The organism is Butyrivibrio sp. WCD2001, assembly GCF_000424485.1.
In the GTDB taxonomy this organism is placed as follows: Bacteria; Bacillota; Clostridia; order Lachnospirales; family Lachnospiraceae; genus Butyrivibrio.
The window spans coordinates 230,687-288,357 of record NZ_AUJZ01000005.1 but is presented as its reverse complement, the minus strand read 5'-3'; the positions used below and the strand labels follow the sequence as shown (position 1 = coordinate 288,357).

Annotated in this window: 58 protein-coding genes (1 of these 58 cut by a window edge); 7 read left to right on the top strand and 51 right to left on the bottom strand. The window is 41.7% G+C overall.

The features are described from left to right. Nucleotides 1–11: 11 nt before the first annotated feature. From G630_RS0106170 to G630_RS24590, 6 genes are all read right to left on the bottom strand, one after another. Nucleotides 12–776: a class I SAM-dependent methyltransferase gene (locus G630_RS0106170; RefSeq protein WP_026498078.1), complete on the bottom strand. Its 765-nt coding sequence runs from the start codon at nt 774–776 to the stop codon at nt 12–14. A 71-nt stretch (nt 777–847) separates the two neighbouring features. Beyond that, the gene (locus G630_RS0106165) at nt 848–1,594 is read right to left on the bottom strand and encodes an aminoglycoside adenylyltransferase domain-containing protein (protein ID WP_026498077.1); all 747 of its coding nucleotides are present in this window, start codon (nt 1,592–1,594) and stop codon (nt 848–850) included. Further along, nucleotides 1,591–2,640 carry an aminoglycoside phosphotransferase family protein gene (locus G630_RS20980; RefSeq protein ID WP_044958799.1) on the bottom strand — a complete coding sequence of 350 codons (1,050 nt, stop codon included), beginning with the start codon at nt 2,638–2,640 and terminating at the stop codon, nt 1,591–1,593. Before G630_RS20980 ends, G630_RS0106165 begins: the two co-directional genes overlap by 4 nt. Before the next feature lie 12 nt (nt 2,641–2,652). Further along, complete coding sequence (locus G630_RS0106155; protein WP_026498076.1) at nt 2,653–3,309, bottom strand: rhomboid family intramembrane serine protease; 657 nt, start codon at nt 3,307–3,309, stop codon at nt 2,653–2,655. Between the two features lie 537 nt (nt 3,310–3,846). Beyond that, on the bottom strand, nt 3,847–4,014 hold the full coding sequence (locus G630_RS25695; protein WP_330363770.1) for a hypothetical protein: 168 nt from the start codon (nt 4,012–4,014) through the stop codon (nt 3,847–3,849). A 6-nt stretch (nt 4,015–4,020) separates the two neighbouring features. Beyond that, nucleotides 4,021–4,173 carry a hypothetical protein gene (locus G630_RS24590; protein WP_155831942.1) on the bottom strand — a complete coding sequence of 51 codons (153 nt, stop codon included), beginning with the start codon at nt 4,171–4,173 and terminating at the stop codon, nt 4,021–4,023. Between the two features lie 195 nt (nt 4,174–4,368). On the opposite strand from G630_RS24590, the gene G630_RS23425 reads away from it, so the two are divergent. Further along, nucleotides 4,369–5,136: a helix-turn-helix domain-containing protein gene (locus tag G630_RS23425; RefSeq protein WP_049946118.1), complete on the top strand. Its 768-nt coding sequence runs from the start codon at nt 4,369–4,371 to the stop codon at nt 5,134–5,136. 257 nt (nt 5,137–5,393) lie between these two features. Here G630_RS23425 and G630_RS23420 read toward each other — a convergent pair whose 3' ends face one another. The 4 genes from G630_RS23420 to G630_RS0106105 form a co-directional block, all read right to left on the bottom strand. Next, complete coding sequence (locus tag G630_RS23420) at nt 5,394–6,551, bottom strand: helix-turn-helix domain-containing protein (protein ID WP_026498075.1); 1,158 nt, start codon at nt 6,549–6,551, stop codon at nt 5,394–5,396. Nucleotides 6,552–6,693: 142 nt separating this feature from the next. Continuing rightward, nucleotides 6,694–7,452 carry a hypothetical protein gene (locus G630_RS0106120; RefSeq protein ID WP_049946117.1) on the bottom strand — a complete coding sequence of 253 codons (759 nt, stop codon included), beginning with the start codon at nt 7,450–7,452 and terminating at the stop codon, nt 6,694–6,696. Between the two features lie 760 nt (nt 7,453–8,212). Further along, a complete protein-coding gene (gene rlmD, locus G630_RS20955; protein WP_081667816.1) occupies nt 8,213–9,466 on the bottom strand; it encodes a 23S rRNA (uracil(1939)-C(5))-methyltransferase RlmD in 1,254 nt (417 codons plus the stop codon). A 105-nt stretch (nt 9,467–9,571) separates the two neighbouring features. Further along, nucleotides 9,572–9,889, bottom strand: coding sequence for a hypothetical protein (locus G630_RS0106105; protein WP_022762850.1), 318 nt, complete (start codon nt 9,887–9,889; stop codon nt 9,572–9,574). A gap of 249 nt (nt 9,890–10,138) precedes the next feature. Between G630_RS0106105 and fliD the strand changes: the two genes are divergently transcribed. Continuing rightward, entirely contained in the window at nt 10,139–10,933 is a 795-nt protein-coding gene (gene fliD / locus G630_RS0106100; protein ID WP_026498073.1) for a flagellar filament capping protein FliD, read from the top strand. 103 nt (nt 10,934–11,036) lie between these two features. Here the strand turns inward: fliD and G630_RS20950 are convergent, their stop codons facing one another. Then, a complete protein-coding gene (locus G630_RS20950; protein WP_049946116.1) occupies nt 11,037–12,329 on the bottom strand; it encodes a glycoside hydrolase family 3 N-terminal domain-containing protein in 1,293 nt (430 codons plus the stop codon). A gap of 848 nt (nt 12,330–13,177) precedes the next feature. Further along, nucleotides 13,178–14,416, bottom strand: coding sequence for a serine hydroxymethyltransferase (gene glyA / locus G630_RS0106090; protein WP_022762853.1), 1,239 nt, complete (start codon nt 14,414–14,416; stop codon nt 13,178–13,180). Nucleotides 14,417–14,525: 109 nt separating this feature from the next. On the opposite strand from glyA, the gene G630_RS0106085 reads away from it, so the two are divergent. Both G630_RS0106085 and G630_RS0106080 read left to right on the top strand, forming a co-directional pair. Next, nucleotides 14,526–15,536 carry a diacylglycerol/lipid kinase family protein gene (locus G630_RS0106085; RefSeq protein WP_242829911.1) on the top strand — a complete coding sequence of 337 codons (1,011 nt, stop codon included), beginning with the start codon at nt 14,526–14,528 and terminating at the stop codon, nt 15,534–15,536. 130 nt (nt 15,537–15,666) lie between these two features. Then, nucleotides 15,667–16,383: a phosphatase PAP2 family protein gene (locus G630_RS0106080; protein WP_044958795.1), complete on the top strand. Its 717-nt coding sequence runs from the start codon at nt 15,667–15,669 to the stop codon at nt 16,381–16,383. Nucleotides 16,384–16,460: 77 nt separating this feature from the next. On the opposite strand, the gene G630_RS0106075 is transcribed toward G630_RS0106080, so the two are convergent. The 3 genes from G630_RS0106075 to holA all read right to left on the bottom strand — a co-directional run bounded on the left by G630_RS0106075 (nt 16,461) and on the right by holA (nt 19,353). Next, nucleotides 16,461–17,486 (bottom strand): glycosyltransferase family 2 protein, encoded by a 1,026-nt coding sequence (locus tag G630_RS0106075; protein WP_026498070.1) that lies wholly within the window; start codon nt 17,484–17,486, stop codon nt 16,461–16,463. Nucleotides 17,487–17,557: 71 nt separating this feature from the next. Then, the gene (locus G630_RS23415) at nt 17,558–18,316 is read right to left on the bottom strand and encodes a DUF1653 domain-containing protein (protein WP_026498069.1); all 759 of its coding nucleotides are present in this window, start codon (nt 18,314–18,316) and stop codon (nt 17,558–17,560) included. Nucleotides 18,317–18,336: 20 nt separating this feature from the next. Continuing rightward, nucleotides 18,337–19,353: a DNA polymerase III subunit delta gene (gene holA / locus G630_RS0106065; protein WP_022762858.1), complete on the bottom strand. Its 1,017-nt coding sequence runs from the start codon at nt 19,351–19,353 to the stop codon at nt 18,337–18,339. An 89-nt stretch (nt 19,354–19,442) separates the two neighbouring features. On the opposite strand from holA, the gene G630_RS0106060 reads away from it, so the two are divergent. Continuing rightward, the gene (locus tag G630_RS0106060) at nt 19,443–19,847 is read left to right on the top strand and encodes an acetolactate synthase (protein WP_022762859.1); all 405 of its coding nucleotides are present in this window, start codon (nt 19,443–19,445) and stop codon (nt 19,845–19,847) included. A gap of 84 nt (nt 19,848–19,931) precedes the next feature. Here the strand turns inward: G630_RS0106060 and G630_RS0106055 are convergent, their stop codons facing one another. The 12 genes from G630_RS0106055 to argC all read right to left on the bottom strand — a co-directional run bounded on the left by G630_RS0106055 (nt 19,932) and on the right by argC (nt 33,286). Further along, the gene (locus tag G630_RS0106055; RefSeq protein WP_026498067.1) at nt 19,932–20,222 is read right to left on the bottom strand and encodes a hypothetical protein; all 291 of its coding nucleotides are present in this window, start codon (nt 20,220–20,222) and stop codon (nt 19,932–19,934) included. Between the two features lie 147 nt (nt 20,223–20,369). Beyond that, the gene (locus G630_RS0106050) at nt 20,370–22,595 is read right to left on the bottom strand and encodes a DNA internalization-related competence protein ComEC/Rec2 (RefSeq protein ID WP_026498066.1); all 2,226 of its coding nucleotides are present in this window, start codon (nt 22,593–22,595) and stop codon (nt 20,370–20,372) included. Nucleotides 22,596–22,634: 39 nt separating this feature from the next. Further along, nucleotides 22,635–23,528 (bottom strand): GerMN domain-containing protein, encoded by an 894-nt coding sequence (locus G630_RS0106045; protein ID WP_196805757.1) that lies wholly within the window; start codon nt 23,526–23,528, stop codon nt 22,635–22,637. 53 nt (nt 23,529–23,581) lie between these two features. After that, nucleotides 23,582–25,054, bottom strand: coding sequence for a sensor histidine kinase (locus G630_RS0106040; protein ID WP_022762863.1), 1,473 nt, complete (start codon nt 25,052–25,054; stop codon nt 23,582–23,584). Nucleotides 25,055–25,085: 31 nt separating this feature from the next. Then, on the bottom strand, nt 25,086–25,766 hold the full coding sequence (locus G630_RS0106035) for a response regulator transcription factor (protein ID WP_022762864.1): 681 nt from the start codon (nt 25,764–25,766) through the stop codon (nt 25,086–25,088). A 22-nt stretch (nt 25,767–25,788) separates the two neighbouring features. Next, nucleotides 25,789–26,562 (bottom strand): helix-hairpin-helix domain-containing protein, encoded by a 774-nt coding sequence (locus G630_RS20940; RefSeq protein WP_049946115.1) that lies wholly within the window; start codon nt 26,560–26,562, stop codon nt 25,789–25,791. A 162-nt stretch (nt 26,563–26,724) separates the two neighbouring features. Next, a complete protein-coding gene (locus G630_RS20935; RefSeq protein ID WP_022762866.1) occupies nt 26,725–28,266 on the bottom strand; it encodes a sugar ABC transporter substrate-binding protein in 1,542 nt (513 codons plus the stop codon). A 33-nt stretch (nt 28,267–28,299) separates the two neighbouring features. Continuing rightward, nucleotides 28,300–29,478, bottom strand: a complete 1,179-nt coding sequence (locus G630_RS0106020) for an aspartate aminotransferase family protein (RefSeq protein WP_081667821.1) — start codon at nt 29,476–29,478, stop codon at nt 28,300–28,302. Between the two features lie 11 nt (nt 29,479–29,489). Next, nucleotides 29,490–30,374, bottom strand: coding sequence for an acetylglutamate kinase (argB, locus tag G630_RS0106015; protein ID WP_026498064.1), 885 nt, complete (start codon nt 30,372–30,374; stop codon nt 29,490–29,492). Nucleotides 30,375–30,406: 32 nt separating this feature from the next. Continuing rightward, nucleotides 30,407–31,630: a bifunctional ornithine acetyltransferase/N-acetylglutamate synthase gene (gene argJ, locus G630_RS0106010; protein WP_026498063.1), complete on the bottom strand. Its 1,224-nt coding sequence runs from the start codon at nt 31,628–31,630 to the stop codon at nt 30,407–30,409. Nucleotides 31,631–31,731: 101 nt separating this feature from the next. Next, the gene (locus G630_RS0106005; protein ID WP_026498062.1) at nt 31,732–32,178 is read right to left on the bottom strand and encodes a GNAT family N-acetyltransferase; all 447 of its coding nucleotides are present in this window, start codon (nt 32,176–32,178) and stop codon (nt 31,732–31,734) included. Nucleotides 32,179–32,230: 52 nt separating this feature from the next. Continuing rightward, nucleotides 32,231–33,286 carry an N-acetyl-gamma-glutamyl-phosphate reductase gene (gene argC / locus G630_RS0106000; RefSeq protein WP_026498061.1) on the bottom strand — a complete coding sequence of 352 codons (1,056 nt, stop codon included), beginning with the start codon at nt 33,284–33,286 and terminating at the stop codon, nt 32,231–32,233. 297 nt (nt 33,287–33,583) lie between these two features. Here argC and G630_RS0105995 point away from each other — a divergent pair, with 297 nt between their 5' ends. After that, nucleotides 33,584–34,807: an argininosuccinate synthase gene (locus tag G630_RS0105995; protein ID WP_022762872.1), complete on the top strand. Its 1,224-nt coding sequence runs from the start codon at nt 33,584–33,586 to the stop codon at nt 34,805–34,807. 129 nt (nt 34,808–34,936) lie between these two features. Here the strand turns inward: G630_RS0105995 and G630_RS0105990 are convergent, their stop codons facing one another. The 8 genes from G630_RS0105990 to G630_RS0105955 all read right to left on the bottom strand — a co-directional run bounded on the left by G630_RS0105990 (nt 34,937) and on the right by G630_RS0105955 (nt 41,238). Continuing rightward, on the bottom strand, nt 34,937–35,689 hold the full coding sequence (locus G630_RS0105990) for a hypothetical protein (RefSeq protein ID WP_026498060.1): 753 nt from the start codon (nt 35,687–35,689) through the stop codon (nt 34,937–34,939). Nucleotides 35,690–35,707: 18 nt separating this feature from the next. Next, complete coding sequence (locus tag G630_RS0105985; RefSeq protein WP_022762874.1) at nt 35,708–36,001, bottom strand: DUF1294 domain-containing protein; 294 nt, start codon at nt 35,999–36,001, stop codon at nt 35,708–35,710. Nucleotides 36,002–36,090: 89 nt separating this feature from the next. Beyond that, nucleotides 36,091–37,116 carry an acyltransferase family protein gene (locus tag G630_RS23410; protein ID WP_049946114.1) on the bottom strand — a complete coding sequence of 342 codons (1,026 nt, stop codon included), beginning with the start codon at nt 37,114–37,116 and terminating at the stop codon, nt 36,091–36,093. A gap of 60 nt (nt 37,117–37,176) precedes the next feature. Further along, nucleotides 37,177–38,262, bottom strand: a complete 1,086-nt coding sequence (locus G630_RS0105975; RefSeq protein WP_081667814.1) for a S66 family peptidase — start codon at nt 38,260–38,262, stop codon at nt 37,177–37,179. Nucleotides 38,263–38,328: 66 nt separating this feature from the next. Continuing rightward, nucleotides 38,329–38,808, bottom strand: coding sequence for a DUF5721 family protein (locus G630_RS0105970; protein ID WP_026498058.1), 480 nt, complete (start codon nt 38,806–38,808; stop codon nt 38,329–38,331). Continuing rightward, nucleotides 38,805–40,547 carry an ABC1 kinase family protein gene (locus G630_RS20925; protein ID WP_242829910.1) on the bottom strand — a complete coding sequence of 581 codons (1,743 nt, stop codon included), beginning with the start codon at nt 40,545–40,547 and terminating at the stop codon, nt 38,805–38,807. Before G630_RS20925 ends, G630_RS0105970 begins: the two co-directional genes overlap by 4 nt. A 5-nt stretch (nt 40,548–40,552) precedes the next feature. Beyond that, complete coding sequence (locus G630_RS0105960; protein WP_026498057.1) at nt 40,553–40,834, bottom strand: phasin family protein; 282 nt, start codon at nt 40,832–40,834, stop codon at nt 40,553–40,555. Between the two features lie 23 nt (nt 40,835–40,857). Then, nucleotides 40,858–41,238 (bottom strand): diacylglycerol kinase family protein, encoded by a 381-nt coding sequence (locus G630_RS0105955; RefSeq protein ID WP_026498056.1) that lies wholly within the window; start codon nt 41,236–41,238, stop codon nt 40,858–40,860. A 189-nt stretch (nt 41,239–41,427) separates the two neighbouring features. Here G630_RS0105955 and G630_RS0105950 point away from each other — a divergent pair, with 189 nt between their 5' ends. Further along, entirely contained in the window at nt 41,428–42,264 is an 837-nt protein-coding gene (locus G630_RS0105950; protein WP_022762879.1) for a DegV family protein, read from the top strand. A gap of 72 nt (nt 42,265–42,336) precedes the next feature. Here G630_RS0105950 and G630_RS20920 read toward each other — a convergent pair whose 3' ends face one another. The 16 genes from G630_RS20920 to G630_RS0105870 form a co-directional block, all read right to left on the bottom strand. Continuing rightward, a complete protein-coding gene (locus G630_RS20920; protein ID WP_022762880.1) occupies nt 42,337–42,696 on the bottom strand; it encodes an Hpt domain-containing protein in 360 nt (119 codons plus the stop codon). An 85-nt stretch (nt 42,697–42,781) separates the two neighbouring features. Continuing rightward, nucleotides 42,782–43,855 carry a peptide chain release factor 1 gene (gene prfA, locus G630_RS0105940; RefSeq protein WP_026498055.1) on the bottom strand — a complete coding sequence of 358 codons (1,074 nt, stop codon included), beginning with the start codon at nt 43,853–43,855 and terminating at the stop codon, nt 42,782–42,784. A 53-nt stretch (nt 43,856–43,908) separates the two neighbouring features. Next, entirely contained in the window at nt 43,909–44,745 is an 837-nt protein-coding gene (gene prmC / locus G630_RS0105935) for a peptide chain release factor N(5)-glutamine methyltransferase (RefSeq protein ID WP_026498054.1), read from the bottom strand. A 5-nt stretch (nt 44,746–44,750) separates the two neighbouring features. Beyond that, nucleotides 44,751–45,713 carry a DUF1385 domain-containing protein gene (locus tag G630_RS0105930; protein ID WP_026498053.1) on the bottom strand — a complete coding sequence of 321 codons (963 nt, stop codon included), beginning with the start codon at nt 45,711–45,713 and terminating at the stop codon, nt 44,751–44,753. A gap of 123 nt (nt 45,714–45,836) precedes the next feature. Then, nucleotides 45,837–46,049 (bottom strand): 50S ribosomal protein L31, encoded by a 213-nt coding sequence (gene rpmE, locus G630_RS0105925; protein ID WP_022762883.1) that lies wholly within the window; start codon nt 46,047–46,049, stop codon nt 45,837–45,839. A gap of 126 nt (nt 46,050–46,175) precedes the next feature. Then, nucleotides 46,176–48,377: a fibronectin type III domain-containing protein gene (locus G630_RS0105920; RefSeq protein WP_026498052.1), complete on the bottom strand. Its 2,202-nt coding sequence runs from the start codon at nt 48,375–48,377 to the stop codon at nt 46,176–46,178. 202 nt (nt 48,378–48,579) lie between these two features. Next, nucleotides 48,580–50,283, bottom strand: a complete 1,704-nt coding sequence (locus G630_RS0105915) for an RNA polymerase sigma factor (protein WP_026498051.1) — start codon at nt 50,281–50,283, stop codon at nt 48,580–48,582. A gap of 63 nt (nt 50,284–50,346) precedes the next feature. Further along, nucleotides 50,347–52,023, bottom strand: coding sequence for a hypothetical protein (locus G630_RS0105910; RefSeq protein ID WP_026498050.1), 1,677 nt, complete (start codon nt 52,021–52,023; stop codon nt 50,347–50,349). Between the two features lie 56 nt (nt 52,024–52,079). Next, a complete protein-coding gene (locus G630_RS0105905; RefSeq protein ID WP_026498049.1) occupies nt 52,080–52,316 on the bottom strand; it encodes a hypothetical protein in 237 nt (78 codons plus the stop codon). Between the two features lie 69 nt (nt 52,317–52,385). Then, entirely contained in the window at nt 52,386–53,693 is a 1,308-nt protein-coding gene (locus G630_RS0105900) for a leucine-rich repeat protein (protein WP_026498048.1), read from the bottom strand. Between the two features lie 166 nt (nt 53,694–53,859). Further along, nucleotides 53,860–54,483, bottom strand: coding sequence for an RNA polymerase sporulation sigma factor SigH (gene sigH, locus G630_RS0105895; protein WP_026498047.1), 624 nt, complete (start codon nt 54,481–54,483; stop codon nt 53,860–53,862). A gap of 39 nt (nt 54,484–54,522) precedes the next feature. Then, complete coding sequence (gene rlmB / locus G630_RS0105890; protein ID WP_081667813.1) at nt 54,523–55,338, bottom strand: 23S rRNA (guanosine(2251)-2'-O)-methyltransferase RlmB; 816 nt, start codon at nt 55,336–55,338, stop codon at nt 54,523–54,525. Nucleotides 55,339–55,848: 510 nt separating this feature from the next. Beyond that, nucleotides 55,849–56,283, bottom strand: a complete 435-nt coding sequence (locus G630_RS0105885) for a Mini-ribonuclease 3 (RefSeq protein ID WP_022762602.1) — start codon at nt 56,281–56,283, stop codon at nt 55,849–55,851. Then, nucleotides 56,273–56,818 (bottom strand): 2-C-methyl-D-erythritol 2,4-cyclodiphosphate synthase, encoded by a 546-nt coding sequence (gene ispF / locus G630_RS0105880; protein WP_022762603.1) that lies wholly within the window; start codon nt 56,816–56,818, stop codon nt 56,273–56,275. The genes G630_RS0105885 and ispF overlap by 11 nt, the downstream gene beginning before the upstream one ends. A gap of 33 nt (nt 56,819–56,851) precedes the next feature. Beyond that, nucleotides 56,852–57,157, bottom strand: a complete 306-nt coding sequence (locus G630_RS0105875) for an AzlD domain-containing protein (protein ID WP_022762604.1) — start codon at nt 57,155–57,157, stop codon at nt 56,852–56,854. Then, nucleotides 57,150–57,671, bottom strand: the 3' portion of a protein-coding gene (locus G630_RS0105870; protein WP_022762605.1) for an AzlC family ABC transporter permease. It continues 195 nt past the right edge of the window; 522 of the gene's 717 nt are visible here — the last part of the coding sequence; its start codon lies beyond the right edge, outside the window; the stop codon is at nt 57,150–57,152. Before G630_RS0105870 ends, G630_RS0105875 begins: the two co-directional genes overlap by 8 nt.

Below are 57,671 nucleotides of genomic sequence, written 5' to 3'. Positions count from 1 at the left end.
ATTCTGCCCTGTTAAATATTATAACGTTTCCTTGTCATATATAAAACATATGTGTCATCAAAAACAACCCTATTTCCGGCTTCAATAACCGCGCTCCTTATTCCTTCATAAAATTTTGTCTTGTAGGGCTCCGGAAGCACTATGTGGTCGCAGTGAGTTCCGCAAAAGGCTACATATTCGTCTGCTGTAAACACGCGCTGTCCATAAAACTCTCGCTTTTCAAAATTCGCATAGCCATAATTCACCGCATTCTCGTAGCGAAACGAACCATGTGTATACTCCGTTTCCGGTTTGAAATACTCATCGTAAACCTTTTGAATATTGCTATAGAGTTCTTCATTTGAGGTCTTGTAATCAGATTTTGTCATCATCATCGCCAGGATTCCGCCGGGCTTAAGTAAATCAAAAGTCTTTGAGAAAGCTATCTCCTCCGGAATCCATTGTATGGTTGCTGCAGAGTATATGAGGTCATATTTTTCATCTCTGAAATCATGGGTAATGAAGTCATCATTTACGATATGGAAATTCTCATACTGTCCATACTTCTCTTTCATCTTCTGATAAAGATGTTCCCCGAGTTCTATGGCATGATAGTCACATCCTGTCTTCAAAACAGGTTCCGTCGCCTGACCGGTTCCGGGGCCAAGCTCCAGAACTGACTTCCCTGGGCCAATCTCTGCATAGCTTATCAAATACTCAAACAGTTCCTGGCTATACCTTGGACGGTGCTTATCAAACTGCTCAGGTATAGTATCAAATACTTTTCTGAATTCCATCTCCGGTCTCCTTTCTCCACTCCGGTTATTCCCTTAGAATTGTGTCTTCTCTCTGAAACGAACTACTTTTTTCAGTTCTGTATTTCACGTAACATATATTCCGCATATCGCTTTGCGAGAGCATGATCGTAAGCGGTTTTCGCGGCATCAGCATATTCACACATAGCCGCTCTAATAAGTGTATGATACTCTTCGGGAACGTTATTAAGAGCCCATTCCCCACCTTCCTTTTTGGAGAGAATCAGTTCTTCTTTCTTGTATGCCAACACTCTTGCTAGATTAAGAGTAGTGTACATCGTGCTATCTATGATGTCCTCCTGTGCTTCAGCTATATCTTCCCATATCGAGTCCAGATAATCAGCCTTAGGAACAGGTTCAAAAACGTCTTCAATAGGTAGTCCGAACAGGCACTTACCTCGTTTACTGATTATAGTAAAATGAGCTGCTAAGTCCTTGTCTGATCCCTTCATCTTCAGGATATAATCTTTCGGATTGTCCCTATACCATCCATTGTGCATTTCTGAAAAATGAAGTTCAAAGGGCGTAGGATAAACAAAGGGCTTGCACACATTTTTCGTTACAATGCTCATCTCAATGCCCTTAGCAGGACCTTCCTCATTAACTTCCACGACCATATCCATGAATCTTCGCTTTACGTCATCCTGCACAGGTTCATTCACGACCACAATCAGGTCCAGATCACTCTTTTCAGGGTTAAAACATCCCATCACGGCTGAACCGTGTAAATAAATGCCTGTCAGATTATCTTGTAAAATCTCCCGCGATTTCCTGACAAATTTGTATAATAGTTCCTTCATACCATTCCTTTCTCTGGCGCAGGAAGTTCACCTAGCACCGCACAGATATCCTTCTCTATGGAGTACAGATACCTGATTCTGCCAATTGTGTTTGCAACTTCAATCTCTCCTGCTTTTATATCCTCATCGGTATCGCCTTCCATTGCCAGTGCACGCCTGAGATTATATTCAAGCCATTCCACCCATGTATAAGCTATCCCGTAAAGTTCATCGTAGGCTCTGAAACCGTTATCATAGGCATTCAAATAACCTGTATAAAAAGCTGCCAAATTCTCACTGCTGAATTTCTGATTAACTGTTCCTGCCCATTGTAGTGAAAGCTCAAGGCAAGATGCGATTGGATTACTATAGCCCAGGCACTCCAGGTCAATTACGAAAAGCTCGCCCTTATCCCACATGATATTCTTTGGATCCATGTCATCATCGCTGATTACCTGCATCGGTGGAAGCTTTTTTCTTGCTTCATTTAGTTTATCCTGCGCAGCTTCAAGAATCTCGATGCTTTCTTCAAGCAGAGATGCGATGCTGCATTCTTTTTCTTTAGCCTTTTTCAAATATCTTCTAAAATCTATTTCTGAAAGTTCTGGATCAGATTCCTCATCATTTTTCGGATCAATAGCATGTATTTTTCCAAGTATCTCCCCAGCTTTATTACACTGCTCTTCTGAAATATTGTTCCAGTCTGTTATTTGGCCTTCCTGCCATTTAAAGATGTAAAAATATCTACCATCTGCTTTCAGCATCTTTTTGCCTTTAAAAGATAAAGCCGGAACTATCGGAATGTCATTGTCCTCAAGGATAGCTTCCAAAGCTTCCGCCCTTCCATAATTATCAAAGACTCCCGGCCTCTTCATAATTTCCGGATTCAGGCACTTTACCGCATAGGTTCCCTTATCAGTCTGAACCTTAAACATTTTGTGCATTAGGCCGCCGGATACCGGCAAAATATCGCCAATCACCCTGCCTAACGCATATCCTTTCTGAGAATAATTCGTAAACAGCTCTGTAATAGCCAAATGATTCTCTGAACATTGTTCTTCTGTCATTGTTTATCCCCTTTAAACTTGAAATTCCGCATTTCTCTTTTTCTTTACAACAAATCCCAATAATAATCCCACACAAAATCCTGTTAAATGAACAACAAATGTTCCTAACCCAAGGAAATTAGATAGAATCATATAGAATAGCAGGTAACGATTCCCACATAATTCCTTATATTCATGCAATAACGAACTATCCCTGATAAACCACATAGCCATCAATCCAAGAAAACAAAATATAGCCGGAGATGCGCCATACATGTATCCATTCGGAAATATCAACAAAAAAACTGCTCCCGAAACAAATAGTCCGACATGATATATAAGACAAATGAATGGCTTACTCAATTTTTTCTCAATATATAAACCCACATACCATAGTGCATAAACATTGGCTGCCAGATGCCATACAGTTGGATGCAAATATCCGTAAGTAACTAATCTATAAAGCTCCCGTTTATTAAAAAGAGTCTCCTTCGATGCTCCCAATAAATCTACAAGTTTTCCGCCACCGGTAAAAACAATCATAATCAAATTGTATTTTCGTGTTAGTCCCAAGTTGACCAGGAAAACTGCCACAAAAATTATACTTATCACTGCTGCAAAACTGTTTTTACAAATCTTACTCATAAACACCTGTGCATTCTTTTTCGATTCTATAGAATCTAAAGCCATCTTCTTCCCTTAAAAGCTCAAAGCCAAGCTTTTCCAAAGTTTCTCCGCCGCAGTTCCATAGCCTTTACCTTTATATGAGTCATTCTGCATGTGGATGCTAAGTGTGCATGGCACAGTTCCCTGGTCATGGGTTGTAATTCAATATTCGTGCTTCCCATTTTCAATTCCTCCAACAAAAGACATGTGCTCTCTTACCCGGAAAACACATGTATCCATCATAACATAGCAAACGCCTGATACGTGCTGTGTTGATAATAAATTTACGCCGTCGCCATCGATTTTTTCTATTGACAGCATTCAAAATTGTCATTAACATAAGAATCAAGAAATGGGATTTTTACCGTACGTGTCATTATTGACAGCTAAGCGGGTTGCTCGTTTCTTTTTTTATGTTAATAAGGTCGTAAAGATACTTCTTACCATTTTGATCATGTCTCACTATAAGATAAATATGATAAACATTATATCTTTCAACTTCACCATTCTCCCCATATACAGGCAATGCAAATCTTTTCCAAAATATACAACATCGTTAATCTACGCATTTTTATAAAATACACCCACATAATCCTTCAGATAATTTTCCACATCATCCCAATCAATTGACCGTTTTCCTTTAAAAATAATGTCATTTATCATGACAATATTGTTTCCATCTGCATCCTTTATTACAGACACATTTCTTCCCTGGTTCCCTTTTTCCATATACTCCTATCTGCCTGCTTCTTCCTGCATCTTTTTCAATTCCTCATAGTATGCCTTATACCTATATGCAGTCCTGCGGCTGATTGTGCCTTTAGCCACAATCTCCATAATTGTCATGCCATTTTCATATTGAACCGCAAAGTCGTTATATGATTTCATCCAATGTTCATCATGCTTCTGTCTGCCGGCAAACTTTTTGTTCTTATAATATCATGCTAAATCTTGTATCTCTACGGTTAGTAGAGCACAATGTAGCGCCAGGGTATAGTCACTTTCCTTTGCGTAGGGTTACAATGATAATGTATCTGCTTTACGCTATAGTTGTAACCGAAAACCTGTGGATAGGAGGCATTTATGCTCGATCAGACGAAAACCGGAATGTTCATATGCGATTTACGGAAAGAAAAAGGTCTTACCCAGAAACAACTTGCTGATGAAATTGGCGTTAGCGACAAAACGGTTTCAAAATGGGAAAATGGCCGCGGAATGCCCGACACTTCAATCATGCCTGATTTGTGCAGAGTTTTGGAGATAAATATCAACGAACTATTATCCGGCGAGCACCTGACCACAGAGAATTATAACGGAAAGGCGGAAGACAATATGGTTCAACTTATTAAAGATAGTGAAAATGAAAAGAAAAGGGAAAAAGGCCGAGTTATCGGGACTGTTATAGGGCTCATTATTCTGGTAATGTTTCTATATATTATAGTCATAATATCAGGCGGTGTCGGTCAGGTGATATGGTTTATTGATGCACCTTCTCTGTTTGCTGTTCTTGGTATTCAGCTTATAGGTCTTGCGGCATCAGGACAGTTTTACAATTTCTTCAGAGGCATTAAACTTACATTCGCACACAAGTCAGTTTCTTCGGAAGAACTTCCGGCATTGGCACAAAGATCTGCAGATGCTATAGGTTTGGGAATAAAGATTACAATTCTTGCAGGCGCAATCTCAAGTCTCATTGGTTTTGTGCTTACTATGCAGAATCTCTCCCAACCTGAAGCCATAGGCCCCACTTTGGCAGTATGCGTATTAACGCTATTTTACGCTTGTCTTATTGCGCTATTTTTGTATGTGATCAAAGGACGCCTACATAGATTATGTGAAAACTGTTTGTAATATCCGGGCACCATTTCTTCAGTTTCATCATGATACTGCTCTACATTCTGTCCCCACGCAAACATAATTACCGGAATATTCTTTTCTTCCAGATAATCCACAATGCAGGTGTATTCCTTGTTGAAAAATCATCCATTGTAAGTAATGCTTTTATCATTGCTATTCCTCCAATAAAAGGCATATGTTTTCCCACCAGAAAACACATGCCTTTATAATAACACAGTCAACATATAATATGTGCGGCGTTTATCACAACGTTAGACTAATTTTTCAAATTCAGAAAATACATCTTCTTTACTCCAGCTTCGAAGTTGGCCAAGCATAAACTGTAATTTACTGTCTATCCACTCTCTGGTATAAATTTCCATATTGCGAGCGGCGGCATTACCATAAATGCGCACTACTTCTTTTGGTTCCTTCTTATTTATCTCAGAACAGAATTCAACATATTCATCAATTTTCCCTAATAGCTTCTTCCATTCCTCGGCAGCTTTCCCCGGCATATCATTCCTCAAATATGCTGCAACTAAAAACTTATAGGTATCTCGATAATATCCCTGACAATGCGCTTTCATCTTTTCATTTTCCATAAATTTGTCCATGATGGATAATCCCCAAAAACATTTTTCCTCGACTTCATTTAATGGACTGACCCACATCATACTTTCAGCAGTATATAAAATCTGCTTGTTTAAAGCTCTTATGAAGTTTTGATAATTGTCACGGATTTGTCCCTTCCAATTCTCTCTGCCTTCTTCCGTGTCAATGCTTATAAAGTATGGTAGAAGCGTTTCCTTAAGCATATTGTTGCTGATAGAAGGAAGGGCTTCAACATGCTGCATGCCCTTTTCCCATTCACCTGAGTGCCAGCAAAGCCATGCAAGTGAAAAGTGGCATTTATCCACAAGCGCCTTATCTCCTGAGTATCGAATAACCTGCATCGCTCTGTTTTCAGTTCTCCTAATAAGCTGTTTCCATTCCTTACCATCATTCTCCATAAGCCCGGAGTAATAAGAATTATTTGGATTTACATAGCGGCTCATATGCCCAACAGCCTGAACAAAGCTAGTCATAATACCATAATTAAATATATTCTCTTCGCACTGTTGATCCAAATATTGAACTGCATTTAAAGCTCCCTGAGACTGTTCTCCACTATCTCGAAGAGTATTAGCTTTCTGCTCCACTTCCTCTGCGAAATTCACATCATAGATCTCAGTATTAAATCCAAACAATGCATCTGTTGATACGTTTAAAGCCTGTGCCAACGGAACTATCTGAGTAACATCAGGAAGCCCTGACCCGCTCTCCCATTTGCTAACGGCCTGGCTTGTAATGCAAAGAATACCTGCCAGTTCTTCCTGCGTATATCCTAAATCATGACGATATTTTTTTATATTGTTTCCTAGCGACATATGCATTTACCTCTTTTCAGTTTTTTCAATAGATGCATCTTTGATAACTTCAATTTAGCAGAAACCAAAGAGGATTCCTAACAACTTGTCCTCGGAGAAAATACAACTTAGCGTTGAATCAGAATGTTTTACTGTTATGTATTTATAATATGGCAGCATGTATAAGTTCTTTAACTGTCCTATCCCTTAAAACAAAATTTGATGTTTCATAGGTTACTATCAATCTGTCTCCGGGAATTATTCCATTAGCAATATATGAATCTATTTTTCTAATAGCTTTATCTGCATAATCGGGATCATCCATTCTCCCATCATGTTCCCAGTATACTTCTTTCCTGGTTCTTTTACTAAGCAATGTAAAATCCGGATATATGGTACCATATCCTTTCAGTAACAGTGGACACTCATATTTATACTCAATTCCCATATCATAAAATGTATCCGCCAAAATTTTCTCTGATTTTGATCGTACTCGTTCTCCTTTTTTGCTAAGTATCACCGGAGCCCCTTCAGCAAATCCTTTCCCTTGATATGGAACCTCCTTCCACTTCTGAATTCTCTGCTCGAATGGGGTTTCAACAGGTTCTACCATGTTTTTCCTTATATCACTTTGTGAATTGTATATCTCCAGTAGTTCATCGTCTTTATATTCATTGCAAATGTTTTCCAGTTGCTTAAGTCTTCGGTCAACAATTCTTTTAATTCTCTTGTCATATGCTTTCTGCGCAAGAGGCTTCACTATATTGCTATTTTCTCGCCTTATGTACTCACCCTGCCTTTTACACTTTTCATTCTTGCCTGTACAAAGCATATACTGCGTTCTCTTTCCGCAATTTGTAATTCTTAGAGTTCCTTCTGGTGCTGAAGATAACCTATCTTCTACACATTTCTTTATCTTCATTAGCCGTTTTTGTTCCTCCTTTAGTAATTCTTCCAGTCCTTGCATAAAATATTCCTTTCTTAATCTCAATTATTCTGCTGCATATTGTGAACCAAGCTTTTGCAGCATTATGTTTAGGCTTACTACATCTACCGCAAACTATTATTTTCAGTTTTATAGCAGCACATTTCGCCCCATCTTTTCTGTCACAACTCCCATATTGTCTTGTTGCGGCAGTTATTTTTTTACTTCCTGTACTGCCACATATCCAAATATTTGTTTTTGTAGCATTTCAATATACATATATGACACTGCCGCACTATGCATATATTTTTATAGCGGCAGTAGCGGTATACTTTTTTAACTACCGCATTTATTCAAAATAAACTTTGTAGCAGTACAGTAATGGTTAATACAACTGCCGCAAACATTCATCACTTATCTTTCAGCAGTGCTATTTCGCCAAAGGTACCCTGTACATATCTCCGGCACAACAGAAAAGGTGCTTAACACCTCAAAATACGATAAAGAAGAATCAAGCAGCTCATATCCTCATAAATAAATGGACTATATTCAATTATCTTTATTATCAAAATGGAAATCAGCAGTGTCTCCGATACGCATCTCACTGCCTTCGTTCAGAATGAAACAGATTATAGCAACAAATTTAAATAAGTGCAAATTAAAAAGAGACATCCCATCACGAAATGTCTCTAATACACTCCTAAACTAAATTATCTCAATTCCCACAACTACTTCGCGTGGAAGTTCCGCTCTAGGCTCAGCCTGCGCTTACGCTTCTCTTCGTCAAGAGAACTACTGTCTCACAACTCCTGGTAAACGGGAACATATCAACCGGTATGATTCGCTCCGCTTTGTACCCATTCTTGGTTATGATTTCCAAGTCATTTGCCAGAGAATCGGGGCTGCAGGAAATATATACAACACGGTCGGGATTCAGCTTGAACATGGAGCCGAGAAAAATCTCGGTTGAACCTGAACGAGGCGGATCCATGAAGACAACATCTGCGTGATCTCCCGCCTCTGCCATCTGCACCATGAACTTGCTGGCGTCATTTTCATATACCGTGATATTCTTAATTTCATTCATTTTTGCATTTAATCTTGCATCACGAACTGCATCCTTGTTGATTTCCACACTGATAACTTCACCGGCCTTCGGACTTGCAATAATACCAATAGTTCCAACACCGCAGTAGCAGTCAAGGACTGTCTCTTTTCCGGTAAGTCCCGCAAGTTCAACCGCTTTGGAATAAAGCTTCTCTGTCTGAACAGGGTTAACCTGATAGAAGGACTTGGGTGAAATCTTGAATTTCATGCCGCATACGGTATCGTAGATAAAGCCGGGTCCGTAGATTGCCTTCTCTTTATCGCCGAGAATCATACTTGTATGCTTATCATTGACGTTAATAACAATTGTTGTTATTTCCGGATGTTCTTTCAGCAGCGCCTTCACGAAATTGTTCTTCGAAGGAAGAATCGGCGATGTCAACACAAGAACAACCATTATCTCTCCAGTATTGTGTCCAACTCTTATAAGAACATGTCTGAACAGGCCAAATCCGTTGTCCTCATCATAAGTTTTAATCTTGAAGGACTTGAGCATTCCTCGGATGGTTGCAATAATAGCATCTGCTTTTTCATTCTCAAGATAGCATGCGTCAACAGGGACTACATCATGAGTCCCTTCTTTATATATTCCGGATACAGGATTACCCTTTCTGTCATGAGTGAAAACCGCATGAACTTTACATCTGTAATGCTCCGGATGTTCCATCTCCATGAATGGCTCAACTTTTCCATATTTTCCGATCAGTTCTTCAACTCTTTTGTGCTTTCTTTTGATCTGCTCCTTGTAGGGCACATCGATCATCTGACAGCCGCCGCACTTCTTGGAAACAGGACACTTGCTGGGTGTCCTTTTGACAGAAGGCTTCTTTGCAGCACCGGCTCCCTTGGGAGTCACGCGACGTTTAGTTGTTTCGTTCTTTCTTGGTGTATTATCTTTATTCATTATTTATACCCTCATCCGTCAGCTTCGCTGACGCCTTCTCCTTTAAGGAGAAAGCATATACCCTCTATAGTCTGAAAAACCTCCGGCAATTCCGGAGGTCTGACATTATTTCTTCTTGGGTTTGTTCTTACTGTTTCTGCCCTTCCTATCGCCAAAATCTCTGATCTTGACATCTTCGAGGCCGGAAACAAGTTCCAACGCGCGTTCAACATCTGCTCTGTTGATGCGGATTGTACACATAATTTTATCCTTATCAGAACCAAACAGACGTTGCAGGAAGCTCTTGTCCTGCCAGTCAATGTAGTAAGAAATACGATTTGCCAGAAAACGCTCTTCTAATATTCTCTTGCTTTCTTTGCTGTAAACTCTGCAAAAAGAAACTTCATTATTAAACACCTGATCATTTTGTATAATAGATGACATAAATCGTTCAAATCCTCTCAATCTATCTGAAATCCACTATATTTTACACTAGCCCAATCATGTTTGTAAATAACACTTCAGAACATTCGCAAAACCGCTTATTTTTACACATTCTTTATAGTGTTAATGGTCTTTTCATTTGAAAAATCAGGGGTATGGGTGTAAAAATAAAGTAGGAGTAGTATACAAACAGCATGGATGCTGTTTTTCCGGGTGTCTATAGCCCCGAAGATCAAAGGAGTGATGTATATGGGAATAAACGTTAACATGGATTATTCCACCCTATTTAGCAGTATGTCCGGTAGTTCTTCATCGACCAACTTCATGTCCGGACTGTCAAGTATGCTTTCCGATTACTCCTCCATCCAAAACGGAAGTTATGGAAAGCTGGTTTCAGCATATTACAAGAAAATAGACAGCGAAAAAGCAGATTCTGCAGATAAAACCGAAAAAGAATCCACGCGGCAGACCACCGAGACTGAAAAGTCCAAAGCCGCAGAAAAAAAACAATACTCAGCTATTTCATCCAATGCTAAGGATGTTGCATCAAAACTTGATACTCTGTCCAAGACCGGCGACAACTCTGTTTTCGAAAAGACGTGGCAGACTGTCAAGGATGAGGATGGTACTGAATCAAAAGTTTACGACTATGACATGTCAAAAATATCAAGTGCCGTTTCAAATTTTATAAGCAGCTATAATAAGCTTATTGATTCCACCGGAGATATTTCTGATGTAACAACAGATACAAGAGCAAGCTATCTCGGAAAGATTACAAATTCCTATAAGAGTGAACTCTCCTCCATAGGAATCAGTATCAAAGATGATGGCAAGCTCTCGCTCGACAAAGATAAACTTAAAGCTGCAGGAGCAGAAGCCACACAGAATATATTTACCCAGAAAGCAGGCTTTGGTTATAAAGTATCTCAGGCTGCAACAAGTCTTGAGACCTCCGCTTCAAGAGCAGCTTCAAGCTCTTCAACCTACTCAAAGACAGGAACCATGAATTCGGATCTATCCTCTATTTTGGATTCCTTTATCTGATGAAATGGTGAACGTTCGCCGAAAGGCGTACTTAAGAATAGCCGCCGCTATCGGCCTTATGGCTGATGCGGCGGCATTTGATTGCTCAAATTTGTAAAAAAAATTACTGGCCGGAGGTAATCTCCTCAACACGGTTAGCATATTTCACTCTGTATACTCTGCGAAGAGATTCATTTATTCTCTCCTCACTTATCGTACCATTCTGCACTGCTGCAAGTACTCCCTGATAAGCATCAACGAAATCCGCAGGAAGGAAAATCATATCCGCACCTGCCTGGATGGCTGCTACTGCTGCATCTGCAGAGGAGTATCTGTCTGCAAGATCTGAAAGTGAATCGGTAATTATTATTCCGTCAAATCCAAGCTGCCCTCTAAGGAGATCCTGTACAACAACAGAACTGAGGCATGAAGGTGTTTCATCACCTGTGATTCCCATCGAAGGCGCAGTACATACCATAATCATACTTGCACCGGCATCAATTCCTGCTCTGAAGGGACTAAGTGCATCCTGAAGCCCTTCTATGGAATTACCGCTGTTAATAGTCTCCGGGAAATACTGAAGTCCTGCGGATACACCAAAGGACTGAAGTCCCTCAACCGTCTTGGCAACCATTGCCGATACGTTCTGCGGATCTGTACCGAATGATGTGCCTGAATCAGTCAGGTTGGCATTTACACCAACATTCAGATTAAAGCCGTAGGCATTGAGATAGTCAGCAACTCTTGAAGCTGTATTATAAGCCTCATCGGCATTACCGGAAGCTCCAAGCTCTGTGGGAGACGCCACCGGATCAAGTCCAAGACCATTTGCCACAAGACTCTTCTCTCCGCCAACCTCTGTGGTTGATATGAAAAGCGGATACTTGCTCATTGATGCGGTAGAACTAAGCATATCCTTGATCTGAGCCTCATCCTTAATATTCTTGGTTACATAGAAAAGTCCACCAACTGCATACTGTGAAAGGGCATCCTGTGTTGCTGTCCCGGCCTTAACTACAGCATCCGAGCCTGTAAGCTGCTCGGGTGATACCATAAACAGGCCTGCCACTCTGTCCTCAAGCGGCATCTCGGAAATGCAGGTATCCACAATATTATCAAGCATAGCATCAGTACTCTGAACCTCTGATTCAGTGATATTCTCCTCAGGAGAAGCCACTGCTGCCTGCTCTGCTCCCACCTGCTTAGCTTCAGCCACTGCCTCCTCCACTGAAGCATTATAGTCCTTAACGGCCTTCACGATGCTATTAACGCCAAGAAAGGCGGCCGAAACAACAGAAACACCCAAAACACCGGTTATAACATATGCTGTAACCTGGGCCTTGATCCTGCGTTGTCTCCTAAGCTCTCTGCGAACATCTCTTTCAGAACCGTTACTAATATTCATTTTGTCTTCCATATATCCTCCCCATGGAAAATCCCCTAAAAAACTTAGATTTAGTATATCATACTAAAACCACAATTTCTACCACTTCGGAAGATGTTGGACACAAAATATTGTAGAATTATGTAGAAGACCACCATAATCGCTAGAGATGGAATTTTGCTTGCAAAATGCCTGCGCCGAGCGCAGTTGCCGAAGGCAACAAATTCAATATGCGCTCGTGTGCATAATTCCCTTATTCGTTTTGCGCAGCAAAACGAATAAGGGCGAGTGCATTTCTATCTATGCATTCGCCCTTACTCATGTTCAAATTGTGTTTCGTTGTCCAATGGACTTTCCTCCACTTTCTCAACTCTGCCCGTTCCATTAACCTTTGCACTCGTATGCTGTGACGGATGATACGACGATCATGCTAAACGCCACCATGTCATGTACTAAGACTCGTTGTGATGGAAATTCACTATTGTTTGTGGTGTTAAATAGTTCGGCGGTCTGTACCTTCCTTTCCGAAAAATTTAATAACTAAGAATTAGAGTAAAAACTTAAGTTCCCTTTGGACCGTACCTCCATTTCTTTCAGCACCCTGCTGAATTCTCTGAAAGAAGTTTTCTCTTTCTCTTATCTTTAATCGTAGTATACACATGCCGGATATAATTGTCAATACATTTTTTAAAAAATATTTTTGATATTAGATTATTTCGTATAAAAATATCGATTATCTGATAAATTGTTTGTAATAGTCATAATATTTGTACAATTCAAAATACCGAATTCTCTTCTCGAAATAAAGTATAAAATCAAAAGAAAAAAGCTGGCCCTAAATATAAAAATTTAAGGTCAGCTCTAATATTTTGCTAAATTTTTTATATAAGCGGATATTTTGCAGTCAATTCTTTGATGATTGCTCTTGCCTCATCATTTTTCTCGCCTTTTCCTTTGATTACGATTGAAATTGCTTCCGCAATTTTATCCATATCCTCCTCGTTCATTCCGCGGGTAGTAACTGCAGGAGTTCCGAGTCTGATACCGCTTGTAACAAAGGGAGACTGCTTTTCATTGGGTATTGTATTCTTGTTTGCAGTGATGTGTGCATCATCAAGCCATGCCTCAACATCCTTACCTGTGAGATCAAAATTTGTAAGATCGATAAGCATGAGGTGGTTGTCTGTACCGCCCGAAACGATCTTAACACCTCTGCTCATAAGGCCTTCACTGAGTGCCTTTGCATTTTTCACAATCTGCTGCTGATATTCCTTGAACTCGGGAGTAAGAGCTTCCTTGAAGCATACTGCCTTAGCAGCTACAACGTGCTCAAGCGGGCCACCCTGAATTCCGGGGAATACAGCCTTGTTGAACTTATACTTATCCTGAGCTGCCTGATTCCAGAGAATAAGACCACCTCTGGGGCCTCTTAAGGTCTTGTGAGTTGTCGTTGTAACAACATCAGCATACGGGAACGGGCTCGGATGAACGCCTGCTGCAACAAGTCCTGCAATATGAGCGATATCAGCCATAAGAACAGCACCGCAAAGATCAGCTGCCTCACGGAACTTTGCAAAATCAATTGTTCTGCAGTATGCAGATGCACCTGCGATGATAAGCTTGGGCTGATGCTCTTTGGCAAGCCTCTTGACCTCTTCATAATCAATGAAGCCATTCTCATCAACACCATAAGCCACTACATTGTAATATGTACCGGATATATTAGCCGGGCTTCCGTGTGAAAGATGTCCGCCCTGACTGAGGTTCATACCGAGAATTGTGTCACCGGGCTTTAAGAGTGCAAACTGAACTGCGAGATTAGCCTGCGCTCCGGAATGAGGCTGAACATTTGCATAGTCACAATGGAAAAGCTCTTTTGCTCTGTCTCTTGCAATGTTCTCTACCTTATCTACTACATAGCATCCGCCGTAGTAACGTTTTCCCGGAAGGCCCTCCGCATACTTGTTGGTAAGGGGACTACCCATAGCTGCCATAACAGCCTTACTTACCCAGTTTTCAGATGCGATCAGCTCAATATGATCGTTCTGACGCTCCATCTCCTCTACGATGAGGTCAGCGATCTCAGGATCGACATTTTTTACTTCATCCAATGAATACATACCGGCATTTCCTCCACTTCGATAATTTGACGTTTTAATGTGCTAAAGCAATTGTGAAGTATCATATCATATAATGATATAGGTGTCAAAACAGAAATCATTTGATAAAATGAATAAGAGTTTTATTTCGGGAGCGTATGAAATAATGTTTTACTGTATAGTTAATCCTTCAGCAAGATCGGGGAACGGCAAAAATATCTACAACATTTTTGAGGAAAAATGCAAGACTCTGGGGAAACCCTACAAGGTTGTCTTTACCAAGGGCCCCGGGCACGCCATGAGCGTTGTGAAGAAGCTTACTGAAAAGAAGATCGGTGAAGATTCTTCAGAGCCTATAAATATTGTTGTAATGGGTGGAGACGGCACCCTAAATGAAGTAATATCCGGCATTCAGGATTTTGACAGAGTGCGCCTCGGCGTTGTTCCGCTTGGATCCGGAAATGATTTCGTCCGCGATCTGGATTTTCCGAAAGAACCAGAAGACCTGATAGATCGAATTTTGAAGGAAGAAGTAGTAAGAAAGCTGGATATAGGCAATGTTCATTATGATCATATGACAAAGACCTTCTCCAGACTTCACGATGAGAGAATCGCTTCCGACAGACGTTTTGATGTCAGTGCAGGAATAGGTTTTGACGCCGCGGTTTGTGAAGAAGCACTTTCTTCAAATACTAAGAATTTCCTGAACAGGCTGGGCCTTGGTAAACTCACCTACGGTTCGATTGCAATCAGGCAAATACTTCACGCCGATCAGCCCTCCTGTGATATTGAGACGGATGATAATCAACACATTCACATAGACCATCTCATTTTTGCAGCAGCCATGATCCACCACTATGAAGGCGGTGGCTTTAAGTTCGCCCCGGATGCGGATCTGCAGGATGGCTATTTTTATCTCATTGCAGGCGGCGACATGAGCACATTTCGGATCTTTAAAGCACTGCCCCTGGCCTTTTTTGGCAAACACTATGGTCAGAAAGGAATCCACCATATAAGAGCAAAGGAAATAAAAATCCGTACCGCTCTTCCTTTATGGGTTCATACCGACGGAGAGGTTTTATTAAAATCCGATGCTATTACGCTCACCTGTTTACAGCAAAAACTGAGCCTTTTATCGTGAAAAACGTATAGTATTTTATATTTTTTTTATAATTTTTGTACAGTTTTGTGTTTGATAAAAGATTTGCACTGCGATATAGTAGAAATCGGTAGTATTAGTTTGTTTCTATCATTAAAAGGTGTATTTATTTATGAAAAAGAGAACATCAAAGTGGTTTGACAAGCCTTGGACCAAAGAACGACTGGAAGATACCATCAGATGCCTCATACCGGTAATAATTTACGCATTTGTTTACTTCACATGGTTTTTCCATCTGGAAGGTACCAAGGAGTTACATTATACAGAAATTCACGCAGCTTTAGATGACAAGATCCCGTTCCTGGAGATTTTCATCATCCCGTATTTGGGCTGGTTTGTTTATTGCTCATTCTTCTTCTTCCTGTTCCTGCTAATGTACGATATGGAAGACTTTTTCAAGAATGCAGCATTCTTCTTCACCGGAATGACGCTGTTTTTGATCATTTCATCTATCTGGCCCAATATACAGTATATGCGACCTGCGGTAATGCCGAGGGATAACATTTTCACACACATGATTCAGAATCTGTACAAGACAGATACGCCTACCAATCTCTGGCCCAGCATTCATGTGTACAACGCAATCGGCACACACCTTGCTATTTCCAATTCCAAGCGTTTTGAGAAGTGGCTCAAGAACAGTTCTCTCGTCTTCTGCATACTGATCATTCTTTCAACAATGTTCATTAAGCAGCATTCGGTAATAGATGTTCTTGGAGGAATCATCTTTGCAGTATGTTCCAACCTGGTAGTATATAAGAGTGAGCTTATCGTGAACGCATATCACCGTTTCGACGAAAGGCAAAAGACCAGAAGAGCGCTGCAGTAAATTATAACAACAACAATAAAAGCATGGCTTTGTGAAAACAACCATGCTTTTTTATTTGAACTTGTACTGCGACAGTTTTAATTGAAGTTATACAATTTCTGGGCAATCTTATAGCCTGCCATTGTAACCTTTCTTCCGCCCTTTCCGGGAAGATATACAAAAATTCCCTCGATACGATAGCGAAGCTTAGCATACAAGAGAAAACTTCTGTTTCTGATGTATTTCATGAGCTCCTTGCGCTTTTCAAGATTTTCCTTTGTCCCGGACACAACCATAAGTATTGTTGAAATAGCAGTGATAACCTCAAGATAATTAAACATATAGTGATGTCTTTTCTTATTTGACTTTATCATTCCGATATTTTCAACATAATAATCAACCATCAGCTTGTTAACTCTTACCTGCTGATCAAGTCTTGAGATCATGATCTCCTGGTTTACAGACTGATCTGATCTTCCGATGTAGTAATAATAGAAATTGACATCAAGATAATACATCGTCTTAACAAACGGAAGCGGATTAAATACATAGATATTATCCACATAGAATGTGTGCTCCGGAAGCTTAAGACCGCAGTCTCTAAGAAGCTTTGTTCTGAATATTACGGAATGCATAAGAAGATAATGTCCTATGGATATCTTCTTAACATCATCCCAGGTGAAAAGCTCCTCAATGGGGAACATTCTGTTATAACGCATCACCTTATGGCGCTGCTCACCCTCTTTGTTGTAAACGAAATTGCTGATAAGAAGGTCGAGTCTCTCGCCACTTACAACAAATTCCTCAAGAGTTGTAAGTATTTTTCTGTAAGCTATCTCTTTTACCCAGTCGTCACTGTCAACAACCTTGAAATAAAGACCTGTAGCATTTTCAAGTCCAGTATTTACTGCTGATCCGTGTCCACCGTTCTTCTTGTGGATTGCCTTGCAGATTGTGGGATACTTCTTAGCATACTCATCAGCTATTGCTGCCGTATCGTCTTTTGATCCGTCATCCACAATAAGAATCTCTACCTCTTCGCCTCCGACAAGAAGTGAATCGATACACTTTCTCATATAATCCTGCGAATTGTAACATGGAACTGCAATACTTAATAACTTCATCTCTTTTCATATCTCCTTAAAAAATCATATGGATTTACATTTTTATCTTTTCGTAACGGCATTCTAGCCTGTCAGCGAAGTCTGGTAACCTCAAATCGCTGCTTTGTCACAAGGCACTCTCTGAGCTCTGCGCATCTTACATCCGGATCATCCCCGGGAATCTCTGTATCTATGGACATTGCCATCACATCAATCATATCATTGGTAACAACCGGTCTTATAAGATTGAGAACCTCAATTCTCTCAGCGGAATTCCTTGCATCAAGGAATCTTACCACGAGAGGGTTCATTCCAAAGTCCTCGGCTTCCTCCTCGATCGTGCGATTCATATAATTGCTGTTAATCTCATTATCAGGGTCCGGCTTAATCACCTTATCAGACGTGTTGTCTTCCTTCTCCTCCTTTTTCATCGGAGTATCGGCACTTTTCAGCATATCAATCGCCCGTTTTTTTATCACATCCGTCTGAGGCCTTATAACATTATCTTGTTCCTCTTTTTCAAAAGCAGGTGTTACTTCTTTTGTTTCTACAGGAGTAACAGGTGTTACTTCTTTCGTTTTTACGGGAGCAGCTGATATTTCCTCATCCGCCTTGTTCTCATAGGGCGCAAAAAGTTCGAATCTCATCTTCTGATCCGCATTAGGATATTTATCTCTGTCAACCTCCGAGACAAATTCACTAAGAGGTCTGCAGTAAACAGTGTAATCACCGTAAAGTGCCTGATACACTACCTGTTCTTCACCTGTATCCGCATCCCTTGCAATGGTGATAACCTGATATCTTCCTCCTTTAAAATGTCTGTAAAATTCCTGTGGTTTAGGTCTATGCAAAATGATTTCCCTCCTTACATTCATCTTGATGACGCTTTAACTATAATCATTTCAACACTTATGATTCTGTCAAGCTTGCCTGATTTTACAGCCTCGTCGCTGGAAAGGCACATCTCAAGCGAATCCTTTAAATCCTTCATTTGGTAGCTTCTGGACCATCCCATAAGCTTTTCCGCAACAAACGGATGTATTCCCAGCTTCTTGGCTATATCGCCCTTATTGGCAGAATACTCGGTCATCTCTTTAACCTGAAGGAGCTGGTTGAACTGTCTCATAATGAGCGCAAGAATCTGTTCCGGTGCGGTTTTTAACGCAAGCAGTTCATAGTAGATGTTCATCGCCTTCGCCTGATTTTTCATAACAATAGCATCTGTCATCTCAAAAATCCTGCTTGTAAGCCAGTTGGCGCAAACAGCATCTATATCCTTTTCAGTCACCTCATTTCTTCCGAGAGTGTAACTGATGAGTTTCTCCATCTCGTGGACCATATTGGACATATCGGTTCCGACACGGCTGATAAAATACGCAATAGCCCTGGCGCTAATCGTTTTACCTTCAGCCTTCATTTTCCCGGTAATCCATCTATATAGCATCTGTTCATCCGGTGTCTCGCAGTCTATGTCAAGGCCGGCCTTACTTACTGCCTTATACATGTCCTTTCGCTTGTCAACTGCCGATTCCACGAATAAAAAAACAGTTGTTTCGGCAGGGTTCTTTAAATAATCAGCAAGTTCGGGGCATCCGTTTTTAAAAAATCCGCTATCCTCAATGACTATGACACGTCTCTCCGCAAAAAATGGCAGCGTCTCGGCCATGTCAATTACCTCAGCGGGATTAATCCCTGCGCCCTCATAGTGCTGGAGATTCATCTTATCTCCACCGCCAAGAAGGGCCTCACGAAGTTTATCCCTGTTCTGGTTGCGCAAATAGGCCTCTTCGCCGTATACAAGATAGCATGGCCTGAATTTACCTGTCTGAATATCCTCATTTATCTGCTTTTGCTTGACAGGATAATCTGTCGTCTTCTTTGCAGCCATATTATTTCCTTGCCCCACAATCACAATATGTTGTATATTATAACATAATAAGCGAGGTTTCGGCTTAATCTTTTATGGGAGGAGTCATAATGTTAAAGCAGGTATCTATTTACGCTGAAAACAAAAAGGGGTGTTTTCAGAATATCACAGGAATTCTCAGGAAAAATGACATAAATATTCTCGGATCGGTTACGAATGACTCTGCCGAATACGGAATAATCAGAATGGTCGTTTCAGATCCGGAAAAATGTATCAAGGTTCTCGGTGATGAAGGTTATATTTGCAAGACCACTCATGTTCTTGGAATAGAGTGTCCAGATGCTGTTGGAGCTCTGGACAACATTTTGAAGTCACTTTACGAGAGCAATATCAATGTTAACTATATCTATCTGTCCTTCAATCGTGAATCAGGTCTTCCCATCATGGTTATGCATACAGATGATATTTACGCTGTTGAGAATATCCTGGTAAACAAGGGATACAAATCCATTTAATAACATATAAAATGCTATACACGAATAAGACCGCAGGCTCCCCAGCCTGCGGTCTTCAAGTATATATATAATTTCATACCCGACTCACTTGACATCTGCGCCATGACTGGCAGCGATGAGTCCAATTGCGAAGGTCAGAGATATAGCAATTTCGATACCGAGGACAAACTTATCAGACTGATCTCGCTTCTCACCGAGAACCTCAGCCTCTTCCTCCCCCTCGCTATCGTCTGAGTCTGCATTTTCAGAATTTTCTGTTGTCTCATACATAACAGCTGAATTCTCAGCTGATGAAGCATGAACTATTCCTGAGAAACTAAAAGCTCCCAGCAGCACCAAAAATACTAACATGGCGCCCGCAACAAATTTCTTCATTACTCACCTCATCTCTTCCTTCTCTAACACACATTATAAAGGGATGAATTAGTCTATAGTTTACGGAAAATGAACAGTTTTGTTCATAACTCGTACTTGACAATAATGCCGTTTTATGCCCAAATCATAATTCTCACGATTATAAGATTAATCCAAGTATGTTTTTATTTTCACATTTTTATCATTCACTAATGCTGTAATTGCCCCATTTTGCGCGGTTATATAGGTCTTTGCACCTATATTGTCAAGTCTTTCAAGTAATTCTTTATGCGGATGATGATATTGTGAATTCTGTGCACAGCTTATAAATGCTACTTTGGGATGAACTATATCAAGAAAAGCCTCATCCGTAGTATATCTGCTGCCATGATGAGCCACTTTAAGCAGTGTTATGTCCGCAAATTTATCTCTGTGAGCTCCCACATAGGTACGCAGGTTATCCTGGCCCACGCCATCCACATCACCGGTAAAAAGCCCTTTAAAACTGCCTTTTTTTATATACAGAACGGTTGAATATGCATTGGGTTCATCTGTTATCATATTTTTCACAGGACCAAGACATTCTATCTCAACATCTCTGTTTCTGATCTTATCTTCTCTTCCAATGTATGCAACATTTATCCCCAGCTCTCTTGCTTTTTCTTCAAGAGTTCTATATTTTTCACCCTTTGAGCTGTCACCAACCTTAGGGAGAATCAAATTATCGATTTTTATGGCTCCCTTGTATTTTTCCACCTCATCAAAAAGTTCGAGGATTCCGCTCACATGATCTTCATCCTCATGAGTCATGATCACTGCATCAAGCCTGCCTATTCCCTGACATGACAAAAATGGTATCAGTTGATATTTTGCAACCTGCTTCTTGGATGTACTACCGCCATCTATAAGATAATTGGCGGTTTTAGTCTCTATAACTATTCCGTCACCCTGGCCGACATCTAAAGCAGTTATCCGCAGTTCCGGCCTTATTCTCAGACACAAAACGCATAAACCTGCAAACAAAAAAACATGCCTTATTATGTCAAACTTCCGCTCTCTGATTTCATCCAATCGTCTTTTTGCAGAATCTGTACTCGGAACCGGCTTATGGGTTTTGAGCTTAATAATAACAAATGCTCCCAAAAGGATTAAGTAAATCAAAACCTGCCAAATCTCAGGATGTCCCGCATACCATGTATTGCCGGGTATTGAACTTCCGGTATTACAACAAAGCAGAAACCATTTCAATATCAGGTGACATCCTATTCCGCTCACTATCCCTGCGGGAAGAAATACATAGCCAAAAATAATAGCCGCTATTCCCAAAAGGATCAGCACAGACATAAGCGGAAGAACAAACAGATTGAGGACTATGGAATAAACCGGATATGTGTAATAAAAGCACATATTCACCGGCAAGGTAACAAGCACTATGGAAAGGCTTGCTGCCATAAACTTAAGCTTACCTGTTCTGATAGTGTCAGGCATAGCAGGAAGCACATAGCCTATCGCTATAACAGCGCCAAAGGACATTAAAAAACCACTGTGTTTCAAATATAACGGACATGAGACAAGAAGCATTATTCCGGAAAGAGACATAGCCGACAACATATCGTAGGTTCTGCCTATAATATCCGCTCCCAGATGGACAGCAAACATAACAATTGCTCTGAATGCTGATGCACTCATTCCGCACATAACTCCGTACATAAGCATTACTATAACCGAAATAGCAGCTGCTGCCGGAATTTTCACGCCCACTTTCCTAAGAAGCCTGTAAAGAGACATTCCAATAATTGATATGTGCACGCCGGACACCGCAATAATATGGATAATGCCGTTTTTCTTGAATGCATCTTTAATATCATCTGATAGCCAATTCTTATCTCCCAGAAGTATAGCTTTCATTACTCCGGAATCTTCGGAATTCATTGTTCTATCCAGAATCTCTTCAAAGCTCTGCTTAACTCTGTACAACAATTCCTCCGGCACATTTTCTCTTCCACCGATTCCAAGAATTTTCACATCCGTAAGACTGTATTCAATTTTCAAAATTCTGTAATAGCTTCGACTGTCAAACTCTCCGGGATTCCTACTCTCCGGAAAGTTTCTCACTTTCCCTGAGACCTTGAGGATACATCCCATAGGAAGCTTATACCCTGCATCATCCAGATAGAGCATAATCTTCCTTCCGTCTTCCTTTTTCAGGTACAAAACAATCTGTTTTTCTCCTGTATAGGAACTGATTTTTTCTTCTTTACCACATATGGTTCCGGTAATTGTAACAACTGCCCGATCAGGCAGTTCTGAGCCTTCCTGTACCTGTATTACAAGTAGCAGGAAAAAGACAGCCGCTGCGAATAATCCCCCAACAGCGCATAGCGGTCGCTTCATTTATATATTCCCAACAAATATAAAACCGCAAAAAGCAGATTATTCCCTGACTATATCAAGGTTTCTCTCGAATATTGTATCGAGAGATACATTTTCCATGAAAGTGGCAGAAGTCTGCCCATTCACAGATATCTGAACCTTGTTAACATCTGCGGTTTCACAAATAGTGTTAACAAGAGAGTATAACGCCGCCTTAGGGCTGACATTGCCCACCTGCGTAAGGATTCCTTCATCAAAATCAACATAGCATACGCCGTCTCTTACAGAAACGGAATTTATCTTTGTCTGAGGATTGAGCGTCGGAAGTGCCAAATCTGTATTTGGTCCTTTCAACAGCTGTTCTATAGCAAGTCTCTGCATAAGAATATTACTGTTATACACGACACTTCTGTAAACCGGTATGAGTTCCTCCCCATCATCCGTAGCGAAATAGAGAACGAGCTCAACCTTCTCATAGGTATTTATCTCATTACCTGCGTTATAAACAAAGTTATCTGCAGACATGTTGCCTATGATATTCCCATTACTATCCAAAAGCGGTGTATTTTCAACAGTAAAAGTCACATATTGAATGCCGGGAACCTGTGTCAGTGTACGAACCATTGCCGCTCTGTCCAGAATTTCCGTAGTCTTCTCGGTAGTGGTGTAGGTACTTGAAAAATTAAGCGTAAGTACATCACCATTTATTTTATACGAAAGAAGATTAACCGGGCCGTAAATAGGTGCCTCATATTCGAGCTTTTCCGGCATTGTTCTCATCTTTGCGAGAAGCTCTTCTATTACTGCCTTTGTGTTTGTCATATCAGAGAGAACATGATAGTCTTCGCATACCATACCGTTCTCATCAGATTTGAGGTAGTATACCTGTACCCTGTTCGGATCATCTTCCTTAGCCTGATTCGCGCAGCTGGTCATGCACAGAACAACAAGCATAAGACACAATATTAAGTTTACTAATCTTTTTAATGTAGTATTCATATCTCCCGTTATTCCAGTGACTGCATGTAAATCAGAGGGATTCTAACCGTGAAGGTAGTTCCCACATTTTCTTCGCTCTTAACCTCTATTGTTCCTCTGTGCATCAGTATCGCACTGTGAGTAATTGCGAGACCGAGTCCTGTGCCACCGATCTCTCTGGATCTTGATTTATCGACTCTATAGAATCTCTCATAAATCCTGTCGAGACTGTCCTCAGGAATACCTATTCCCGAATCGCTCACTTCACAGGTAAAATACTGATGGTCTGCATCCAGTTTAACCTTGACGAATCCGTCGTCCTTATTATATTTAACCGCATTTTCGACAAGGTTCATAAGTGCCAGTGAAAGCTTAACCTCATCAATTTCAGCTGTTATCTCTCTTGTAGTTTCCAGTGTCAATTCTATGTTACGCTTCTGAGCAATAGGCCTGATTCGCTTAAGGATTATCTCCATCATCTGAACCACGTCAACTGAAGTGATATTTAGTGCTGTAGCCTTCTTATCCATTCTGACAAGCTCAAGAAGGTCATTTATTATCTGATTCTCTCTGTCTACTTCAGCTGCTATATCCTCCATAAAATCCCTGTAGACCTCATTCGGAACATCCTCCTGCATAATTAGAGAATCTGCCAGCACCTTCATGGATGTAATGGGCGTCTTAAGCTCATGAGAAACGTTAGAAACAAATTCCTGTCTTGAGGCGTCAAGTGCATTCATTCGGAGGAGAAGCTGATTAAACGCATTTATAATGTGTTCTGTCTCATAATAATCAGATCCTGCTATAGGTTCGTTTGTAAATCCTGCCTTAACGTCATTGATAGCAGATGTAATTCTGTCAAAAGGCTTAAGAAGTCTTCCTGACATATATAAGGCCATAACAAGGATTACAATTATGGCAATAACCTCTATCGTCATCGCTCTTCTTGTCAGAATATCCATGGTAGCACTGATATAATCGGTCGAAACACTTATCAGCAGAACGCCTCTGACAACATCCTGTTTTTCTTCCTTCCGGGCCACATCTCCTGTCTCATAGGTCAGCGTCTCCATGATCGGCGCCGTCATCTCAATATAGCCGTTATTCTTGTCATAAACGGCAGTTGATCCTGAGGTACCATTCTTCAGACACTTGACTACCTCGTCGGAAATTATGGTTTTTCCCTCACTTATGCCGTATGTATCCTTGCGAATTTTCAGATCACTGTCAATGACAATAACTCTTCCATCATAAAGGTTCGCAATAAGGTCAAGCTCTGCGTTTATGACATCAGAAGTCGTATCCGAAAAATAATTGTAATTTATCAGGTGATTAGCCAGAATCATCAGTTGCGTAGACACTTCCGATTCTCTGACATTGACAGCACGATCCTCGTAGCTTTCAAGAATTGCAGAATGAATCACGAGGCATGAAACAAGCCCCGTGAGAAAAACAATCAAAAATATTCTAAATCTAAGACTTTTAAATGGGTTGTATATCATCTTGGCTCCAAAATTTTTGCCTGAATCTCATTTATGCCTGGAAGTAATAGCCTGATCCCCACTTTGTTCTTACATACCTTGGCTCGCTGGGATTAACCTCAAGCTTTTCCCTGAGTCTCCTAACATGAACGTCAACCGTTCTCTCATCTCCGGGGAAATCCTCTCCCCATATAGCGTGCAGAAGTTCACTTCTGTTGTAAACCTTGCCCGGAGTAGATACCAGGAACTCAAGAACATCAAATTCCCTGCTGGTAAGATTTATCTCTCTGTCGCCAACATATACTCTTCTATACTCTTCATTGATCGTAAGATCTCCAAATGTAAGCACTTTAGCTTGTGTCTCAGGTTTAGTGGTTCTTCTCATGATTGCCTTTATTCTGGCCTTAACCTCGAGTATATTGAAAGGCTTTGTAATATAATCATCAGCTCCGTACTCAAGGCCAAGGATTTTGTCCATATCATCACCCTTAGCTGTAAGCATAACAATCGGTACGGACGAAAAATCCCTTATCTGCTGACAAACTTCAAAACCATCCATTCTCGGAAGCATAACATCGAGTAGAATAATGTCATAGGTATTGGCATGTGCAAGCTGCAAGGCTTCCTCACCATCAAAAGCGCTATCAACCTTCATACCATCCTGCTCAAGACTGTAACGTATTCCTTTTACAATTGTCTTTTCATCATCAACAACCAGTACCTTCTTCGCCATTTCTTCCACTCCATTTAATTCTTTAAACTGTTATATAATCTTTTATTTTTGCAAAGAACTTATCTTTGATACCTGAAACTTTTTTGATATCATCGATTGTTCCGAATTTACCGTTTTCTTCACGATAGGCAAGAATATTTTTTGCCCTGCCCGGTCCTATGCCCGGAATTGTGCACAGCTGGGTCTCATCAGCTGTATTGATATTGACCTTGCCGCCCTCGGATTCAGAGGAAGAAGAACTGTCCTCATTCATCCCGGTCACACCCGCTGTATCACTACCCGGTTCAACGGAAATATCTGTCTGAACATTCCCGTTTTGCGCAGAAATTGCAGTTTCTTCCAGAGTCGGAATTTTGACTTTAACACCATCGGAAAGCACCAACGCCTGATTTATATAATCGCTGTCCGCTTCCTCTGAAAAGCCACCTGCTGCCTTAACAGCATCTACAACTCTGCTGCCACCCGGAAGTTCATACACTCCCTCGCAGAGAACCGCTCCACACACATGAACCATGATTGTCTCGGGAATATTGCTTTCTTCCTCTTTTTCTGTCGTATCTGAGGCTGTATCCGCCTCCGCAGAGCTAACTGAATCTGCTGATGAAGAATTTTGAGTTTCGGCAGATTCGCTCCCTGAAGCATCAGACACCGCCCTATCATCCTGTACTGAAACAGTCTCAGAGGTTATGTCCGGCTCTGTGAGCACCAGTTCAGCATTTTTCCTGCTGCATCCGGATAATATAAGCATCCCGGTCAAAATTGAAATTATAAAGCTTTTCGTAATATTTTTATGCATGTTTCCTCCACAATGTGGAGGCCCCACCACGCATAGACTTAGTTAAGTCCAATAAACATAATAACGGAAAAGATTTTTAAAAACAAGATGGCTGTAATATTTTCGTAACAATTACAAAAAAGACAGCCATAAAGAGTATTCTTTTGTTTAATTTGTAAACATTTATTCTTCCTGCCCCTCGGTAATAACGATAGAAGCATCCGGAAGCCGCTCCTCAGTAACCTCTGTTCCGCCTATCTGAAGCTTAACATTTTCAGACAATGTTTTTAAGGTATCGTTAACATTTGCACCTTCCCATATATTGGAAAAGGCAATCTCAAGCTGTACCCAGAAATTACTGGTAGCCATAAGCTTGGGCATGGGAACCGATTTGGCATAAACGCTGACAAAGGAATCAAGCGAATCATTTCCGTAAGGGATCCCCTCGTGCGCGATAAGCTTGCCACTCATTGTATAGCAAGTATCTGTGTTCTCACTGCAAAGGAAAGCTGCAAAATCATTCGCTTTCTCCTGATGCTCCGAGTATCCGTTAACCACCAGACACTCAGTAACGGACATGGTTCTTGTTCCATAGGTATCGTTAAGAGCCGGCATTGTGGTCACCCCATACTCAAAGCTGCAGTTGCCGGCAGCCTTAGCCTCTTCTATTTTAGCTACAGCATCGGTTGTCGCAACGGTAAATACTGTTTTGCCGTCAATAAAGTCCTGCAAAACATTCTCATAAGTAACCACACTCTCATCTATGGCAAAGAACTGATTGAGCTGCTGATAAAAGCTCATGCAGTTGATAGTATCTTCATTGTAGACATTGATCTGACTGGTATCGTCTCCAGACTGTCCACCAAGATTAAGATAATTACCCACAAAGAAATAATTATAAAAAATATCGGTAACATCCCATCTGAATACCGATTCAACAGTATCAGGGGCATTATAATTATCTGCGAAAAGAAGAATATCTTCGATAGTGGAAGGAAGCATCTCATTAACACCCGCCTCTACCTCTTCAGCGGAAATCGCGGATTCTTCCACATACTCTGCGCCATCTGCATTTTCGGCATCTTCACTGATTTCAGGTACAGGTGCATCCTCGGCCTGTGTGATATCCTCGCCCTCTATCTCTCCGGCATCCGCAGCTGCCTGCGCAAGTTCGCCTTCCGCAGCATCAAGCTCAGCCTGTCTGCGCGCGCGTACCTCGTCTTCCAGATAAGTTCTGTTATATAAAAGTGAACTTGTTTCAAAATAGTAGGGATATGCGATATATTTTCCCTTATAGGTGATCGAATTCTTCGCAGCATCACTAAAGCCAAGAGTCTCATCTTCAAGAAGCTCCGGCTTTTTTATTTCCTCCGCAAGTCCTGCAAGATAAGCCTTCTCAAGGCTGTCGTGTGTCATGATGAAAACATCGGGATAATTATCTCCCTGAACCGATGCCTTACTTATCTCCTCAAGATACTCAAGGCCGGAAACCAGCTGTATCTCAGCTCTGGTGGTCTTACTCTTCTTATTGTACTCAACAGCCTTACCGGTAAGATAATCCGTCATGGAATCATCAGTGTACCACAGTCTTATGGTTGTCTTGTCATTTGCGCCGAAAATCGAACGCTCCTCATGGAGATTTATTCCTGACCTGGAATAATAAAAAGCTGCTCCGAGCAGTGCTATAACCAGAACCGCTCCAAGCAGCCTGAATCTTATCTTCATAGATAACCTCACATAAAAATTTTTAGTGATTACTTAAAGACAAGCTTCCAAAATATCCAGCATATCGTCAACATCCTTCTTTGTTATTACAAGCGGAGGAATGAATCTGATAACATTTGTTCCTGCATTTATAAGAATAAGTCCTTTATCAAGCGCTTTTCCGATAATCTCTCCTACGGGACGATCAAGTTCAAGTCCCTGTAAAAGTCCGCTGCCTCTGCGATCCACGATGAAATCATAGCGATTTTTCAGATCGTCCAAACGCTCTTCGAGATATTCCGAAACCTGTCTCACGTTATCTATTATATGGTTAGTCTCGAATAAATCAAGGACTTTGTCGATTGCCGCACAGGCAAGGGGATTACCACCGTAAGTAGTACCATGATCACCTGCCACAAGTGAATTCTGTCCCACTTTTTCAGTCATTAAGAAAGCACCTATCGGCACTCCGCATCCAAGCGCCTTGGCTGTTGTCATGATATCGGGCTTAACACCGAACTTCTGCCATGCATACATATAGCCTGTTCTTCCCATACCGCACTGTATCTCGTCAAGAATAAGAAGAATATCCTTTTCATCGCAAAGTGCTCTTACATTCTTTAAGAAATCCTCAGTTGCAGGATAAATTCCACCCTCACCCTGAACGGTTTCCATTATTATGGCAACTGTTTTATCTGTAACCTGCTTTTTAACGCTCTCAAAATCATTGTAGGTTGCAAAACGGATGTTACCTATCATAGGCTGAAAAGCGTCCCTATAGTGAGCATTTCCGGTAACGGAAAGTGCCCCGAAGGTTCTTCCGTGGAAGGAATGATTCATTGCGATTATTTCATGATCTGTCCTTCCGTCCTTTAAAAAGCCGTATTTTCTTGCTGCCTTGAGCGCACCCTCAACAGCCTCTGCCCCGCTGTTTGTAAAAAATACACGGTCCATACCGGAAACTTCTTTAAGCTTTTTGGCCGCTTCTATTGCGGGCACGTTGTAATAATAATTTGAGGTGTGAATAACCTTATCAATCTGGTTCTTAAGAGCATCGTTGTACTCTTTATTACCGTATCCCAGAGCAAAAACTCCTATGCCTGATACAAAGTCCAGATATTCTTTTCCCTCTATGTCATAGAGATGAACACCCTCGCCTTTATCAAGTACCACCTGATATCTGTTGTAGGTGTGAAGCAGATCACGCTCGGCTTCATCAATATATTCTTTCATGGTTGCCATTTTCAAATCTCCTCTCCGTCGGGCATGAACATGGTTCCGACACCCTTATTGGTAAAGAACTCAAGCAGCAGACAATGCGGTATTCTTCCGTCAAGAATATGCACTCTGTGAACTCCCTCTTTTACTGCATTTGAGCAATTTTCAAGCTTGGGGAGCATTCCTCCGCCTATATTACCGCTCGCAATAAGCGCATCCGCCTCAGAGCAGGTAAGTCTTGAAATAAACGAGGATGGATCATTGATATCCCTGTAAACTCCCTCAATATCCGTAAGGAAAGCAAGCTTGTCGGCATTTACGGCTTTAGCTATGGCACAGGCCGCATCATCCGCATTTATATTGAAGGTCTCAAAGTTCTCATTCATTCCTACAGGTGCGATGATAGGCAGGTAATCATTGTCCATAAGATCGTAAAGGATCTTGGGATCTACCTTCTCGACATCCCCGACAAAGCCGATATCCTGACCTCCTGAAAGCTTCTTCTTAGCCTTCAAAAGTCCGGAATCCTTGCCGCTTATTCCGATTGCCTTAACGCCAAGCTCCTGAACCATTCTTACAAGGCACTTGTTCACCTTATTAAGAACCATCTCAGCTATCTCCATGGTCTCTTCATCGGTAACGCGAAGGCCGTTTACAAACTCCGCTTCCTTTCCGACTTTGCCTACCCACTTGCTGATTGCTTTTCCGCCGCCGTGGACGATAATGGGCTTGAAGCCGACGAGCTTTAACAGTGTCACATCCTTGATGACATTCTTCTGGAATTCTTCACTCTCCATAGCACTTCCGCCATACTTTACGACGATGATCTTACGGTTAAACTTCTGAATATATGGAAGTGCCTCGATCAGCACCTCAGCTTTTTTCATTACTTCCTGCATATCTGTATCCATGGTTCCTCTCCTTTTTCTTTAAATACCGGGTGTCAGCTTCTGTAATCAGCATTGATTTTTACATAGTCATAGGTGAGATCGCAGCCCCAGGCACAGGCCTCCTCACTTCCTGAATGCATATCCACCTTCGCGATAACCTCTTTTGCCGAAAGTACTTTAGATGCATATTCCTCATCAAAAGCCTGCGGCTCTCCGTTTTTAAATAACAATAGGCTTCCATCGCAGCTCTCAACCGAAAGCTCGATTTTATCCGGATCAAACAGTACACCCGAGTAGCCAAGTGCACATAAAATGCGTCCGAAATTAGCATCGTGTCCGTATATCATAGCCTTTGTAAGAGATGAGCAGATAACAGACTTTGCCAGTGTCCTGGCATTTTCTTTTGTATCCGCATTCATAACATGTGCTGTGAAAAGTGCGGTTGCACCTTCTCCGTCACCCGCAAGCTTTCTCGCCATCTCCTTACAGATAGTGAAAAGAGCTTCCTTAAAGGCTTCGTAATCCTGATTTTCTTCCGTGATCTCCAGATTTCCTGCTTCTCCGTTTGCAAGAACCATGAGAGAGTCATTCGTGGACATGTCTCCGTCAACGGAAATCATGTTAAAGGTATCCACAACCACTGTCTTCAAGGCCTTCTGAAGAAGTTCATGTGATATCGAAACATCTGTTGTTATAAATGAAAGCATTGTGCACATGTTAGGATGAATCATCCCGGATCCTTTTGCCAGTGCTCCCATGGCGCACTGCTTACCACCCACTTCAAATGTGACAGCCATCTGTTTGGGATAAGTATCTGTTGTCATTATTGCCTTCGCTGCATCTGTCCCGGCTTCTTCTGAATCCGAAAGCTGCGGAACCATCTGCGCAATGCCGCGCTTTATTGCATCCATGTTTATCTGCATACCGATTACACCCGTAGATGCGACCAGAACAGAATTCTCAGGAAGGTTCAGGAGCAGCTCAACCTCAGCAGCTGTATCAGCGCAAACCTTTTTGCCCTCCTCACCGGTACACGCATTGGCAATTCCCGAATTACCTACTATTGCATGTACGGGTTGAATTTCACTGCATATTTCCTTGTCCCAAAGGACCGGAGCCGCTTTTACCACGTTGCTTGTGAAAACGCCTGCTGCCGTGCAAGGTGACTCGCTGTAAATAAGCATCATGTCCTTGCGATCTTTATATTTTATATTTGCTTCTGCGCCTGCTGCCTTGAAACCTTTAGCAGCTGTAACACCACCTGTTATTATTTTCATGTTTTTCTCCTTATCTACCCTCATCCGTCAGCTTCGCTGACACCTTCCCCCTTAGGGGGAAGGCTTTAATATTTCTCACCCCCAGGGGAAGGCATTAGGTCTTAAATTCCAACAAATTCAGTGAAGTTATTTTCATTTAATGTAAAGTCGTAATAGTTCATGTCCGAGCGAAGCGTCCAGTTCATTCGCTGCCAGAAAGCATTCCCGACCTTGTTGGTAACAAACGCATTAAGGCAGACTTTGTTGATCTTCTCTTCCTTTAATCTCTCAATACAGAACTCAACCATCTTTTTGCCGATTCCATGACGCCTGTAATTTTTATTAACACAAACATGATAGAAACATGCTCGTCTCCCATCATGTCCGCAAAGAATGGCTCCGACTATCTTGTCGTCTTCAATGTCCACCGCACATGTATTTGGATTTCGATTGATAAATCTTGTTATTCCTTCCAGTGAATCATCAAGAGTTCTTAGTCCGAAACCCTCTATCGAATTCCAAAGAGCGTAAACTTCTTCATAATCATCTATAGTCATTACCCGTACCATGACGTTTCCTCCAAAAGCACTTAATATATAAGGTCCTCGCCAGGTTCTCTCATCACGGGAATGCCGGAACGAAATCAAGTCCCATGCTTTCCTCAAAGCCAAACATAATGTTCATGTTCTGAACAGCCTGACCGGCAGCACCTTTTACCAGGTTATCTATTGCTCCCATCATGATGACTCGACCTGTGCGCTCATCTATCTTGAAACCTATATCAACGAAATTGCTTGTCTCAACCCATTTTGTCTCCGGATATACACCATCAGGTAAAAGTCTGATAAACTTCTCATCCTTATAATATTTCTCATAAGCAGCCCTTATGTCACTTGCAGTGGGAAGCGATCCGTCCGCTTTTTTCATAAGTGATGCGTACTCTGTCGCAAGGATGCCTCGGTTCATGGGAATCAGGTGAGGTGTGAAGTTGATTGTAAATTCCTCACCTGCCGCATATCCAAGCTGCTCCTCAATCTCGGGTGTGTGTCTGTGATTGGTCACGCCGTAGGGCTTTACGCTCTCATTAACCTCACAGAAAAGGTTCGGTGTTTTCGCCCCTCTGCCTGCTCCGGAAGTACCGCTAAGCGCATCGACTATGAGTGTATTAGGATCAATGAGCTTCTCTTTAATAAGAGGATAAGCTGTTAAAATCGAGCAGGTTGTGTAGCATCCGGGATTAGCGATTAGTCTCGCTCCCTTTATCTTATCCCTGTTGATCTCACAGAGTCCGTAAACCGCTTCCTCTATATACTGGGGCGACTTGTGCTCGATGCCGTACCACTTTTCATATACGGAAACATCCTTAATTCTGAAGTCAGCCGACAGATCGATTATCTTAACCTTGCTCAAAATTTCATCATTAACAAGTCCTGCGCAAAGGCCCTGGGGAGTTGCCGTAAAAATAACATCCACTTTCTCTGCAAGCTCGTCCATGTTATCGTCGAGGCATTTCTCATCTACTATATTAAAGAAGTTTCCGTAAACGGAACTGAATCTCTCATCTATATAACTTCTGGAGCCGTACCACACGATCTCCGCCTGCGGATGGCTGTAAATCAGTCTTGCGATCTCCGCTCCTGCATAACCTGTAGCTCCGATAATTCCTACCTTAATCATTTCTGTGCCTTCCTTATAATGTATTATTCATTCAGCGTTTCTGAATCTTATGCATATTATTATGCATACAGGATTTTCTTAAAAGATCTCGTTTCCCCCGTATCATTTATTATATGCTTTGCACTTTAGTATAATCAACAAAACTGTTTTATGCAAGCATTATTTATATTTATGCACTTAAACCTGCATTTTATAAATTTTTATGCATAAAACACTTGCATTTAATCACAAGGTGGTGTATATTCCTTATAAATCGTTCAGATTTTTATACATCACGCATTTATTAAGGAGGAAAACATGGCTAAGGATAAGGTTATACTTGCATACTCGGGAGGACTTGATACAACAGCGATCATCCCGTGGCTTAAGGAAAATTATGATTATGAAGTAATCTGTGTCTGCATAGATTGCGGACAGGAAGAAGAACTTGACGGACTTGATGAGAGAGCTAAGAGCTGCGGAGCTTCCAAGTTATACATATTGGATGTTATCGATGAGTTCTGTGATGAATACGTTGTTCCCTGTGTTCAGGCTCACGCTGTATATGAGAATAAGTACCTTCTCGGAACATCCATGGCTCGTCCTCTTATTGCCAAGAAGCTTGTTGAAATCGCAAGAAAAGAAGGCGCAGTTGCTATCTGCCACGGCGCTACAGGTAAGGGCAACGATCAGATCCGTTTCGAGCTCGGAATCAAGGCTCTTGCACCCGACATCAAGATTATCGCTGCATGGAGAAGTGATAAGTGGAACATGGATTCCCGTGAATCAGAGATTGAATACTGCAAACAGCACGGCATCAATCTTCCCTTCTCAGCTGACAGCAGCTACAGCCGTGACCGTAACCTCTGGCACATCTCACACGAGGGACTTGAGCTCGAGGATCCCGGACAGGCTCCCAATTATAAGCACCTTCTGGTTCTCGGCTGCACACCCGAGGATGCTCCCGATGAGCCCACAACCGTAACCATGACATTTGAAGGCGGTGTTCCCAAGTCAGTTAACGGAAAAGAGATGAAGGTTTCAGACATCATCCGCACTCTCAATAAGCTTGGCGGTGAAAACGGAATCGGTATCGTAGATATTGTTGAGAACCGTGTTGTAGGTATGAAGTCCCGCGGCGTCTATGAGACACCCGGCGGAACAATCCTGTATGAGGCTCATCAGCAGCTTGAGGAGCTTATCCTTGACCGTGATACTTACACCATGAAGAAGGATATGGGCAATAAGTTCGCAGATCTTGTATATGAAGGAAAATGGTTCACTCCTCTTCGTGAGGCAGAACAGGCTTTCATCGAGTCAACCCAGAAGTACGTAACAGGAGAAGTTACCTTCCGTCTCTACAAGGGTAACATCATCAAGGCCGGCACTTCATCACCCTACTCACTCTACAATGAGTCAATCGCTTCCTTCAAAACAGGTGACCTCTACGATCACCACGACGCCGAGGGCTTCATCAATCTCTTCGGTCTCTCATGCAAGGTTCGCGCCATGAAGATGCAGGAAGTTGAGAAAAATAAATAATACTGAATAATAAACACCATCCCCCATATATATGTATAGATTCTCGTTCTCGTTGCGAAAAACGCATAATCGAACGAGTCTCTATACATATATATGGGGGATTCCTTCATAATCCAACATTATTCTTTTTCAGTTTTTCTGTTTCGCTGCGAGGCGTCTTCTGATCTCTTTTATGTTGCCTCTGTAGGAAAAGGCTACTTTGAGTTTTTTATCGGTATCCATGATAACCCAGCCAAAGCCTTCGTCCTTTATGTGATTTACGTTTATCATTGCATCCTGTGAAATAGGACAGATGGCTGTGAATATGGCACACTGCTCAAAAAGGTTGTAAATATCGGTGATAAGGTTGATGCTTCTGTTTTCTGTCAGATAAACAGTAAGCTGGTTCTCTCCTATCATCTCTGCGCAGATTATGTCATTTTCTCTGGCATAGATTGTCTGTCTCTCTCCGCGCATCTCAAGGGTTGGAATCGGATCGCCGAGTCTCTTTTCACACTCTGTCAGAATCTCCTCAAGATCCTTTACGCGGATCTGCTTATCAATAAAAAGAAGCTCATCATAGATGCCTGCTTCCTTTGCAAGAGTTTTGTAATCATGGCAAGAAGAACACATAACCACATTCTTCATCCCACCTATCTCAAACAGAAGCTTGGCAACATCCATGCCTGTCTTGAACCGCTCATCATCTTCATCGGGATTGGCCATATCTATGAAAATGATATCGTATACCTGCGGGAACCTTAAAAGTGCGGGAATATTACCATACAGATCGATGTAAAAATGCTCTTTTCCTTCCTTCTGATAGCGATCTGACTGGCGGCGCAAGAGGCGCTCCATCTGCTTTCTGTCAGCTATATTGTCATCAAAAACTGCTATATGCATTACAAAACCTCAAAAAACTTATCTGAAAAGTATCTCAAGCGGAGACATTTTTATCGCCACCACAATTCCAATCTGAGCGATGAGAATAAGCGGCATTCCTACCACAAAGTACCAGTGCTTGGTCTTGTGTCTGAAAATATACATACCAAGAATGCTTCCGATACTTCCGCCCATAAGCGCCAAGATAAACAGTACGGATTCTGGTGTCCTGAAGGAATTTCTCTTGGCCTTCCTTTTATCATTCCCCATCGAGATAAAACTGATGATATTTATGATTCCTATATAAGATAATAAAAATTTTAGTGAGTCCATGAATGATATTTTAATGCATAAAAAGCGGCGGCGCAATAAACAAAAGAGCCTTCAGTGAAAGTAATCATCTCACTGAAGGTTCTTGTTTTTCATCTAATTTTATCTTTTATTCTTGCATATAATCTGAAAATGTTAGAGCATACGAGTGTTCCTGCCGTAAATGTCAGAACGTTCATGACAAATCCGAATCTCTCATAATGCTTAAAGTGGATTATCAGATTTATAAAAAGCCAGTGATACAAGTACATCCCATAGGTGACATCTATTCTGGCTCTTTTTGCAGGCAGCGAATATGCCGCAGCTATAGTCAAAAGGCATGTAACTGTGCCGCGAAGGAAATCGGTGTAGTATCCGATTCCACTTGCAGGCAGGAAGTTTAGCCCGATCTGCACTGCCAAAAGAGCAATTGCCGCTTTTCCGATATGATCTTTCTTATATAATTCGCAGGTGTGAAACATAACTCCTACGAAGAACCAGAATGCATACGGAATAAAGGTGCGCTCGAGCAGTTTTTGCCAGGTCTCGGAAAGCTGCGGTGCCAAAAATCCGGATGCTATATTAAGTACTCCCAAAACCGCCACAACAACAAGCCAAACTGTCAGGTTTTTCCCATATCGCTTCAGAGCCTTTTTTACAAAAGGCAGTACTATATAGAGCTGGATAATTATGGTAAAGAACCACATAGTGCCATTCATGCTGCCGGTTGCAAAGTTTTTCAGGCAATCAGGCGTATTGGCAAATCCAAGGCCCTGAATAATAGCCCACTTTATCATCGAGCTGTCGTAGCGTTTTCCTACAACAAAATAGAACACCGCAACATATACAGCCATGCTGAGCCACATATCAATGTATATTCTGGCAATCTTCTTTTTTAAAAATACACCTACTCTTTCTCCATATCTTTCAAAAGATGCTGAAGCAAGAAATCCGGCTATGGTAAGCAAAACAACAGTCGGTTGGAAGAAAGTTGATATTCCGCGCAGAGTAGCGACCTGATTCGCGGACTGCGACGTATAATAATAGCCAACATGACCGGTATAATGGAGATACATCACACAAAATGCGGCAAAATAACGAATGAAGTCAAAAAAGTTTTCGGATTCTTTTCTGTTCATATAAGTCAGCCCTTTCAATCCTATCGTAAGCAAACAATCCGTTCTTTACGAAACGATTTTTTATTCATATTTAAATCTCAAGTCATTCCCCTTAGCGCAAACCAGAGCTTCCGCTCCCATTACAACCGGAAGCATCGGATCTATATGGCCTATATCGGCATCCATGATAATAGGAACATTAAGGCAGGAAACCACATCCGTCACTGCATTGTACTGATCTGCTCCCATCATCTCCTGTCCGAATGCTGTAAGCGGTCTTCCAATCACAAAGCCTGCTGCGCTGTCGAACCATCCCGCTTCTCTCATGTTCCATATTGCCCTTCGATAACTCATCGGAGTAAGGTCGCAGGCTTCAAGCACCCAGATTACATTCTTGTGGTCCCGGTTAAACTCCTTTACCTTATCAAACCTTGTACCCACCATATTGGCAAGAACGTCAACGCAGCCTCCAAGCAATATTCCACTCATTTTTATCTCGGTATCGGTACCTGCCTTTTCTGCCTTTCCGTTTTTACACAAAAAGCTTGTGAGCACTTTTTCCGAATTATATTCATAGGGTATATCAAAATCAATTTTCGAATATTCCGAAGGATCCAGATCACGGGGGAGCGGATTCTCTTCCTTTGCCGGATCTACAAATTTCTCATACCCCGAAAACTCCGTCTTTGTCCCCTCAAGAAGTGCCATGGCATCCTCTTCGGGGAGCTCCCATTTCTTGGAAAAACCGGAAATGCAAGGTCCGTAGATTTCCTGCACACCCGAGATCGTAACAAGCGGAAAAATAAAATTGGTATTGTCGGAATATCCGATGTACCACTTGGGTTTAGCGCCTGCAAGAGCCTCAAAATCCACGTTTGTTATGGTCTCATTCATGAGCTCTCCACCGCCTGCGGAAATGATTGCATCAATATCATCACTTTTATAAAAATCCACAAGCTCAGCTGCTGCCACCTTCGGATCGGTGTTTATCCCTATTCCGTCGTTTTTGAAAAGCGTATCGCCCTCTACTATCTTATAGCCTTTGTTTTCCAGATTTTTCTTTGAGAAAAAATACATCGAGTAATATGGCTCGCTCGATGGGCCAAAAGAAGGCGCCGTAATTCCTATTGTGTCACCGGGTTTGATATAGTCTGGTCGTTTAATCATGATGTCCTCCTGGTATTTCCCCTCATCCGGCGCTTCGCGCCACCTTCCCCCCAAGGGGAAGGCATCTTAAAGTTCTTCATAACTGATGCCGACGCTGTCAAGAAAGCGCTTCATATAGTCGTCCCAAATCTTTTCGTAGGATTTGTCCAGCGTGAAGCCCGAGAGGGCTGCTCCTGTAGTGAGGGTGATATGCCCCTCCTTGAATTTCAAGATAAAAACTAAAGACGACACAATCTTCCGCAGGTCATCAGGCAAAAGTTCATCCTTCCTGGGTGGTGCGACGCACATGATGAATTTGAAGGAAACCGGGGTGTTTTTACCCTTTATCAGTTCATAGCAGACAGGTTTAAGCTCGCTCCATTTGGAAAGCTCATATTCAGGCTTTTCGCTGTCACCCCCGAAAAACTCCCTATTCACATGTCCGTCAATTGTGTATGTATTCGCAATCTGCAGCTCTGCGCTCTCAAGCAAAAATTCATCAAAAACCTCAGATGCAAGGAGCACAGACATAAACTGTCTTGTGTTTTTTATCTGTAAAGCAATCATAAATGTTTATTCTTTCTTCTGCGCCGCCTTCTGTAGGCAATCTTTAGCGCTATATTTCTTATTACCAAAAAGCCGCTGACCACCATGGCAAAGACAAATCCAAGCGCACCAAGAACAGGGATTCCGAAAACCTGAGGTTTCATCTCTGTAAGGCACATGATACTGGATGAGATCAGAAGCGCTGCAACGCCAAGACCTATGACCACATTTCTGATAGATGAATAGATGAGTTCATCCACTTCCTTGGATGAGCTTATCGTGATATTCACTTTGCTCTGTCCGGCGAGGTATTCCTTCATCGCCTGCGCTGTCAGCGAAGGAAGTTCAATTCCTTTATCCGCAGCACGATAAAGTGCCCTGCCATATTTCATGAGTTCTTCCTTGATATCGAGATTCTCAATAAACTCATCAGTTATTCTGGCAGTCGCAATCTGGAGCATATTTATCTCAGGACTTATGGTTGCAAGTACGCCCTGCATGTGCGCAAGCCCTCTGCATAGAAGCGTCATTCCGTGTGGAAGCGCGATTCCGTTTTCCTTCATAATATCCATGAGGCACTGGAGCGCTGCAGCAATATCAAGACTTCCGAAAGATACCGAGCCATACTGCTCAATGAAGCCTTTCAAATCAATATAGAGCTTATCTCTGTCGGGAGTTCCGCTCACCTGTCCGAGATCGAGAACCGCATTTTCCACAGCCTGTATATCATGGAGGGCAATACCTCGAACGCCGCGAACCATCAGTCGTCTGTCTCTCTCGGAGAGTCTGCCCATCATGCCCATGTCAATCCAGATGATCTTCCCATCCCTTACTTTGACATTGCCAGGATGAGGATCCGCGTGAAAGAAGCCGTCATTCATAACCTGTTTGATAAAGTTGTTGACGAATTTTTCACCAATCTCATCTAGGTCATACCCATGCGCAGTGAGATACTCAACATCATCAATCGAGCATCCGTCAATGTACTCCATGACAAGAACCTTGTCCGTCGAGTACTCCGGAAACATCTTGGGACATCCAACATATCTGACATTCTTGTTGTTGCGGGCAAACTCAGCCATGTTGCAGGCTTCCGTGAAAAAGTCCATCTCCTCTTTGGCTACGGCCCACATCTCATCTAAAACCATATCAAGGTCCACGATATTCTTAAGATCTCCGACCGGCGGCATGAGTTTTACAAGTCTGTGCAAGAGGCTGATATCGCGGCTCATGATCTCATAAACGCCCTTTCTCTGGACCTTTATGATGACATCACCGATGCTGTCCTCTGATGATACATTCTTAAGCCTGGCCCTGTGCACCTGCGCAATCGAAGCCGAACCGAGGGGCTTTTCATCAATCCACTCGTAGATGTCCGTGCAGGGACTTCCATAGGAGTCCTCTATGACCTCGATCACCTCATTAAAGGGCATGGGCGGAACGTCAAAATTGAGCTTTGCGAGCTCATCACAATAACGCTTCGGCAGAATGTCGGAATGCATCGACATTATCTGACCAAGCTTGATGTATGTGGGACCAAGCTCCTCTAAGATTACACGGAGCTTCTCGGGTGATATTCCCCTTGTGATTTTATTTCTTGCGAGGACAGCCTTGATTTCCTTGAATCTTGCACTGTCCTCGGCACTTCTTTCTTTACCGGTCTCCTTTGAAGCGCTGCCGTTCTTTTCAGCCTCCGCCTTATCGGCCTGGGCGTCGGCAACCTGCCTCATTTTACTGACCAGATCTGTCAAATCAGCCATCTAAGTCACTCTTTATTTTCTGCTGCCGCAATAAGCTCCTTTAACTTAGCGAGCTCGTCTGCCGAAAGACCATCAACAACCTTGGAAAGATCCTTTTTCTCATCCTTCTTGGTGCTGTCCTTTACCGTGCGCTTCAACTCCTGATTGAGAGCCTTGCCCTGTTCAACGGTAATCTCACCCTTTTCAACCATCTCGTTTAAAAGCTCTCCGGCTTTCTCGGTCGTAAGAGCAACCGCTCCAACACCTGCAAGCAGTAATTTTTTCAATCCGTCTGTAAGATTTTCCATGGTTAAAACCTCCTCATAAAATTTTAAAAAATTAGCGTCCACAATTTAGGGAAGAAAATAATTCCGCCTATAATGGCCGCCATTATGGCACTCATTAACACTGCTCCTGCGGCTGCATCCTTGGCCTTCTTCGCAAGGGGCTTCCTCTCCTCGGTGACCAGATCCACCACTGCCTCCAGCGCTGTGTTCACTAATTCGAGACTCAACACAATTGCAAAGAGCACTATACAAAAAAGCCATTCTACAAGCGATATATGAAGCAGAAATCCAAATATCACTACCAATATAGTGACTGTGCAATGTATCTGCATATTCCGCTCATGAAGAATGGTATTGCCGATGCCCTCAAATGCATACCCGAAGCTCTTATAAAGTTTGTTCTTTTTCGTGTTTTTTGTGTCCATATTTACTTAATATTTTATCAAAAAAGTGAGAATTTATCCACTTTACGGCGGAAAAATTAAAGCCATGCGGAAACCACAGTGCGTAATTCCTTTTTTATTTACCCATATTGGTTTTCATGCTAGAATATGTCGTATAAAAAACCATGTGCAATTTTGATGCATAACCCCCATCGGAGGATAGGATAGAATATGAGTTATAAGATTGTTGTAGACAGCTGTACCGATTTGCCTGCAGAATACCATGTTGATAAGCGTTTTGAGATAATTCCGCTTATTCTTCAGGTAGGCGATTATACAGTTCTTGATGATGAGAATTTTGACCAGCTTGATTATATAAGACGCGTTGCCGAATGTGAGACCTGCGCCAAATCAGCATGTCCCTCACCCGACAGATATATGAAAGCTTACGAGTGCGATGCCGATGATATCTATGTTGTAACATTGTCCTCGAAGCTCAGCGGAAGCTATAACAGTGCTCTTCTTGCAAGAGATATTTATCATGAGGATATAGGAAAGAAAAACATTCATGTTTTTGATTCGCTCTCAGCCTGCTGCGGTCAGACCAATGTAGCCTTTAAGATTATGGAATACGCCGAGGCCGGTCTTCCCTTTAACGAAGTGGTCGAAAAGGTTGAGGCCTACAGAGATGGAATGGATACCTATTTTGTCCTGGATTCTCTTGATACTCTCAGGAAAAATGGCCGCCTCACAGGTATGAAAGCAATTGTGGCTTCAACTCTCAATATCAAACCCGTCTGCTATGCGATAGAAGGCACAATAGCCCAGTGTGGGCAGGGCATTGGTATGAAAAAAGCTCTTATCAAGATGGCTGATCTTGTCGCAAAAAGGACCAAGGATCCCGAGGAAAAGACACTCATGATCACACATATCAACTGCTACGAGAGAGCTGCCGTAGTTAAAAATCTGATTCTTTCAAAGGTAGCTTTCAAGAACGTCCTGATCGTCGATGGAGCAGGTGTTGCCACAACCTATGCAGGAGACGGCGGAATCGTCGTAACCTGCTAATAGCCATAAAAAAGCAAACAAAAAACTCTTCCCTTTGGATTACATGGGAAGAGTTTTGTTTTTTATTATGGTTTATCCGGCATATTTCTTAAGTATTTCTGTAAGTGAATCATAGGAGGCTTTGATCTTCTGATATAATTCGTCCGAACCTTCCAAAGATCCTGCTCTTAATATCTCAGTAAGCTCAAGTACATCAGGTCTCATAGCATCAAGTGCCAGGTTTCCGGTCACACCCTTAAGTGTATGACAGCCTTTAAAGGCTTCCTCTGCGTTTTTTGCCTGAAGTCCCTTTGTCATAGCAGCAAAACTGGGATCATTAAGGAATTTAAGCATGAATTTCTCAACAAGATCCTCATTCCCCATAAATCTGTCCTGAACATCAGGCCAGTTAACACCCCAGTCAATAAGTTCCTGTTTCATCTGTTCATTCATGAAATTCACCCTCATAGAAAAATTTGCCAGTGCTATTCCATTGCACCGCAAATGTCGATAGCTGATATTTATTATATCATTTTGCTTAATTTTGCGCCATGCCCGCCAGCTTCTCAGCCTGACTTGCGGTCGTAAGTGCATCTATAAGCTCCTCAAGGTCTCCGTCCATTATGGAATCAATCTTGTAAAGCGTAAGGTTTATGCGATGATCAGTGACTCTTCCCTGATGAAAATTGTAAGTTCTTATCTTCTCAGATCTGTCACCGGTTCCGACCTGGCTCTTTCTTAGAGCTGCTTCGGAGTCGTGAGCCTTCTGCTGCTCAAGTTCATAGAGCTTTGCACGAAGCACCTTAAGTGCCTTAGCCTTATTCTTTATCTGGCTCTTTTCATCCTGACAGGAGATTACGATTCCTGTGGGAATATGCGTAAGTCTTACAGCCGAATCCGTAGTGTTGACACACTGTCCGCCGTTACCGGAAGCTCGGAAAACATCGAATTTACAGTCGTTCATATCGATCTCAACCTCTACGTCCTCAACCTCGGGCATAATGGCAACCGTAATTGTTGATGTATGGATTCTTCCGCCCGACTCAGTTGCGGGTATTCTCTGAACACGGTGAACTCCGCTCTCAAATTTAAGTCTTGAATAGGCACCAGTTCCGGAAAGCATAAAGCTAACCGACTTCATTCCGCCGATTCCCGTATCCTCGACACTCATGGTCTCAATTCTCCAACCATGTCTGTCAGCATATCTGGTGTAAACCCTATACATATCAGCTGCAAAAAGAGCCGCTTCGTCACCGCCCGCACCGGCACGGATCTCCACGATAACATTTTTATCATCGTTAGGATCCTTGGGAAGCATAAGGAGTTTAAGTCTCTGCTCTATCTCAGGAAGCTCGTCCTTTGCCTCTGAAAGCTCCTGTCTCAGCATCTCCTTCATATCCTCATCAGACTCGGAGGACAGTAGCTCCTCACTATCTGAAATCGTCTCTTTGCACTTTTTATAATTGTTATATTCCTCTAAAATCGGAAGAAGGTCGCTCTGTTCCTTCATGAGCTCCCTGAATCTGTTCTGGTCTGATGCCACATCGGGCTCGCCCAGTTCCATGGTAATGTCCTCGTATCTGCGGACCATGTCTTCTAATCTGCTAAACATAATATTTCTCTCCTAATTAACTGCGATTATTATTAGTTACAAAAATAGCGCAGCTAATAGAAGCATCCGCTTACAACTCTGTCATTTCCGCCAAGATCCTTTATAACCTGAACATCTTTGTATCCGTTTGACTCCATAAGTTCCTTTACTGCTTCGCCCTGATCGTAGCCGATCTCCAGAAGAAGATATCCGTTTTTAAACAGATATTCCTTTGCTCCGGGCACAATCCTCTTGTAAAACGAAAGCCCGTCAGCGCTTCCGTCAAGTGCCATATAGGGTTCGTAGGTCTTTACTTCCGGCGCCAGAGTCTCTATGACATCCGTCGGAATATAGGGCGGATTCGATACTATAAGATCATATTTCTCCACCTGCTCCGGGAAAATATCGGCCTTTACTGCCTTGAATCTGTCAGATAATCCCAGCTTTTCGGCATTTTTCTCCGCAATCAAAAGTGCGGCATCGGACATATCCGTGCCAACAGCTTTGGTATCATTGCTGTACTTAAGAATACTAAGCGCGATACACCCTGAGCCCGTGCATAAATCCAGCACATTCATCCCGTCATGCAGATATCTGAGAGCTTCCTCCGCAAGAGTCTCTGTGTCCTGATTGGGAATAAGAACGTCTCCTGTAACATCAAATTCTATCCCCATAAACTCTGCGTTTCCGACAATATAAGCCACAGGTATTCTCTGCTCTCTTTTAGATAAAAAGTCCCTGTACCTTAAAATGTTCTCCTCTGAGACCTCCATATCACCGTGCGAAAGGAGGGTATTATGGTCGGTTCCGCACACATACTCGAGAAGGAGTCTGGCATCCAGTGCACTCTCCGGAACGCCTGCATTATTCAGTTTTTCCTCTCCCTCTTTATAAAGTGATGCGTAGTCCATAATTATTACTCTGCGATTTCTTCGTCGTCCTCAAACTTATATCCGAAGGAGTCCTCAAGGAACTCTCTCCAGTCAAAAACTGCTTCAACCGATTTAATTCCAACCTCGATCATCTCATCATCAGGCTCCTTAGTAGTGAGCATCTGAAGAAGGAGTCCCGGTGCGGAAATAATCTTCATGATAATATTGTTGCTTCTCCCTGCGAGTCTGATTATCTCATAGGAAATACCTGCTATTACGGGAATCAGTGCGATTCTTACAAGGATTCTCAGCGGTATCGACTGAACTCTGATAAAGAAGAACAATATAATGCTGACAAACATTACGAACAGAAGGAAGCTGCTTCCGCATCTCTTGTGAAGTCTTGTGCTCTCCTTTACATTTTCGAGTGTCAGCGGCTTACCCCTTTCAAGGCAATTGATACACTTATGCTCAGCACCGTGATATCTGAAAAGTCGCCTTATGTCCTTCATAAGTGAGATGAGAAGAACATAAAGGACAAAAATTGCGATTCTTATTCCGCCCTCAATAAGAACTACCACGGAATTATTCCTGATATAGTCATTAAAGAGTGAACTTAAATAATACGGAAGTACCATGAAAATTCCAATGGCGATCACAAATGCCACAACTGTTGTGATAGTCGTCGCCACTTTCTCCCTGCTCTCTGCGGCAATCGGGTCCTTTGCCTGTGCAATCTCCTCCTGTCCGAACAGTGATGCCGAAAAGTTAAGGGATTTCATGCCAAGGACAAGTGAATCCCAGAAAGCAAAAACTCCTCTTATAAAAGGAATATGTGTAAGTCCAAGGCTGTCACCCTTTCCAAGGTAATGATCAACCTCTACTGCAATCTCCCCGTTTTCCTTGCGGACCGCAACTGCGTACATATCCTTATTGCGCATCATAACTCCTTCGAGTACTGCCTGTCCGCCAATTCCTGAGTAATGAGTTATTTTTTTCTTTCCCATGTCGTCTCCTAGTATAAGTGATTGTGTGCAGAGCGCTTTTTATCATATAGAAATTACATCGTAATTTCTATATGATAAAAAGAGGTTGAGGCCTTAGCCTCAACCTCTTTGCATTTCCAGTGATCAATCGTTGTTAGCAGTCATACCATACTTACGGTTGAACTTATCGATACGTCCACGAGCAGCAGTTGCCTTCTGTGTTCCTGTATAGAAAGGATGGCACTTAGAGCAAATTTCTACGTGGATTTCCTTCTTTGTTGAACCAACTGTAAATGTGTTACCGCAGTTGCAAGTAACTGTTGCCTGATAGTATTCGGGCTGAATATCCTGTCTCATTTTCTCACCTCTTTTATATCAATGATTCTTAATATTTTTAAAATATTATACGTTAGTTACATCGCTGCCTAATCACAACAGCTTGTTTATTTTAGCATAATGTGAACTCTTTCGCAAGAAGATTTTTTATTTCACTGTAATCTTTATAGTCTCAGTAGTCTTCTTTGTTTTTCCGTATGCCGCAACTGTAACTTTAAATTTATATACTCCCTTGGGAGCACCCTTCTTCATTGTGACGGTGACTTTTCTGCCCTTAACCTTGAAATCGGCATATTTCTTAAGCTTCTTTGCGGATACGTTCTTAACTGTGATCTTGCCCTTAAGCTCGGGTGCCACTTTTATAGTAGCTTTCTGATTCTTTTTCTTAAGAACGGATACTTTGAAGGTGTCCTTGGAAGCTTTGATCTTTGATTCAGGCTCTTCATCAGCTTTAGTATCAGTAGATTTTTCGGTTTCCACGTCAGTAGTTTTTCCGGAATCGGTAGTATCTACTGTGGGCTGTTTCTTATCGGTTGTCTCTGCAGCTGTATTTTCGTTATTCATACCATTTTCGGTAACCTTGCCGCCTGCACCTGCTTCACTGTTTTCCTGATTACCATCGATCTGATCAGTTGCCTTTTTCTTTAAATAGTTTGTGCCGGTCTCATCAGCATAAAAGTATTCTATACCGCTTTGAAGCTTGCCATCCTCAAAATATTGATATCTGTACCCAATTGCAAAAACATACTTCTTGGAATTGTCGATTCCAAATACTCTCATCTTCGTGCAGGGAAGATCAGCACTTTCAGAGTACACTCCGCTATTGCTATTTTCGAGTTTTGAATAAGCATGTTCTATGTCTTTTGAATTGTCACTCTGCGGAACCTCTGTATATTTGACAGTAATAATTCCTGACCTCTGCATCTTTCCAAAATACTTTTCAAACACTGATTGGCTGATAAAAGCCTTTGAGCCCTCTGTCCAATCCAGTACTATTGTGCCGTTTTCTCTTTTCGCATAGCAATCATACATATATCCGGGCTGTTTGTTCGCGGAAATATCCTTGACTGCTGCCACTTTTCCGGAATCACCCTTTGTCTTAATCTTGTATGTAACATAGCATGTATCACAACGTCCACCCTGTGTCTGCCAGCCGCATCTCATTACTATATTGTACTGAGTTCCTGGTTTAAGGCCTGTGATCTTGTAGCTCTTTGCACCTTTATCTACCTTAATATCTCCCTGGTAGGCTTTTTGCAGTGCCTGACGCATATACGGTCCCTCATTATGGTCGGATCCGAATTTTGCCCAGTCTTCCTGAGCATCATAGTTAGACTCTTCAACACAACCTATTTCGATCAGATGTCTGTCAGCAGAAGGTATGACATTATTCTTGGTCCAGTCCAGAGTAATGCTGTTTTCATCTGAGGTAACAGAACACTCAGCATTTTTCCTCGAAGAACCTGCCCCGCTTGTATAGACCAGCTTACCTGTATGTGACGAATCCTCTCTGTTATTTTCGGAATATCCGGGGGTGTTATCTCCCACATCATCCGAATAACCGCCTTCAGGAGCGGTTCTAAGGCTTCCTGCCTCTATAAATTCATCAACATAAGAAGATTTATTTCCATCTGCCTTCTTGTAATCATACGTCAGCATAACAGAAACAGCATATGCAGTATCAGGTCTCAAGCCTGTGTATTTCTTAGAAGTATATTTCTCAGTGAAATTTCTTCCGATTTTTGTTGTGTTATTTCTTGCAGCAGAAAGCGCATCGCTCTCGCTTCCTGACTGCTCAACAATTGAACCTGTGACACTGAGAACAGACAGATTGCTGCCGCCTGCTTTCTTTACCTTCTCTTCCATCTGCTTAACTGCATCTGAAAAATCCACATAAAGTGTAGTATCCGAATGTCCTATCATTTTCATCGTATATGAGTTGTCGCTTCTGGTACTTACTACATTCCATATACTCGGAGAACTACTGTATCCCTCGATTTGAAATTTAATATCAACTCTGTAGGTCGTCGCCGGCTTAAGCCCTTCAACAGTGCTGTTGTAAGTTGTCCCAGGCACTGAATATGGTTTTATCAAGGACATACTTCTGCCATCCTCAGCCACTTCAAAAACCTGAATCTGAAAAGAATCATAGGAGCCTGATTTTCCACTCTTTTTATACGATTCCAGAAAGCTTTCTGCTGCCTCAGTCCAGTCGAATGAAATCGAATTCTGGGTAACCTCAGTGAAATAGAACTCCCCCTGAGCCCTTACATTAAAAGAAGTCATGCAAAACGCGCAGAAAAAAACGCATAGCATGACTATACACGTTGAAACTTTTACTCTCTTCATACCTTCCTCCCAAATATAGCTTTCCCCCTAGGAAAAATTATATATTAGGCCGGTATGATTGTCTCCTTAAGAATTGCTTAATTTTGGAGCACCATGAGAAAAAGTAAATAAAATGCGGTTTCCGGCGTTTTGGTATACTTGATACCAAAATGGAAAAAAGCCGCAAATATTTACTTTCATCATAGAGCCTGCCACATACTCTTTATGAAGATTTATGCAGATAAACCTTTGTAATAGTTCCGTCATCATTATCCGAAACAAATTGTATGGTATGGAAATCTTCTTTAGTGCTATCTGAAAATTTGATTATTATGTTCCTCAATGTTTTATCAGTATATGTAACCTCTCCATAGCGCCAATTTTCATCTCTTGTTTCAGATTCTACATATTGTACTGTCCCGTTTTGAAAGTCTACAGTCTCGTTACTTAGAGTCAGCTCATAAAGGCCCGGGTAAAGAGAATTAGTTACTTCTTCAATATTATTCCCAATGTAGCCGCACATTATGTATTCACCTACAGGCACATACGAACCGGGATTTAGTTTTATAGACTCATTTTCATCTCTGATATCCTGTATATTAATATACTCTTTTTCATCAGAATACTTCGTCCATAAAAATCGTTCTTCATTATCTTCAACTGTCAAGCTATCAAACGTTAAGCCACTTGTATTATTCACTATATTCTTTTCATACTTACAGTTTTCATATAAAGGCGTCCACTCCTCTTCACTTCTTCCTGTGAGAAAGTAATCCTGCATAAAATCAGATTTATGTTCCTTCATATCAATGCCATCATTATATTCCCATTTTGAAAAGCGCATATTCTCCGCCATCCAACTTTTTTTATGAGCAATATTAGCACCTGATACTGGTCCGTCATAGCTTTCCAATTGGTAGTTGCTGCCGTCATATTCGATATAATATTCAGGTTCTGCCTTAGCATTATACTGAGCTTCAATATCTTCCATATGCCCTAATATCTTTTCATAGCTTAGATCTTCCAAGTCCATATCATAGACTTTAATATCCTGAACAAGTACAGATGGCTCTATTCTTACATCTACATAATTTGTAGCCCGATTATTATAAGCTATAGTTCCAGCCACCGCACCAACCACTACCGCAGTAGTCGTTGCGCCAGCTATAAACTTTGTTTTTGCAGAGAATACAGCAACTTTTTTCCCTATGCCACCAACTGCATGAGATGCTATAGCACTACTAAGCGACGCACTCATTGCTGGAACAGTAATATCGGCAGCAAATAGTTCCATCTCTTTTCTGAAAAAATAGAGCATAAATGGAGCAAAAGAATACAGTTTTATACCTTGCTTCTTCTCTACATCTCCAACCGCTTCTTTTATTTTTGCTTTGGCTCTGTTCAAATGTGACTTAACAGTATTTACCGGAATTCCAAGCTCTTCTGCTATTTCATCCTGTTTTTGTCCGTTATAGTAGAACCCAATAAGACAAGCTCTTTGGACATCCGTTAGACCATCAATCATTTCGCGAATCATCATGATCTTTTCACGATTATCAATTATATTCTCCGGTATGATATTCTCATCATCAGGCAAGTCATCAAAGAAATCGCAATCAGACTCATTTGCATCTTCAAGTACAAGAATATCCCTGTTCTTTTTCTTCAATAGAGCAAAGGCCTTTCGATTCGCTATTGTAGACGCCCATGAAAGAAAGTCCTTAGGATTTTTCAGCTGTCCTATGCTTTTGTATATCTCCGTATATGTTTCCTGAAGGACATCTTTGGCTATTTCTTCATTTTTTACAATATGTATTACACAAGTGTAAAGATATTTATAACTATCTTCGTATATTTCGTTAAATGAATCTCTGTTGCCATTTTGCAATTCGGCAACAAGTTGCTGTAGTTCTTCACTTGTTTTCATCTATTCTGCCTCCAATGCAAAAAGTATCCTTTATAGTTTTGAATAATAATATTATTATTCAGGCTATTCTATTTGTTTTGCTTGCGATAATGCTATATATCCCATTATTTCAGGCTCTACAAGCTCTCCCCATATGGTCCCGTTCGAATCAACATGGCATTCGCCTATATGTAATAATGTATTATTGGGAATCTGATCAACAATGGCATATTCTGTGCCACAGCCTTCCCTGACATTAACATATCCGTCTGGAGCATCCACAACAACTGTAAAGCCCTCATTGTTATACACATCGACATTATACCCTGCAGCATTCATAGCATTCTGAAGAGTTTCGTAATCGCCATCAGGGCCTCCCTCAGGATCAATCTCATCATCCAAATCAGTTTCTGAATCAGTACTGAATGAAGGAGTAACCATTCCATCAGGCTTTAGGTCCGGATCGTACCCAATGGACTCAAGGCCTATTTCATCTTTATGGTTCATTATTGTTCTATAGATTCCCTTATTCATTCCAAAACCATATACAATACTGCTGATTACACGCTCCTCAAAAACAGGGCCATGCCCATATACTCTTCTCGCCTCAATATATGCATCTTCATCTATTTCTACTTCATCCTTAACATGATGAACTGTATAATTTTCATCCTGCCATCGCTCCAATGTTGTAAGCAGCCATCTTGCTCCGTACCGATTATAAACATAATATTCAGTATGGTTATGCGGTTCACTGGACTTCAAACTTTCAGGATCACTCTCATAAATTAAGGTTCCTTCATGAGATCCATAATTCTCCGGCTTGTCATCAGTTATAATTCTCCGCAGTTTCGCGTCCTTTTTGTCATATGTATATCCCCATATTCCCCAATCAGCGATGAGGAACATCTCATCAAGTGCATCCATCGTTATATCACTATACTTAATATCAGAATAGTCAGAAATATACTCTGTTCCCGCCTCAATGAACTCTCCCGGAAGCCTTCCGTTCAAATATAGATAATAAGCCTGATAGCAATCAGGATAAAAGCGATATCCTTCATCATATTTCCAGTCCCATTTAGTATATCCATAGTCATTTTCTGGTTGGTCATCATTTTCATCAGGGACATCCTCAAAAGTCACGTCATTAGCTCCAAGCAATCCCCATTTCTTACTCCCTTCAGTAATGTCGTTATAAACACCTATGATTGGAAGATCTTTTATTTTTTCATCAAAATCCTCATCTCCGCAGATTTTTGCCCTCTCATCACTAACAAATTCAACTTTCAGCTGTTTGCCATTATCATCTTTGAAAACTGTTTCATACCCGGTATAAGTATTTGACGTAAAAGTGACCCCAAATAATTTTTCAAATCCACGAACTGTAGTAGGTATATGAACTCTGACGCCTTTGACATAGAAGCATCTCTCCGGAAATAGCGGATTATAGTCATCACTTTCCAAGAACTCTTTGTCAAAATTTTTTATCCATATCTCATCAATTATAGTTGCGGTATCTTCCGGTACCACTTTCTCAGAAGCTTCTTCATTTGTATCTTCAATCGGCTCTTCATTCAACTCTTCATTCTGCTCTTCATTATATTCATCATCTGAAGTGTTCTCATTTATTTCCTCCCTGACCGATTCCGTAGGCGCAGATTCTCCCGCTGTTTGCTGCGCCACCGTCTTATCAGCCCCACAACCTGCCAATATCAATTCTGAAATTAGAATACTTATAATCATTGATGTTCTTTTCATTTTTTCTGATCCCTTTTTTATATATCATTCCTATTTCTATAATTCCTTTTATAAGTTTACTTCCCGCTCTTTATTCTACGAATATCTATTTTTGACTCTTGCGCCAAAAGCATCTTGTCTTCAGTGCTGCCCTGCACCTCTATACTCTGTCCCTCTCGCAGGAAAATTACATCCTTTACCGCCTGCCTACCGACAGATCTGACATGATGCTTTTCCTGCCCCTGAAGTACGTTGTACATAACTGTGTTATCAGCAACTATTATTTTCCCTTCAACTCTGCCGCATATAATCATATTTTACCCCCTTTCCACCTATATTCTCCAGAATATACAATTCTTAATAAACTTTTCATGAACCGATTACTATTTCATAATCTTAATTCCTTTTGTAATCTTCCCTTTTAAAAGTCTTTTGTAACCAGTCAGTTTAGATGAAGGTACCTTTACCTTTCCTTTTTTATTAGTTGTGAAAAAGGCTTTCTTTCCGACCTTTTTTAGATTTTTAGACTTTATGCTTACCTTTTTAAGACTTGAGCATCCTGAAAATGCCCGGCTGCCTATTTTTTTAACATTTTTCCCAATCGTAACCGTTGTAATTGATTTATTGCCTGCAAATGCATCATCAGCTATAGATGTAACTGAAAAATTGTAGCCCTTGATTACTACGCTTTCAGGGATATGAAGATTCCCCGAATTAAATGTCTGATCAGTTCCGACTGCTTCAACCTCACCGCAACCATTAGAACCATTTTTTCTTATTCTGTATTTAATGCCATTCACAACATGTTCGGAAGAACGTGTAAGAGGAGATGTGAACAGGATGTTTCCGGTACTATACATTTTGGTAAATGATGCTCTGCTGTTAAAATACGAGTAATATGTCTGTCCGCAGAACAGCTCAAAATTGACAGTATTTTCCGGGTAACCAAAGCCTCTCAGTGTAGAATTATTACCTTTCACAATAAGACAGTTCACTCCGCCATTTCCTTCAGCAATATTTTTCTCATTGCCGTTTGCATATGCTTTTATAATGAATTTATCAAATGATGCAAGTGAATTGTATGAGTTATACTTTTCGATATTATTCCATGTAAAGGTCAAATCCCCATTGGAGTTCTCAGCCATAGCAAATCCGGAGGCAACCCTAAAAGGCACAAATTCAACACAAATACTTGATACCTTGTTGTAATTCCATGATTTAAGTCCGTCATATGCGCCAAATTGAATATAATAATCAGCATTTTTATTAAGATTTGAAGCAACAATAACCGCATCGAGCATCAACGCCTTTTTATCATTTAGTGAGTATTCTTCAAATATAGACATGCGTCCGTTCTTACCGTCAATTCCCGCAACTTTATTTGTATATCCATCCATCACCGTTAATGTGGAGTATGCTGCTGCCCGGGCCGATCCACCCTGTCCGCCTTCGATAGCCGTCCTGAAGCTTATCAGATAAACGCCATCCAGATTACCGGTTTTAAATCTATAGAATTTTTTCATATCATCTGTATAAGTCTCTCTATAATAGACATTCCCAAGTGATATTTCAGGTGCATTCATCTGAATATCAGAACCGGATTTGTAATAGGCCGCCTTTACCTGTTTAGGAACCAATAACAAAACTGCAACTGCAAATAAACATAAAACATAATTGACTCTTTTCTTCATAGTAATTCTCTCCTTTTAACTCTTTTATATATGTTTTGTAGGCCTTACATTTATATAGAGTGAGAGGATTTTTAAAAAGTTGCAGTCAAAATAAAAAAAATAAAAAAAATCGGCAAACTTTTTTCAGAATGCCGATTTTCTCTAATCTTCAACGTATTTTTTATAGCTATTTTATGTCTTTAACATATTTCCTGATCTTGTTTTTGAGCCTCTGAAGTGCATTATCAGTGGACTTTTCATCTCGTCCGAGGACTCTTGCGATTTCCACATAGCTCATGCCGGTCAGATGGAGTTCCAGGACTGCCTGTTCAAAATCGCTCAGGCCGTTTTCAATGAATTTTTCGATATCTCTGGTGTTCTCGCGATCGATCATCATAGATTCCGGATCGTTGTCGTTTATATTTTCCAGAACCTGATCCAGCGAAAACTCCTTGTCCTCCTCGGAATCTCCGAGTTTGGAGTAAAGCGAAATGTAGCCGTTAAGCGGAGCGTGCTTTTTTCTGTTGGACGCCTGAATTGCGGTGTACATCTGCCTTGATATGCACAGATCCGCAAAGGTCTTGAAGCTGGCATCACGTCCTGCATCGTAGTCGCGGACAGCCTTAAACAGGCCTATCATACCCTCCTGAATGAGGTCATCCTTGTCTGCCCCGAGAATATACATGGATGCAGCCTTGGTCCTGACCAGATTCTTATACTTATTCATTATGTAGTCTGTTACGTCCGATTCCCCGTCCCGAAGCCTTGTGATAAGCTCCTCATCGGTCTCATCGCCGGTTATTTTTGACATGTAAATCCCTCATAAAAAATTGTGAATTCTGATACTTTTTTATTTTCCGTATCCACCGCGCTGTCTTACGATTTCAAAGCCGAGAACTCCCGCAGCCACCGAAGCGTTGAGAGAATTGATCTCTCCCTTCATGGGAATGGCAGCGATCATGTCGCATTTTTCACGTACAAGCTTGCTCACCCCGGAGCCCTCGTTTCCGATTACAAGTCCGATGGAGCCCTTGAGATCGAGGTCGTACATAGGCTGTCCGTCCATGTCGGCGCATACAAACCACATGCCGCGGTCTTTAAGGTCCTCAATTGTTCTCGCCATATTGGTTACCTTAACCACCGGTGTATAATTAAGCGCGCCGGCACTGGTCTTGGCAACAGTTGCGGTAAGACCGACCGCACGGTTCTTCGGGATTATAACCCCGTGAGCTCCGGCAATATTGGCTGTTCTTATAATCGCGCCGAGATTGTGCGGATCTTCAATATTATCCAACAAGAATACGAAAGGTGATTCGCCCTTTTCCTCAGCAAGGTTGAATATGTCATCAATTTCTGAGTATGAATAAGCCGCCGCATAGGCAATTACTCCCTGATGCGCACCTGTCTCTGAAATCTGATCAAGTCTGTCCCTTGAAACAAACTTCATCATGATTCCGGCTTTTTTGGCTTCTTTTCTTATCGTCGCGATCGGGCCGTCCTGACATCCGTCAAGGATCAGAATCTTATCTATTGTCCTGCCGCTTCGAAGCGCCTCTATTACAGCATTTCTGCCCTCGATGGTGAGGCTTTCAATGTCATTTTCCTCTCTTCTGGTATGCTTGTCATTTCTTGAATGTTTGTAGTCGTTTCTCTGATTATCTCTCATATTTTCACCTATTGAGCCGTTTCTCTGTTTAGTTGCTTAGGCTCTGTATCTTGCTATTATTTCTTGTTTTAGTCTATTCTTACCCATATTGTTTTGAATTTGATACTTTCTTGGTATGAATTCTTCTACTAATTACCAAGATTAGTTTGTTTTCTTGATTATCTTGGTCCGGGAAAAACTAATTGTTACCAAGATTTTCCTATTTTTCTATTTTTCTTGGTAAACCTTAGACTATGCTGTACCAAGATTTTTACATTTTTACCTTTTTCTAGGTATTGCTATGTCTGCTCTTTACCTTGATTTATCCGTTTTTCATATTATCTTGGTAATCGCCTGCCTTCTCTCTACCCTAATTTATCGCTTTTCCCTATTATCTTGGTAATTAACTGCCTACTCCCTACCATGATTTTCCATCTTTTCATGTTTTCAAGGTAATTGTCGCCAAAAGCTAAGATTATGCCTTTAACCTATGCTGATGTAATGCCACTCCAGCCTATCCCACCACAATAATTATCTATCGATAACTTCAATACCCTTTTTCAGAAGCTCTATCAGTCTGTCCAGATCACCTTTCAAATAAAGGTATCCGCAAAGAGCCTCGAGGCCGGTGGCCTTGCGATAGTCCGTGACGCTCTGGTTCTTGGCACTCGTGTAGGACTTGGCGTTGCGACCGCGCTTGTAGGCGTCAAGCTCCTCCTCGGTGAGGTCGGGCTCTAAAAATTCAATAATTTTAGCCTGGGCTGCGGCATTGACATATTTCACTTTTATCTTGTTGAGCTGGCCGGCGGGTCTGTTGGCCTCCTGAACAACAATGCTGCGAATGATTATCTCGTAGACGCTGTCTCCCATAAAGGCAAGAGCCAACGGGCTATATCTATTCATGGGTTCGCCCGGCACAGCAAAATTCTCACGGATTATAGCCGCAAGGTCAATATTATTGTCCACAGCAGCATCCTCCTTCAGGTGCTTCGCCAGTCTGGAAAGTCACGTTTCTTGTTGTAAATTCGATAGGGCTTGCAAGAAGGCAAATGGCCTGAGCTGCTATTCCCTCTCCGGCACCGGTAAATCCAAGACCTTCCTCGGTTGTAGCCTTGACGCTGACCTGCGCAATATTGATTTCAAGCGCATCAGCGATGTTCTGGCGCATGGTGTCGATGTAAGGACGAAGCTTTGGTGCCTGACATAAAATGGTGGAGTCGATGTTCTCTATAAGATAGTGATTATCCTCCAGCATTCTGCCGACCTCCGAGAGCAGTTTTAATGAATCGGCGCCTTTATACTTAGGGTCCGAATCAGGAAAATGCTTGCCGATATCTCCGAGCGCACAGGCGCCAAGAAGCGCATCACTTATGGCATGAAGCAGAACATCCGCATCGGAATGGCCAAGGAGCCCCTTTTCATAAGGTATCTCCACGCCGCCAAGGATGAGCTTCCTTCCCTCAACCAATCTATGTACATCATAACCTGTTCCTATATGCATGTTTATTAACCTCCGTTAATGCAACTTTTCTAATTAGATTAAAAACCACTCCGCCACAAAAACCGCAGCACAAGCTGCAACTGCTACCGTAAGAAGGCTTCGCTTCCTAAAGGATAATCCAAGCGCCACCGCAAAACCTATCACCGATGCGCGCATGGAATCTGACGCATGGATGATAGCGGGAAAAGTCATAGCTGCCAGCGTCGCATAGGGTACGTAGTATAAGAATGACTTTACAAAGCGTGAGTTGATATCTCTTCTTATAAGTGTGAGCGGCAACATTCTGACAAGATATGTAACCAGTGCCATCACAAAAATATAGCCGAATATGTTATGCATCTGCCGTGTCCTCCTCTGTTCTTGGTGCGAAAATTGCGGCAGCTGCTGCGATCACGACCGTTACTATAATAATTCTGAAACCCGATGAAATAGAACTTAGTACCGGAGCATATGTGAAAACCGTACTCATAACCATGGCTCCTATGACAACCGCCATAACCGCACCGTTTTCACTGGCTTCCGGGATTATAATCGCAAGAAACATTCCATATATTGCAAGTCCCAGCGCACTGATAAGCCTCTGGGGCATAATCTGTCCCGCGAATGCTCCAAGGAAGGTTCCTAGTACCCATCCAAAAACCGAGCAAATAATAAGTCCGTAGGAATAGGCGGGTTTCAGGCGCCCTTTTCTGGTGACACTAAGTCCGAAAATCTCATCCGTAACGCCGTACGCTACAAGGCATCTTGATAGTGTACCGACTTTTGATGAAAACTTCTGCGACAGCGCCGTACTCATCAGCATGTATCTGATATTGACCACCAACTGCAACAGCGCCATCTCGGCGTAGGTTGC

What these genes read in the sequence shown, in the direction of transcription:
- G630_RS0106170 (WP_026498078.1), bottom strand. Translation starts at nt 776, where the DNA reads ATGGAATTCAGAAAAGTATTTGATACTATACCTGAGCAGTTTGATAAG.
- G630_RS0106165 (WP_026498077.1), bottom strand. Translation starts at nt 1,594, where the DNA reads ATGAAGGAACTATTATACAAATTTGTCAGGAAATCGCGGGAGATTTTA.
- G630_RS20980 (WP_044958799.1), bottom strand. Translation starts at nt 2,640, where the DNA reads ATGACAGAAGAACAATGTTCAGAGAATCATTTGGCTATTACAGAGCTG.
- G630_RS0106155 (WP_026498076.1), bottom strand. Translation starts at nt 3,309, where the DNA reads ATGGCTTTAGATTCTATAGAATCGAAAAAGAATGCACAGGTGTTTATG.
- G630_RS25695 (WP_330363770.1), bottom strand. Translation starts at nt 4,014, where the DNA reads ATGGAAAAAGGGAACCAGGGAAGAAATGTGTCTGTAATAAAGGATGCA.
- G630_RS24590 (WP_155831942.1), bottom strand. Translation starts at nt 4,173, where the DNA reads ATGAAATCATATAACGACTTTGCGGTTCAATATGAAAATGGCATGACA.
- G630_RS23425 (WP_049946118.1), top strand. Translation starts at nt 4,369, where the DNA reads ATGCTCGATCAGACGAAAACCGGAATGTTCATATGCGATTTACGGAAA.
- G630_RS23420 (WP_026498075.1), bottom strand. Translation starts at nt 6,551, where the DNA reads ATGTCGCTAGGAAACAATATAAAAAAATATCGTCATGATTTAGGATAT.
- G630_RS0106120 (WP_049946117.1), bottom strand. Translation starts at nt 7,452, where the DNA reads ATGAAGATAAAGAAATGTGTAGAAGATAGGTTATCTTCAGCACCAGAA.
- rlmD (WP_081667816.1), bottom strand. Translation starts at nt 9,466, where the DNA reads ATGAATAAAGATAATACACCAAGAAAGAACGAAACAACTAAACGTCGC.
- G630_RS0106105 (WP_022762850.1), bottom strand. Translation starts at nt 9,889, where the DNA reads ATGTCATCTATTATACAAAATGATCAGGTGTTTAATAATGAAGTTTCT.
- fliD (WP_026498073.1), top strand. Translation starts at nt 10,139, where the DNA reads ATGGGAATAAACGTTAACATGGATTATTCCACCCTATTTAGCAGTATG.
- G630_RS20950 (WP_049946116.1), bottom strand. Translation starts at nt 12,329, where the DNA reads ATGGAAGACAAAATGAATATTAGTAACGGTTCTGAAAGAGATGTTCGC.
- glyA (WP_022762853.1), bottom strand. Translation starts at nt 14,416, where the DNA reads ATGTATTCATTGGATGAAGTAAAAAATGTCGATCCTGAGATCGCTGAC.
- G630_RS0106085 (WP_242829911.1), top strand. Translation starts at nt 14,526, where the DNA reads ATGAATAAGAGTTTTATTTCGGGAGCGTATGAAATAATGTTTTACTGT.
- G630_RS0106080 (WP_044958795.1), top strand. Translation starts at nt 15,667, where the DNA reads ATGAAAAAGAGAACATCAAAGTGGTTTGACAAGCCTTGGACCAAAGAA.
- G630_RS0106075 (WP_026498070.1), bottom strand. Translation starts at nt 17,486, where the DNA reads ATGAAGTTATTAAGTATTGCAGTTCCATGTTACAATTCGCAGGATTAT.
- holA (WP_022762858.1), bottom strand. Translation starts at nt 19,353, where the DNA reads ATGGCTGCAAAGAAGACGACAGATTATCCTGTCAAGCAAAAGCAGATA.
- G630_RS0106060 (WP_022762859.1), top strand. Translation starts at nt 19,443, where the DNA reads ATGTTAAAGCAGGTATCTATTTACGCTGAAAACAAAAAGGGGTGTTTT.
- G630_RS0106055 (WP_026498067.1), bottom strand. Translation starts at nt 20,222, where the DNA reads ATGAAGAAATTTGTTGCGGGCGCCATGTTAGTATTTTTGGTGCTGCTG.
- G630_RS0106050 (WP_026498066.1), bottom strand. Translation starts at nt 22,595, where the DNA reads ATGAAGCGACCGCTATGCGCTGTTGGGGGATTATTCGCAGCGGCTGTC.
- G630_RS0106045 (WP_196805757.1), bottom strand. Translation starts at nt 23,528, where the DNA reads ATGCTTGTTGTTCTGTGCATGACCAGCTGCGCGAATCAGGCTAAGGAA.
- G630_RS0106040 (WP_022762863.1), bottom strand. Translation starts at nt 25,054, where the DNA reads ATGATATACAACCCATTTAAAAGTCTTAGATTTAGAATATTTTTGATT.
- G630_RS0106035 (WP_022762864.1), bottom strand. Translation starts at nt 25,766, where the DNA reads ATGGCGAAGAAGGTACTGGTTGTTGATGATGAAAAGACAATTGTAAAA.
- G630_RS20940 (WP_049946115.1), bottom strand. Translation starts at nt 26,562, where the DNA reads ATGCATAAAAATATTACGAAAAGCTTTATAATTTCAATTTTGACCGGG.
- G630_RS20935 (WP_022762866.1), bottom strand. Translation starts at nt 28,266, where the DNA reads ATGAAGATAAGATTCAGGCTGCTTGGAGCGGTTCTGGTTATAGCACTG.
- G630_RS0106020 (WP_081667821.1), bottom strand. Translation starts at nt 29,478, where the DNA reads ATGAAAGAATATATTGATGAAGCCGAGCGTGATCTGCTTCACACCTAC.
- argB (WP_026498064.1), bottom strand. Translation starts at nt 30,374, where the DNA reads ATGGATACAGATATGCAGGAAGTAATGAAAAAAGCTGAGGTGCTGATC.
- argJ (WP_026498063.1), bottom strand. Translation starts at nt 31,630, where the DNA reads ATGAAAATAATAACAGGTGGTGTTACAGCTGCTAAAGGTTTCAAGGCA.
- G630_RS0106005 (WP_026498062.1), bottom strand. Translation starts at nt 32,178, where the DNA reads ATGGTACGGGTAATGACTATAGATGATTATGAAGAAGTTTACGCTCTT.
- argC (WP_026498061.1), bottom strand. Translation starts at nt 33,286, where the DNA reads ATGATTAAGGTAGGAATTATCGGAGCTACAGGTTATGCAGGAGCGGAG.
- G630_RS0105995 (WP_022762872.1), top strand. Translation starts at nt 33,584, where the DNA reads ATGGCTAAGGATAAGGTTATACTTGCATACTCGGGAGGACTTGATACA.
- G630_RS0105990 (WP_026498060.1), bottom strand. Translation starts at nt 35,689, where the DNA reads ATGCATATAGCAGTTTTTGATGACAATATAGCTGACAGAAAGCAGATG.
- G630_RS0105985 (WP_022762874.1), bottom strand. Translation starts at nt 36,001, where the DNA reads ATGGACTCACTAAAATTTTTATTATCTTATATAGGAATCATAAATATC.
- G630_RS23410 (WP_049946114.1), bottom strand. Translation starts at nt 37,116, where the DNA reads ATGAACAGAAAAGAATCCGAAAACTTTTTTGACTTCATTCGTTATTTT.
- G630_RS0105975 (WP_081667814.1), bottom strand. Translation starts at nt 38,262, where the DNA reads ATGATTAAACGACCAGACTATATCAAACCCGGTGACACAATAGGAATT.
- G630_RS0105970 (WP_026498058.1), bottom strand. Translation starts at nt 38,808, where the DNA reads ATGATTGCTTTACAGATAAAAAACACAAGACAGTTTATGTCTGTGCTC.
- G630_RS20925 (WP_242829910.1), bottom strand. Translation starts at nt 40,547, where the DNA reads ATGGCTGATTTGACAGATCTGGTCAGTAAAATGAGGCAGGTTGCCGAC.
- G630_RS0105960 (WP_026498057.1), bottom strand. Translation starts at nt 40,834, where the DNA reads ATGGAAAATCTTACAGACGGATTGAAAAAATTACTGCTTGCAGGTGTT.
- G630_RS0105955 (WP_026498056.1), bottom strand. Translation starts at nt 41,238, where the DNA reads ATGGACACAAAAAACACGAAAAAGAACAAACTTTATAAGAGCTTCGGG.
- G630_RS0105950 (WP_022762879.1), top strand. Translation starts at nt 41,428, where the DNA reads ATGAGTTATAAGATTGTTGTAGACAGCTGTACCGATTTGCCTGCAGAA.
- G630_RS20920 (WP_022762880.1), bottom strand. Translation starts at nt 42,696, where the DNA reads ATGAATGAACAGATGAAACAGGAACTTATTGACTGGGGTGTTAACTGG.
- prfA (WP_026498055.1), bottom strand. Translation starts at nt 43,855, where the DNA reads ATGTTTAGCAGATTAGAAGACATGGTCCGCAGATACGAGGACATTACC.
- prmC (WP_026498054.1), bottom strand. Translation starts at nt 44,745, where the DNA reads ATGGACTACGCATCACTTTATAAAGAGGGAGAGGAAAAACTGAATAAT.
- G630_RS0105930 (WP_026498053.1), bottom strand. Translation starts at nt 45,713, where the DNA reads ATGGGAAAGAAAAAAATAACTCATTACTCAGGAATTGGCGGACAGGCA.
- rpmE (WP_022762883.1), bottom strand. Translation starts at nt 46,049, where the DNA reads ATGAGACAGGATATTCAGCCCGAATACTATCAGGCAACAGTTACTTGC.
- G630_RS0105920 (WP_026498052.1), bottom strand. Translation starts at nt 48,377, where the DNA reads ATGAAGAGAGTAAAAGTTTCAACGTGTATAGTCATGCTATGCGTTTTT.
- G630_RS0105915 (WP_026498051.1), bottom strand. Translation starts at nt 50,283, where the DNA reads ATGAAAACAAGTGAAGAACTACAGCAACTTGTTGCCGAATTGCAAAAT.
- G630_RS0105910 (WP_026498050.1), bottom strand. Translation starts at nt 52,023, where the DNA reads ATGAAAAGAACATCAATGATTATAAGTATTCTAATTTCAGAATTGATA.
- G630_RS0105905 (WP_026498049.1), bottom strand. Translation starts at nt 52,316, where the DNA reads ATGATTATATGCGGCAGAGTTGAAGGGAAAATAATAGTTGCTGATAAC.
- G630_RS0105900 (WP_026498048.1), bottom strand. Translation starts at nt 53,693, where the DNA reads ATGAAGAAAAGAGTCAATTATGTTTTATGTTTATTTGCAGTTGCAGTT.
- sigH (WP_026498047.1), bottom strand. Translation starts at nt 54,483, where the DNA reads ATGTCAAAAATAACCGGCGATGAGACCGATGAGGAGCTTATCACAAGG.
- rlmB (WP_081667813.1), bottom strand. Translation starts at nt 55,338, where the DNA reads ATGAGAGATAATCAGAGAAACGACTACAAACATTCAAGAAATGACAAG.
- ispF (WP_022762603.1), bottom strand. Translation starts at nt 56,818, where the DNA reads ATGCATATAGGAACAGGTTATGATGTACATAGATTGGTTGAGGGAAGG.
- G630_RS0105875 (WP_022762604.1), bottom strand. Translation starts at nt 57,157, where the DNA reads ATGCATAACATATTCGGCTATATTTTTGTGATGGCACTGGTTACATAT.